The organism is Robiginitalea aurantiaca (assembly GCF_030380815.1).
Classification (GTDB): Bacteria; Bacteroidota; Bacteroidia; order Flavobacteriales; family Flavobacteriaceae; genus Robiginitalea; species Robiginitalea aurantiaca.
Map to the genome: position 1 here is coordinate 1 of NZ_JAUDUY010000014.1, position 53461 is coordinate 53461.

Genomic DNA, 53461 nt, shown 5'->3' on the forward strand with positions numbered 1-53461 from the left:
ATCTCAGTGGCAGATAACGACAATGATTCCTCAAACGAGATCCAGGATCTGGGCAGTGTACTTACAGAAGGCAACGATGCCGGAGGCGCGGCTATTGCCAACCTTGCAGATCCGACGGCAGCCCAGGATGCAGCTACCAAAGCGTATGTAGATGCAGTAGCCGTACCGGCCCCATCATTAGCGACAGGAAATCTCATTCAAACAGAAAACCGCGTGTATGACTTAAATGGATTTGACCTCGGTTTTGACGGTTCAGGTTCCATTGGGATAGGCAGAGCAAATCCTCAAAGCAAATTGGATGTTGAAGGACAGATACAGGCCAGAAGTGGATTTGCCTCTACAGAAGGAAGTGTGGGGAATCCGGGTTACGGGTTTTACACCAATGGTGACACCGATACCGGCATGTTTCGAGCAGCAGAAAATCAGCTGGCCTTTTCAACAGATGGTACGGAGGCGTTTAGGATAAATGCCAGTCAGAATATAGGCATAGGCATCGCTACACCTACCGAACGCCTTCACGTTAACGGCAATATTCTGGCAAGCGGATCGATTACCCCTGATTATGTTTTTGAAAAATATTTTGACGGAAAGTCGGGACGTAATCCCGAATACAAGCTCTATAAACTTGAGGAAATCGAATCTTTTATCCGCAAAAACCACCACCTTCCCGGGGTACCTTCTGCGAAAGAAGTTTCCGAAAAAGGAGGGATCGTACTAAACCGCGCTACGGAAATCAACTTAGAGAAAATTGAGGAGTTGTTTTTGCATACGATCGAACAAAAACGCCGAATCGATATCCTGGAAACCGACAAGAAAACGCTGGAAAAAGAAGTTTCATTATTGAAAACCCGGTTGGAACGTATTGAAAGACTGTTGATTGAAAAATCTGAAAACTAGGTATGCGGATTCTCCTCCTAATATTTACATTCAGCATTGGAGTTTCGGGATTCTCACAACCCACACTCCAGCACTACGGTGGTATGCAATTCCACGAAGGGGCGCAAGTAGGCCTTTACGGTTCATTTGTAAACCAGGCTCCCTTTGAGCAGGACGCGGGTTTGCTGGGTTTTTACGGGTTTGGTGAGCTAAGGATCTCAGGAGATTTTGCCCCCCTGCTCTATGATACAGAAATTTTCCGGGGTCCCTCCGTTATACTGGACCAATCCATGTCGGTTGCCAACAACCTCAACTTTATACAGGGAGATCTCGAAACAGACAAAGCCCTCCCGGAGCTATCGGTCACCCTGCTCCAAGACGCCTTTACGGTGGGCGAGGCCAACAGATCTAAAGTTAACGGATATGTTACGGTGATCAATCAATCGAGTATGGTGTTCCCCGTTGGGGATGCTGCGGAATACCGCCCACTTACCCTTGAGGGGGCCGTTTTCCCAATTGCCAAATGTGCCTATTTCCGGGAAAATCCCAATGCCCCCAGCGCGTTCCCCCCTTTTCGGACCGATCTGAAACCGCTTTCCATCGCAGCCATTTCCACAACGGAATTCTGGCGCCTTGAGGGAAGCAGCACCGGCCAAGTCACTTTGAGCTGGAACCCAAACAGCAATCTGGGGAATATTGCCACGTCGGTTGGGGAGGTCACACTTATGGGCTGGAGAAAAGCTACCCAGCGATGGGAATCCCTGGGAACCCAATCCGTTGTCGGTGACCTGCTGAGCGGTTTTGCGATTTCAGAACCCCTCACCCCCGATGCCTATGAAATCCTGACTTTTGGCTCTCTGGCCCAACCAGTGGAAATACCGACCCTGGATAACTACTTTATGAGTCCGAATGGGGATGGCATCAACGATGTTCTAATTATCGAAGAACTCGTGGATTCCCGAAATAACAAATTGCAAATTTTTGACCGCAACGGCCTCAAGGTTTTTGAACTGAATAATTACCAGGATGAGTTCGACGGTACTGCCAATGTAAACAGCCTGATCATAAACCAAAATGCCGGGCTTTCCGAAGGCGTTTACTTCTTTCTGGCTACCCTTTTTGACCTGGGCCTTGAATTTCAGGGCTTTCTTTACCTGGACCGTTAAGCCTAATTCCCGTCTCAAACCTTCAATTTCTGCTGCGAATAGCCTGCATTTTAGTGTTTTGATAACACCGAATGCGCATTTCTCAACATATTGCTTGTTCTGCACAATTCACTTTTCTATCTTCGAGGGAATAATAACATAGGTTCCAACAGATTATGAAGACAAAATTACTTTTCACAATGCTATTGCTGGGCTCATTGGCTGGCGCCTCAGCCCAGGGGCTAAAGCTGGGTGACAACCCGGGCACTATAGACCCCGCATCCCTCCTTGAAATGGAAAGCCGCAATCAGGTCTTTGTCCCCCCACGGGTCACTACGGGTCAAATGAATGCGATCACCCCGTTAGAAGGAGGTATTGTCTACAACACGGATGAAGAAAGTTTGTTTTATTACGAAAATGGGATCTGGAATCCTGTGGGTGGGGTAAAGAATTCAGGTGAGAATTTATTTGCCGGCTCAGAAGCCGGAGATAGCAATACATCCGGAATCCGTAATGTAGCTTTGGGTTTCAGCTCCTTCCGCTCAAATTCTACTGGGAACTACAATACAGCGACGGGAAGTTTTTCATTGGACTCTAATGTGGGTTCCAGCAATAACAGTGCTTTTGGGTACAACGCCCTCAGGGAATCACGTGCCAATAATAATAGTGCCTTTGGTTTCAACTCCCTTAGGCGCAACGTGAGCGGGGTGAACAATAGTGCTTTTGGGGTCAACGCCCTCAGGGACCTTGTGAATGGGGATAATAATAGTGCCGTCGGAATGAATGCCTTAAGATCAACCGATGGTTTCCGTAACACTGCGGTCGGGGAGCAAGCCCTGCAGTGGCAGACAACAGGAGATAACAACGTCGCCATAGGTTTCAGGGCCGGGAGGCTTCAGGCAAATGGCAGCAATCTAACGGAGGTCTCCAATTCCATTTTTATCGGAGAATCCACGAGCTCTTCAGCCAATGGACAGAGCAACGAAATTGTTATTGGCCATAATGCCATCGGAAATGGCACGAATACGGTCACGATCGGGGCAGACAATATTGAAGAAACGTACCTGCACGGAACCGTATTTGTAGATGGAGAACCTATTTCAGGCGGTGGAGGAAGCGATCCGAATGTAGGAACGAATAACGTATTTGTAGGGAATGGTGCCGGGGAAAATACGGCCCTTGATCCTTCAGGACGCGAGAATGTTGCCGTGGGTGTTTCAGCCCTGGGCTCGAATGTGACTGGGATTCGAAATACCGCTATTGGGACCGAGGCTTTGTTTTCTAATGTTAGCGGTGTTAACAATACTGCAATGGGTAATTCTGCCTTGATTAATAACATAGGAAATGGCAATAGTGGATTTGGATTTGGAGCCTTAGCGTCAAATACTGATGGTGCAAGTAATTCTGCTTTGGGTACAAGTGCATTGACCTCATTGAACACCGGTTCGGATAATATCGCTTTCGGAAGAACAGCTGGAAATCTAATTGCTAATGGGTCCCAAAATACAAATTCAGATCGTTCGGTTTTCCTTGGTTCAAATACGCGAGCAAATGCTAATGGCGAGAATAATCAGATAGTTATTGGCCATGGTGCCGTTGGCAATGGGTCATTAACAGTAACGATTGGTAATGATGCTATCACCGACGTCTACTTTGGCAACGGATATATCTTCTCAGGGGATGCGGCACCCGCCTCCTCCTCGGCCCCAGGGGAAACTGGGGAAATCCGGATCGATGCGAATTTCATCTATGTATGCGTAGCTCCTAACTCCTGGGTTCGGGCTGCCCTCTCTAGCTGGTAGAAAAAATGAAAGTATATACCTATTTAGCGGCCTTTGCGATAGCCGGACTCTCAATTTCTGAGGGGGCCGCTCAGAGTGCGATCGTGAATCACGGGGCAGAAATGAGACTGCACAAGGATGGGCAGATGGGCTTTCACGCCGATTTTCGAAATGACGGGGAGTTTTCTGAAAACCAGGGGCTTGTGGGCTTCTATTCGGACGATACCCCACTGAGGATTACCGGTTCCTCCGGAATAGAACTTTTTGATGCCGAGTTTGCTGCACCCCTAGGAGTTATCCTGGAAAACGATCTGGTGATCAATAACAATGGAAACCTTATTGAAGGGGATGTCCAAACCGCCCGGAACACAGAGGCACCCTATACTTTAAAATTCCAGTACGACACCTTTTACACAGGGGAAAGTGACGTCTCTAAGGTAGACGGCTTTGTATCCTTTCAAAACAAGCAGGATTTTACCTTCCCGGTGGGAGATCCCAATCGGCTTCGGCCCCTGACCATAAATGCTTCGGCCGTTAACCCTTCAGGGGTTTGTGCCTATTTTCCGGAGGATCCGAATGCGCCCGTAAGCCTGGCAAAGGCATATAATACAAGTAGCCAGGCGGAATTTGGCCTACAGGTTAGCAAGAGGGAATTCTGGTACCTGCAGGCAGATCTTCCCTCACAGGTAACCCTAAGCTGGGATTCCAGAAGTGAGGTCCGCAACCTCTCAACCGATACGGAGAACCTCCGGGTGGTTGGATGGAACAAGGCCACCAGACATTGGGAGGATCTAGGAAATACCAGAACGGAAGGAAATCTCGCCAGTGGTACGGTGCGTTCTGATGTCTTTAACCCGGGTGAATATGAAATTCTCACCTTAGGCGGTATGTCCGACGCAACCGGTTCCCTGAGCGTGCTGGAACTTGATAATTATTTCCTCTCACCCAACGGGGACGGGAGAAATGAACGCCTGATCATCGACGCCGTTTCAGAAGCCCCGAATAATACACTGCAGATTTTCACCCAAAGCGGAGCCCTGGTATATACGAAGGAGAATTATCAAAATGAATTCGACGGGAATTCCAATACCCGGGGTTCGTTTGAACGGGGGAAAGGCTTACCTGAAGGGGTGTATTTTTACATGATCACCTTCCCGGAACTGCGTCAGAAACATCAGGGATATTTCTATCTGAGCAGATAAGCACCTATCCGGTATTTTTCTATTGAATTTTATACCTTCGGACCAGACCTGCAGGGAAACAGGTTGAGAAAATGCCGGTGCACTCTGGTTTTCGCGCCCGCTCAATAAGGATGTAATTCACAAATAATGAACCGAAGAAATTTTCTGATTCGTGGGAGTCTTGGCAGCCTTGCCTTTACCCTTCCCCTGAATCATCTCTTTGCACAGGAACAAATCTACAGCGTTGAAGAATTAACCGGGAAAGCCGACATCGAACTCTTCGGCGAGGGCATCAACCTGAGAAAGGAAGCCCACGATGCCTTCATCAGAATGAAGAAAGCGGCCTACCAGGACGGGATAGACATCAAAGTAGTCAGTAGTTTCAGGGATTATGAGCGGCAACGCGGGATTTTCGAGCGCAAGTATATCAACTATACCGAAGAAGATGGGATGGAGCCCCTGGAGGCTGTAGATGAAATTGTCAAATACTCCACGATTCCAGGGACGAGCCGTCACCACTGGGGAACCGATGCAGACCTGGTGGATGGCTCAAAACGGTCGGAAGGGGATCTGCTGGTACCCGATAAATTCGAAGCCGGAGGTCCTTTTGAAGACTTTAAAGTCTGGATGGATGACCACTCCGAGGAGTATGGATTCTATCTGGTCTACACAGACAACCCAAAACGACGCGGCTTTAAATATGAGCCCTGGCATTACAGCTACGCCCCACTTTCCATACCCATGCTTTCGGCCTTCCGGAAGATGAACATTATGAAAATCCTCGAAAAAGATGATTTTCTGGGGAGTGAACACCTGACGACAGGGTTTATCCGGAACTACATCACCGGGAATATCCTCGATATCAACCCGGATTTGTTATAGGCTTTTTCCGGGTTCCCGAGGGATCCCTTTAATCCAGATGTCGGCACGACGAGAACCAAAGCTCAAGGGTAGCTTTCCACTCATAGTAATACCCCCATACCGTAAAGTGCATTCCCCTTATAGGTGCAGGCATCGGGAAATATTCCACTTAGATCGAATGAAAAGGGGTAGCCGGGCCCTCCTATTTCATTTTTTGTATATTGGGGTCCCTCAAAATCTTACCGCTTACATAGTTTAACCCTTATAGCTTGGATTTAATCCATTAAAGACACTATATGGGAACACTAACACATTTTAAGAATCTGTACGTTCACGCGTTTGACAACTGTAAACCGGTTTTCGTCGTGTACTTGCTCAAAGGGTATTCGCTATTTTGCGCAATGATGCTGTCTATGGCTTTGTATGCTTTTTTTTACCGGATGTTTACCGGGTTTGATTTCTAACTCGAGGACTTTCTTCTGCAGGGACTGCCATTTTGGTCACCTGTGATGGAAATAAAAATCCCGGACATCCAGTCCGGGATTTTTATTTTGGTATGGTTCTCCCCAGCTTAGCACATCGCTTTTTCATTAAGAATAGGATACAATAGGACCCATTCACTGGGCCGACCTATAGCAAAAGGGGGCAGCAGGCTTCCCGGCCATGATTTTCTCCCCCGACAACCACCTGTTCGCAAGACCTATGATTTGGGGTAATTTTAAAATATTGCCAGGCGGTGTACTTCCACAGAAATCAGCCCAGATCGTTTTTCGTCCAGTCATAAAGTATCTAAATTAATAGCAAAGCTGCCCATTTCCTGTTATTTTTGATCTTGAAAATTCTGAAACGGATGAATAAAAAGGTTATCCTGATGATCCTCGACGGATGGGGTATTTCCCCGGATCCCAAAGTTTCAGCTATTGAACAGGCGGAAACTCCTTTTGTCGATTCCCTGTACAAGAAGTATCCCCACGCCACCCTGCTCACCGATGGAATGCATGTAGGTCTTCCGGAAGGGCAAATGGGAAACTCTGAAGTCGGGCATATGAATCTGGGGGCTGGTCGGATCGTTTACCAGGACCTGGCTAAAATTAACCTTGCCGTTAAGGAGGATAAACTAAGGGAAGATCCGGTATTGCAAAAGGCTTTTGCCTATGCGAAAGAACAGCATAAACCCGTACATTTTCTCGGACTTCTGAGTGATGGCGGGGTCCACAGTCATATTGCGCATCTCAAGGGCTTAATAAGCGCTGCCGGGGACAATGGAGTGGCCCAATCCTTTGTACACGCATTCACGGACGGCCGTGATGTAGATCCGCGAAGCGGGGCCGGATTCCTGAAAGACCTCGATGGATTTTGTTCTGATAAACCCTGTCAGATCGCCTCGGTGATCGGCCGGTATTATGCCATGGATCGCGATAAACGCTGGGAACGGGTTAAGCTCGCTTACGATCTTCTCGTCCGGGGTGAAGGGCAAGCCGCTGAGAATGCAGCAACAGCAGTTGAAGAAAGTTATGCAGAGGGCGTTACCGATGAATTTATCAAACCCATTGCAATCACGGACCAAAATGGACATGCGCTTGGCCGAATTCAGGAAGGGGATGTTGTTATCTTTTTCAACTTCCGTACAGATCGCGGGCGTGAACTCACACAGGTACTCAGTCAGCAGGCGATGCACGAGTACAATATGTATCCGCTGAAGCTTTATTTTGTAACCCTGACCAATTACGACGATACGTTTGAGAATATCCATGTGGTCTACGATAAGGAAAACATCAAGGACACCCTGGGCGAGGTGCTTTCCGCGGCTGGTAAACGACAAATACGGATTGCGGAAACTGAAAAATATCCTCATGTAACCTTCTTCTTCAACGGGGGACGGGAAGCTCCCTATACCGGAGAATCCAGGATTCTTTGCCCCTCACCGAAAGTGGCCACATATGACCTTAAACCGGAAATGAGTGCCTATGAAATCCGCGATGCGATTATTCCTGAACTCGAAAAGGAGGAGGCGGACTTTGTCTGTCTTAATTTTGCAAATCCCGATATGGTAGGGCATACCGGAAGTATGCCGGCGGCAATTAAGGCTTGTGAAACAGTAGACATTTGTGCCAAAGCCGTAATAGAAGCCGGCCTGGCGCACGGATATACCACTCTGGTGATTGCCGATCATGGAAATTGCGATACGATGATCAATCCGGATGGCAGTGCCAACACAGCCCATACGACCAATCCGGTGCCCCTTATAATGGTGGATCCGGACCGAAAGCACATTGGGGATGGTGTGCTGGGTGATATCGCGCCAACCATTCTGGAAATACTTGAAATCCCATCTCCTGAATTAATGACCCAATCCTCTCTGTTGTAGTTTTATGAAAAACATTCTGAACTTTATTGTCCTTGCATTTCTGCTTTGTTTAAGTTCCTGTGCTATAGGCCCGGGCCACAATGCGGTTAAGGTACCTGATGGCGATTCGGTTATCCTGGTGGGTACCACAGGTTTTGAGGCACTGGAAGAAGCGCCATTTTCGGACTGGTATACTTCCGGATATGGTACGTTCACCGCCGATTCTTCACAAACAGAAGTCCTTACACCCTTACTCGAGGAAGTGGACATTGTCGTTTTTATGGGGACCTGGTGTGAGGACAGCCATCGGGAGATCCCCAAATTCGTCAGGATTCTGGAAGCCACCGGCTATCCGATCGAAGCCATTGAAGTGATCGCAATGACCCGGGATAAAACAACACCCCAGGAGTATGAGGCAGGACAAAACATTACAAATATCCCAACCTTCATCTTTTCCAAAGACGGAGAAGAACTGGGGCGAATAGTGGAATTTCCTGTGGAGAACCTGGAAAGCGATATGCTGAAAATCCTCAGCGGCCAACCTTATAAACACGCCTACGACTGGGATTGAGTCAGTTCCCGGGGGGTGCGCTTTTTATAAAAAACAGCACACTGTATTATCTTTGCCTTTATGATTCAAGCAAAAACAGCTGAAGAAATTGAATTAATGCGGGAAAGTTCCCTTGTGGTCTCCAGGACTCTAGGGATGCTTGCAGGTGAATTAAAACCAGGGGTTACCGGCCTGTATCTGGACCGACTGGCTGAGGAGTTCATACGTGAACAAGGTGCTGAACCCGGATTTTTGGGAATGTACGACTTCCCGAATACGCTCAATATCAGTCCGGATGCCCAGGTAGTTCATGGAATTCCAACAGATGAACCCTTTCAGGAGGGCTCAATTGTATCCGTGGACTGTGGCAGTTTCAAAAACGGGTATTACGGCGATCATGCCTATACCTTTGCCATAGGAGAAATCGATCCGGAAAAGAAGAAATTACTTGAGGTAACCAAAGATTCCCTCTATGTTGGAATTCGGGAATTCACATTGGGCAACCGGGTAGGCGATGTCGGTTATGCCATACAGCAGTATTGCGAAGGTCACGGTTATGGCGTTGTCCGGGAATTGGTTGGCCACGGGATTGGAAAAAAATTGCATGAAGCCCCGGAAATGCCCAATTACGGAAAACGCGGAAGGGGTAAAAAGTTTATAGAAGGAATGGTCGTTGCCATTGAACCCATGATCAATATGGGCACACGCCGCATCAAGCAGTTGCGCGATGGGTGGACGATTCTTACCGCTGACGGCAAGCCCAGCGCACATTTTGAACACAATGTTGCCCTTATCGATGGAAAGCCCGAATTGCTCTCCACTTTTGCCTATATCTATGAGGCATTGGGAATTCAAAGTGAGGAAGAAGCCGAATTCCGGAAAAAACCCATTGCCCTCTGACATTGAGCAAAATCCCATGAAACATTTATTCAAATGGGTGCTAAAACAGGTGCCACGACCCCTGCTTATCCGGTTGAGTTATTGGGTGCGCCCCCTTCTCGCCCTAAGCCTGAAAGGAGACCGCTACACCGACCCGATAGACGGGAAGTCCTTTCGCTCCTTTTTACCCTACGGCTATGAAAAACCAAGGGAAAATGTACTGTCTCCCTCCACGCTCTCGCTAGAGCGCCACCGATTGCTCTGGCTTTATCTAAAAGGGGAAACAGACTTTTTTACAAGCCCCTACTCCGTCCTTCATTTTGCCCCGGAACAGGCATTTTACAAACGGTTTCGAAATGCAAGTAACCTTCAGTACACCACAACCGATTTAAATTCCCCCCTGGCAGATGTTAAGGCTGATATTTGCAACCTCCCTTTTGAATCTGATTCCTTTGATGTAATCCTGTGCAATCATGTCCTCGAGCACATTCCCGAGGACCGTAAAGCCCTGAAAGAACTCTTCCGCGTCATGAAACCCGGGGGGTGGGGTATTTTCCAGGTACCCCAGGACCTGGGTCGGGAGCGTACCTTCGAAGACCCCAGTATCACAGATAAAGAAGAGCGGCGTAAAATTTTCGGCCAATACGATCACGTACGGGTCTATGGACGGGATTATTTCGATATTCTCCGGGGGTCGGGGTTCTGGGTGCGACCTGTAGATTACACGAAGAACATGGAGGCGGAAGAAGTTGACCGGTATCGCCTGGCTCCCGGGGAGATTATCCCTGTGGTCGAAAAACCCGCAGGGTCATAAATCCTGCTGAAGCAGGGATTCAAAACCCGGGGTCATGTATTCCTCAGCAGTTCCCTCGTCATTCAAATAGACGATATACCCCTCAAGATTCGGATTCGCCTCGAAAATGTCCATGGAACGTTCCAAATCCATTGCCATAAATGCTGTTGCGTACCCATCGGCTACCATGCATGTTTGAGCCAGGACGGAAACGGCCAGGATCCGGGAGTCTCTTGTAAACCCGGTGCGTGGATCGATGGTGTGCACAAACTTTTTGCCTGTAGTGGAATCGACACGAAACTTCCGATAGTTCCCGGAAGAAGCCATCGCCCGATCACTAAGGGTGATGATCTGTTTGATTCTGCGCCCATCCAGTACCTGAGGATCGTCAATACCCACAACCCATGGTTGTTTCTTTAGCTGGTTCATTCCCAGGGTCCGAAGTTCTCCTCCCACCTCCACCAGGTAGTCCGAAACCCCTCTGCCTTCCAACATCAGCCCGAGGCGGTCTACGGCATAGCCCTTGGCGATGGCGTTAAAATCCAGGCGGATCCCCGGGGTTTCCATAACGATACGTGAATCCGGGGTTAGCTGAACCTTTTTTAACCCGACATAGTGGAGCAAACTGTCTACCCGGGTACTGTCCATTTCCTGTGCGGCTCCCGGACCAAAACCCCAGGCATCTACAAGGACACCCACCGTAGGGTCAAAGTAGCCATCCGTCTGACGGTGTATTTCTAAAGAGGCCTTGAAAACTTCTGCGAACATGGCATCAACGACAACAGATGTATCTCCGTCATTGATCCGGCTGATATCAGAACCCGGAAGATAGGTAGACAAAGACTGGTTGACCACCTTAAACACCGAATCGATTTGCGGTTGCAGGTCCGTAGTATCCGCAGTGAAGACTTTTATGGCATATGAGGTTCCAAGGGCCCCACCCTGGTATACCTGTTCGCGCAGCGGGCCCTTATCCGCGCATCCCACAGCTACCAACGCCCATAAAAGGAATATCCATCCCCTAGATTTCAATAAGGCCTTCATACTGGACGATGTATTTTTCATTTAGGTAAACCGGTAAATTCTGATCCATTGCATTGGATAAGCCCACCCCGGCATAATAGGTACGGGCTTCAAATTTCGAAGCGTGATCCCTGACCTTCTTCATCAGCTCCGTATCGTATACAGAGGGGTTTTGAGGGTAAGCCACCGGGCGCACCACAATAAAATGCAGTATTTTTTCCTTTAAACAAACAAATTGGGGATTCTTCCCCTTCTTGCTATTAACCCCCATGAACTCATAGCCGGACTCCTCCAGTTCGCGTCCCACGATATTCATCGCAAGGTTGTGCAGTTCCTGTTCTGTAAGTGCTTTCATTGGCGTTCACAGATAAAAAAACCGATATGAATCATATCGGTTTTAAATTATTTCAAGAAGGGATTATCCTCCAAAGTCATCAAAGCGAATGTTTTCATCGGGAATCCCAAAATCTTCGCCCATTTTCTGAACCGCCTTATTCATTAGGGGCGGACCGCAAAAATAAAGTTCGATATCTTCCGGAGATTCGTGGTGATCGAGGTAATTATCAATGACGCAGTTGTGAATAAACCCTACAAATCCATCGCCGGGTGCATCGATATCCTCTTTTACTTTCCAGTTGTCTTCCTCCAGGGGTTCTGAGAGAGCCATATAAAATTTAAAATTCGGGAAGTCCTTCTCCAACTGTTTGAAGTGATCGATATAGAAAAGTTCCCTTTTGGAACGCCCTCCATACCAGAAGGTCACTTTCCGCTTGGTTTTCAGGGTTCTGAAAAGGTGATACAAATGGGATCGCATGGGCGCCATTCCCGCACCTCCTCCGACATAGAGCATTTCCGCCTCGGACTCATTGATAAAGAATTCCCCGTAAGGACCAGAAATGGTAACCTTATCACCTGGTTTGCAGCCGAAAATATACGAGGAAGCAATTCCGGGATTTACATCCATCCACCCATTCTTGCTCCTGTCCCATGGTGGGGTGGCAATACGCACGTTCAGCATGACCTCACGGCCTTCAGCCGGATAGGAGGCCATGGAATAGGCCCGCTCTACCGTTTCGGTGTTTTTCATCACAAGGGGCCAAAGATTGAACTTATCCCATTCCGTACGGAACTTTTCAGGATCGTCGTGCTCTTTTGGGTGGGCCGTGATATCAAAATCTTTGTAAGGAACCTCACATGGAGGAATTTCAATCTGTATATACCCTCCGGCCTTATAGTTCATGTCCTCGGGTATTTCCACAACGAATTCCTTGATAAAGGAGGCCACATTAAAATTCCGCACCACCGTAGCTTCCCACTTCTTGATTCCGAAAACCTCCTCAGGAATCGTGATGTTCATGTCCTGTTTTACCTTCACCTGACAGGCCAGACGCGCGCCCTCATTCAATTCCCGTTTTGAGAAGTGCGGTGTTTCGGTGGGCAATGCTTCTCCGCCCCCTTCGAGAACGTGGCATTCACACTGAATACAGGTTCCTCCTCCCCCGCAGGCGGAAGGCAGGAATATCTTCTGATTCCCGAGGGTAGAAAGCAGCGAGCTCCCTGAAGGCACCTCGATCTCTTTTTCTCCGTTGATCGTAATGGTAACCGGTCCGGACGGGGCTAATTTTTCCTTAGTAAACAGCAAAAGAGCCACCAGCGCCATGACCAGAATCAAAAACGCGACTATCGTTATCAGAATCGTACCAACTGTTGTTGTAGCTGCTATCATTACTACTTATTTAAAGCATCGTTATAGGAAATAACCACTTCCTCCTTTTTCTTTTCTGTTTCCACCTCCACGGCCTCACCTTCAGCCTCGGGGAGCACTGCTTCCCGAACGACAGTTTCCGGCACAGGGCTGTCCGCTCCTTCATCTCCTCCTGTGAGCATCCCTCCGAAACTTTGGAAGCCGATACCCATAAGACCTGTTATGATAAATGTTATGCCCAGACCTCTCAGGGGTGGCGGGACATTGGAATACCGGATTTTCTCCCGGATAGCCGCAATGGCCAGGATAGCCAGAAACCATCCGATACCCGAACTGATGCCGTAGTTAAATGCCAGGGCAAGCGATGGGATTTCCCGGGCTTGCATAAACAGGGATCCTCCTAAAATCGCACAGTTCACAGCGATAAGTGGGAGGAAGATTCCCAGGGAATTATAGAGTGCCGGAGAAAATTTTTCCACCACAATTTCCACGAGCTGTACCATGGTTGCGATGGTCGCGATAAACATAATAAAGGAAAGGAAGCTGAGGTCGTAATCGGCGTACTCTGCGCCAAGCCAGGACAGGGCTCCTTCCTGCAGGATGTACTGATCGAGCAGCCAGTTCAGCGGGACGGTTACACCGAGTACAAATATGACAGCCGCTCCCAGTCCTACTGCGGTAGCTACCTTCTTAGAAACAGCCAGGTATGAGCACATTCCAAGGAATACAGCAAATACCATGTTATCTATAAAGATGGACTTAAAAAACAATTCAAGATGTTCCAGCATAACGTAAAGCTTCAGTTCTATCTGCGATTAGTTCTCTTCGATCAGGGCCGTATTACGGGACCGTTGTACCCAGATAATGATCCCCACCACAATTAGGGCTGCAGGGGGCAAAATCATAAATCCGTTATTCTCATATCCGATGGAATACAGGCCGGTCTTGCCGATAGGATCTCCCAGCACCGGGTATCCGAAAAGGGTTCCCGAACCCAGTAATTCCCGAAAAAAGCCGACGATAATCAAAATGACTCCGTATCCAAGGGCATTACCAATCCCATCCAGGAAAGACCTCCAGGGCCCATTACCCAGTGCAAAGGCTTCAAAACGTCCCATAATAATACAGTTTGTAATGATCAGGCCGACAAATACCGCAAGGGTTTTGCTCAGCTCGTAGGCAAATGCCTTGAGCACCTGATCCACGACGATTACCAGGGCTGCGATTACAACCAGCTGCACGATGATCCGAATCTTTGAAGGGATAATATTCCGCATCAGGGAAATCACTACGTTCCCCACACCCATCACAAAAATTACCGACAGGGCCATCACCACGGATGCCTTTAATTCGGCCGTAATCGCCAGGGCCGAACAAATACCGAGTACCTGAATGGTAATCGGGTTGTTGTCCGCCAGGGGATCAATTATAAGGTTTGCATCTTTTTTGGTCAGCAGTGCCATATCAATTGGATCTTACAGATTCTAAATAGTCTTTATACAGGTTCAGGCTTTCCGAAATCATCGAAGTAACCCCATTTCCGGTAATGGTAGCGCCCGCAAGGGCATCCACGGCATTATCCTGTTTGTCCGTATTCGCAGGGTCGTTATTCCCCTTGATCACTTTGATGCCCACAAGACGACCATCCTCCATGATGGATTCCCCTTGAAAATCATCCATAAAGAAACGCTCCTTGATGTTGGCTCCAAGGCCCGGGGTTTCCGCTTTATGATCAAAATACACCCCCTGAACTATCATGTCTTCATCCAGGGCTATAAATCCCCAGATCGCATCCCACAAACCTTTTCCGTACATGGGCAGGATATAAAATTTCTTCCCATCCTTCTCCCCGATGTACACCGGTAATTTATAAGGCTGTCCTTTCTTCCGGGCCGCCAGTTGCTTTTTCATATCGATCAGGTAGGCCTGATCGTCCTGGGTTATCTGATCTCCGCTGATTACCAGTTGTTCTGTTATATAGGATGTGAAGACCTCCTCTACCTTGTCCGTTGGGATAAAGCTAACTGAACTAGTGCCCTCATTGTCATTTACACCCATAGCGTAAAGGATATTCTGTTGCTTTTCAAAGCGCTCGTTCTCCTTTATCAAGGGTTTGAGCCCTGAAGCCAGATAGGCCAGTATTGCCCCCACCACGACCACCATAAGGGCGGCAAACAAAACCGTATAGAGGTTTTTTTCCGTATTAAATGCCATAGTTAAACGGTTTCTGCTTTAAGTTCTTCGGATTTCCCATCCGTGATTTTTGGATAGATTGTAGCCGCTTTCATTCGCTTGAGTCTTCGGTTGACATTCCCCCGAACCACATAATGGTCAATAGTCGGGGCAAATACATTCATCAGCAATATGGCAAGGAAAACGCCTTCGGGATAGGCCGGGTTGAAAACGCGTATCATTACAGAGAGGAATCCGATCAAAAATCCGTAGAACCATTTCCCCCTATTGGTCTGAGATCCCGTAACGGGGTCAGTAGCCATGTATACAATTCCAAAAGCAAGCCCACCGACAATGAGGTGCTTCCAAAATTCGAAATTCATCAGGCTGTAGAACGAACTGCCTTCGCCAATCCATCCCATATCGACCACCCCGTTAAAAATCAAGCCCATTGCCAGGGCCCCAAGGACCGCACTGACCATGATTCGCCAACTCGCAATCTTGCTAAAAATAAGGAAGAGGCCTCCCAATAAAATAAGGAATGCCGAGGTTTCCCCTACAGAGCCAGGGATAAAACCGAAGAACATATCGGCAGTACTATAGTCATAGGCATTGTTCTGGGCGAGGGATCCTAAAATGGTTTCTCCTGAAATAGCATCCGGTGTTCCCGTTCGGGCTACGGCCCCGTGTACCCAAACCTTATCCCCACTCATCCAGGTCGGGTAGGCAAAGAAAAGGAATGCCCGGATGGTCAAAGCCGGATTCAGGATATTCATCCCGGTTCCTCCAAAGACTTCTTTTCCAATGACGACTCCAAAAACCACCGCGACCGCCAGCATCCAAAGCGGCGTATCGATTGGCACGATCAGGGGTACGAGCATCCCGGTCACCAGGTACCCTTCTTCCACTTCGTGGCCTTTGATCACGGCAAAGATAAACTCTACCAACAGCCCAACCCCATATGAAATAATGACCAGGGGCATTACGAGTTTAAAACCAAGCCAGAAGTTCTCCCAGGTCAGGAAATTTTCCCAAAGCGAGACAACGCGAGGCGTACCGCTGGCTGCATCAATCGCGGCAAAATGCTGGTATCCGGTGTTGAAGAAAGAAAACAGCAATACGGGGATCAATGCCATGATCACCATATTCATCGTTCGCTTCAAATCATCTGCAGACCGGATGTGACTCCCGCTATGCGTGGTTTCATCTGGCGTAAAGAGGAAGGTATGGAAGGCACTGAATGCAGGCGCCATCTTATTCCCCCTCAATCGGTGCTTTATGATGTGTAAACGCTTTTTAATGGTCAGTCTTTTCTCGCTCATAGTCTTATCCTATTTCTTTTTGAAGATAATCCAGGCCCTCCCGGATAATATCCTGGTGCGGTTGTTTAGAGATGCAAACAAATTCGGTTAGGGAAAAATCCTCAGGTATAACCTCGTACAATCCGAGCTGTTCCATTTCATCGAGATCCTTGTACATGCAGGCTTTAAGCAATTGCAGCGGATAGATATCCAATGGAAAAACCTCCTCGTAAAGCCCTGTGACTACAAAAGCCCGGTGCTCTCCGTTTGTATTGGTGTCGAGGTCGTATTTCTTATTTGGTTGTAACCAGGAAAAGGTAAGGGACCTGGTTGGAGAGATCTTATCGAAAACCGGCTTATTCCAGCCAAAGAATTCATAATCGTCCCCCTCGGGAATGACGGAAACGGTATTGTTATAGAATCCAAGGGAGCCGTCAGGCCGCGATCGGGATCCTGTCAGCACGTTCCCGTTAATCACCCTGAAATCCTTTAGGTTTACACCACTGGAATACAGAAATGTGGAAATTTCAGCACCGATTTTGACGCTGTAATATCTTGGTTTTTTAACACAGGATCCCACAAGGGCAACCAGGCGTTCCGGATTGAACTTTCCGGTGAGAAAGGCTTCTCCAATAATGACCAGGTCCTGGGGCGAAAGGGTCCATACGCGTTCCCCCTTATTGATGGGGTCGATTTTATTGATCAGGGTCCCTACAAGCCCGGCCGGATGCGGCCCGCTCACGCGGTGAGACTCAAACCCGCTCAGGCTGGAAAAAGGGGAATCCTGCCCCTGCCCGATTCCGATGTGCACTTTTCCCGGGGTGAGTTTGGCAAGACCACTGATGGCGGCCTGGAGCTCTTTTTCTTTTCCTTTCAGGGTATAATTGATATCTGCAGCCAGGGGTGCGGTAATATAAGCTGAAATGAAAATAGCCTTAGGCACATCCTCAGGGTGGGCAATGACATCATAAGGCCGTTGCATGATAAAAGGCCAGCACCCGGATTCGAGTAAAAAGGCCCGAATTTCATCATCCGTAGCTTTGGAGACGTCAACCGGGGTATGTTCCAGAGTGGTTTGCTCCTTGTCGGCGAGGATCTTTAGCGTGAGGATTCTTCTGCGGGCACCTCTTTCAATTTCGACGAGTTCTCCACTTACCGGAGAAACGAATTTCATGGCCGGATAGGCCTTGTTGAAAAAAATAGGTTCCCCTGCCTTAACCTCGGCTCCTTCTTTGAGAAGCATTTTTGGGGTCACCCCGTGAAAATCACTGAGGTTGATGGTGTATACGTTGCTCGCTACTGCTTTGGAAGTTATGGCTTCAGCGACTCCTACAAGGTTGATATTCAATCCTTTTTTAATCCGGACATCCGTGGGCATAAGCTTTGAAACCTTTGGTTAAAATTAGGCACAAAAATAGCACTTAAAAGAAAGTTTTCATAATTATTACCCCATTTTTTGGGCGGTACATCGAAGTGAATTCTGAGGGGGTACAATTTGTTTACCTTTGATGAAAAATATCGCGATAAATGCAGGTAAAGCTTAAACATCTACCCTTCTTTTTCTGGAGTTTGACTGCATTCTCTCAGGCCCAACTGGAGGTTCCTGAACCGGAACACATCAAAACGATCACCTTTAAGGGACCCACAGATGACCAGTTTCCGATCATACAACTGGGCGACAGGATCCAACTTGAATTCGACGACCTTACCGCCAGCGAACAGGATTACTACTATCGCATCGTCCACTGCGATTATAACTGGGAGCGCTCCCAACTGTTAAAATCACAGTATTTAAAGGGGGTCGACAACCAGCGTATCATTAATTACGAAAACAGCTATACCACGCTGCAGCCCTATTCCAACTACCGTTTGACCCTGCCCAATGGCCAGGTCGGTTTTAAAGTCAGCGGAAATTATATGCTCGAGATCTACAACTCAAATGATGAATTGCAGTTTTCCAGGCGGTTTATCATTTACAAGGACCTCGTGCAGGTTGCGGCAACCGTAAAACGTTCACGGGATTTTGAATTTATCGGGAAAAAGCAATCGGTGCAATTCAGCATACGCCCCTCAGGTATAAATCTGATCAACCCCAAGAAAGAGGTGAAGGTTATTTTATTGCAAAACTACCACTGGCCCACGGCGCGATACAATCTCCCGCCCCAGTATACCATAGGCAATGAACTCATCTACCGCTACGATCAGCAAACGGCATTTTACGGGGGTAACGAATTCCTGAATTTCGACTCCAGTGACCTCAGGGCCCCTACATCTATGATTTCTACCATTGAAATGAAGGAGTTGTATCACCATTACCTTTTTACAAACCGCTACAGGGCCGATGACAAATACACCTATTTCCCGGACATCAACGGGGACTTTTTAGTCCGCACCCTCCAGGGGGTCGACTCCTCAAGGGAAGCCGAGTATACCTGGGTTCATTTCAGCCTGCCTTACACCGATTTGATCGGTCTGGACAACGTCTATGTTTTTGGAAAATTCAACAACTATGCCCTTCAGGATCTCAACCGAATGGAATTTGACGAGGCAAGTGGGAAAATGAAAACAAAACTCCTTTTAAAGCAGGGATTCTACAACTTTAAATACGTCATCCAAAGGGCTGATGGCATGGTTGAATTAAATTCCGTTTCCGGAACGTTTGACTACACTGAAAATATCTATACCATTCTGGTTTACTACAGGGATTTTGGCGATATTTACGACAGCATCATTGGAATAGGAACCGCAAATTCCAGTACGATAAGTAATTAAGGAACCCTGAAACTATGGAGTCCAAACCGGTAAAACAAGGCGGCAGATACCCTCTGAAATACCGGGGTACAGAATGTCTCAATTGCGGACAACCCCTGGATCTTTCTGACAGGTATTGCCCCTACTGCTCCCAGGCAAATACGACCAAACACCTCAGCGTCAAGGATTTTTTTGAAGAATTCCTTGCCGAGATCGTCAATCTGGACACCCGACTTTTTCGCACCCTCTATACCATGGTATGGCGTCCTGGAAAAATTAGCCTCGATTTTATCAGCGGCAAGCGCAAATCCTATGCCAATCCGTTTCGGCTGCTGCTCAGTGTTGCGATCATCTACTTTCTGATGCTCACCTTTAGTGCGGATTTTGACCGCTTTGACCGGCAGGGCAGAAGCGCTTCCGATAACGTGGATCAGGTCCTTAACTGGGACCTGAATTTTGACACGGACGATCCGGATCAGCAAAGTGCCATTGCAGCGCTGGACACCCTTGACTTAAAAGGCCTGAAAAACCTGAAGAACCTGGACAGCCCTGGCATTAAGGGGTTGGACAGCCTGGACTTAAAGGAGCTGGATAGTATGGGGCTGACCGGAATAGACAGCCTGGGGCTGACGGGATCGCTGAAGGCAAAAAAGCGAAACCGGGACTCCCTTATCCTCGCCGATCCCCGGGGATATCTGGAAAAAATAGATGAAAAAAGCTGGTTATCCGGCACCCTGAAACGCGCTGCCTTTTTCGTAACACTGATTAACCAGGACAGTGTTTACACCTTTGAGGAGGCCGCGGAAAAATATAAGCTGGAAAACAGCTCAGAGAACCAGCTCGCCTTCGGGATTGCGGACAGCTACGACCATCTGAACAGACAGCCGGGGACCTTTCTGAAAGAATTTATTTCGACCGTGCCCTTTGCCATATTTTTCTTCCTGCCCCTTTTTACCATTTTCCTTTGGCTCTTTTACATCAGGAAAAAATACACCTACACCGATAATTTGGTCTTTTCCTTTCACAGTCAGGCCTTCTTTTTTATCTTGCTCATTGTAAGTTTTCTGATCGACTGGGCCTTTGGCGTCACGAGCATCTGGGTGGCGTTACTGATTTTTCCGGTATACCTCTTCCTCTCCATGCGAAGGTTTTACGGACAGGGGTGGTTTAAAACGACAATTAAATTTTTATTTCTGAACAATCTTTTTTTTATATTGGCAAGTATTGCAGCTATCGTATTTTTGATTGGAAGTGCACTTACTTTTTAGACTATGAAAATGAACACTAAAGTAACCCGAGGTATTCGAGTATCCGTCAAGACGAGTTTTGAGGGAACTTTTTTCAAGAATTACAAGATGCATTTTGCCTTTGGGTATACGATCACCATTGAAAACCAAAGTACAAACCCCGTACAACTCACCTCCAGACACTGGGATATTTACGATGCCCTGAACGAAATGGAGGTTCTCGACGGGGAAGGGGTTATCGGCAAGAAACCCGTAATACGTCCGGGAGAATCGCACACTTACAGCTCCGGATGCCTGCTGGCCTCTCCTATCGGGGCTATGAAAGGTTTTTACAATATGGTACACCTTTCCAGTTCCGAAAAATTCCGGGTTTATGTTCCCACATTCCGGCTCAATGCTCCCTTTGCCCTGAACTAAAGTTCCCGCGCCTTAAATTCGCTTTTAAAAGGTCTCTGCGTTTCGTACCTTTGACGGGATTTTATAACCCCTTAAAATTTTGTCATGGGTAACGGATACTTTCAAGTCCCCCCGGCTGTAAATGAGCCGGTCAAAAGCTACGCCCCCGGTTCAGATGAACGCGAGGCAGTTCTTAAACAATACAAAGCATACTTCGCCGGTTCAGAGGACATCCCAATGTGGATCAACGGCAAGGATGTCCGTACAGGCAATACCCGTCGGATTGCTCCTCCCCACGACCATAAACACGAGGTAGGCCAATACCATCTGGCCTCAAAAAAAGAGGTTGATCTCGCTGTGGAAACAGCGCTTGAAGCACGGACGCGATGGGCGGCGATGCCCTGGGAGCAGCGGGCGGCCATTTTCCTCAAAGCAGCTGACCTGATTGCAGGACCCTACCGGGCCAAGATTAATGCAGCCACGATGATCGCCCAGTCGAAAACCATACATCAGGCGGAAATTGACGCCGCCTGCGAACTCATCGACTTCCTGCGGTTCAACGTCACCTTTATGACGGACATCTACCACGAACAGCCAGATTCCGACGACGGGATCTGGAACCGCGTAGAGTATCGACCCCTCGAAGGTTTTGTCTATGCCATCACCCCTTTTAATTTTACGGCCATTGCCGGAAATCTGCCAGCCAGCGCCGCCCTCATGGGCAATGTAGTGGTTTGGAAGCCCAGTGATCACCAGATCTTTTCCGCCAAAGTCATCATCGATGTCTTCCGTGAAGCAGGCCTCCCAGATGGGGTAATCAATGCGATATACGGAGACCCGGTTATGATAACCGACACCCTGCTGGCCCATGCTGACTTTGCGGGACTGCACTTTACGGGTTCCACAACGGTCTTCAAAAATTTATGGAAACAAATCGGGGAAAACATCCACCGGTACAAGACCTACCCCAGAATCGTAGGGGAGACCGGCGGAAAAGACTTTATCATCGCACACCCCACAGCTCCCACGAAACAGGTGGCAACAGCAATTACACGTGGCGCCTTTGAACTGCAGGGTCAGAAATGCAGTGCAGCCTCCAGGGTTTACCTTCCCAAATCCACAGCGGATGGCATTCTGGAACAGGTCAGAGAGGATATAGCCTCTTTTAACAAACCCGGTTCTCCGGAGGACATGAGCAATTTTGTAACGGCAGTTATCCACGAAGGATCTTTCGATAAACTCGCTTCTTATATAGACCGTGCAAAGGAAGACTCAGATGCCGAAATCATCGCTGGTGGCGGATACGACAAGTCTAAGGGGTATTTTATTGAGCCAACGGTTATCCTGACTACAGACCCGCACTACGTTACCATGGAGGAAGAGCTTTTCGGTCCCGTGGTCACCGTATATGTTTATGAGGATGCCCAATGGGCCGAAACCCTCAAGCTTGTAGACCAAACGTCTGTATACGCCCTTACAGGGGCTGTACTCTCTCAAGACCGGTATGCAATAACTGAGGCTACCCGGGCCCTTGAGAATTCCGCAGGGAATTTCTACATCAACGACAAGCCTACCGGAGCGGTAGTGGGACAGCAACCCTTTGGTGGCGCACGCGCTTCCGGAACCAATGATAAGGCGGGGTCTGCACAGAACCTGATGCGCTGGGTCTCACCAAGGCTTATCAAAGAAACCTTTGTGACGCCGGAAGATTACCGGTACCCGTTTCTTGGATAGGATGCCATGACAATTGCAAAAAGCCCCGTATCGACGGGGCTTTTTTTATGGTTTGCCTATATCAGCTCGCGAGAGGTATACGACCTTTTTTGTTTCAAAGAAAGGCTCCTTAAAATACTCAGACAAAGCGTAAATGCGCGCCCCGGGATAGGGCTTGAGTTCATCGGTAAGATCCCCGCCTTTGAGATATAAAATACCGGGTGGCGTATCCCCAACGGTGGTTTTTTTCAGCTTGCCCCGGGTCCAGTGTACAAACGTTGGCATGGCAGCTACGGCCCTGCTGACAATAAAATCAAAGGATCCCTTTACGTCTTCCACACGGGTTTGGACGGCCGAAACATTAGAAAGGCCGAGTCCGGAAACCACCTCCTCCACGACGCGGATTTTCTTCCCTATGGCATCTACCAGAGTAAACTGGGTATCGGGAAACAGGATGGCCAGCGGAATACCCGGGAACCCGCCTCCGGTACCAACATCGAGTACTTTCTGATCCGGTTGAAAGGTATAAACCTTAGCTATTCCCAATGAATGCAAGACATGACGGAGGTACAATTCATCGATATCCTTTCGGGAAACCACGTTGATTTTTGTATTCCAGTCCTGATAGAGGGATTCCAGAGTTTTGAACTGCTCCTTTTGGGTCCCGGATAAATTGGGAAAATATTGGAAAAGGGTTTCGGGTATCATACGTATCTTTGTACAAAGCTTTCAAAAATACTACATTCGTTAGCAGTAATAAAAGGCGCATCCGCTGCGTTCTTTTTTTAATTAAAGTTTACTCATGCAAAATACATCCATTCGCTTTTCCAGAACCGAGTCCGCGGAATTTTTTAAAACCCTCAATAAGCGCGTAAATGCCTATTTCAAGGAGAACCGCATTAAAAAGACCGGTAACTGGCGCCTTTATCTCAAAGCCGGAATCATGTTCTCCCTGTTTTTTGCACCGTACTTTGTAATCCTGACCCTGAATCTCCCCATGTGGGCCAACCTGCTACTGACCATACTGATGGGTGTGGGCATGGCCGGAGTGGGAATGAACGTAATGCACGACGGCAACCACGGAACCTTTTCCTCAAAAAAATGGGTGAACAAACTCATGGGGGGCAGTATCTATATCCTTGCCGGAAATGTGTACAACTGGCAGGTACAGCACAACGTATTGCACCATACCTATACGAACATCCACGAGCATGATGAAGATCTTGAGGCCGGAAGAATCCTGAGGTTTTCGCCCCATGCCAAATGGCATAAGCATCATCGCTTTCAACATTATTACTCCATCTTACTTTACGGATTGCTGACCTTTAACTGGGCCATTACTACGGATTTCCAGCAGATGTACCGGTACACCAAAAGAAAATTGTCTTATGGTAAATTCCCGAACCCTGTAGTGAACTGGAGCGTCCTGCTGATTACAAAACTGGTCTATGCCACGGTGTGGGTCGTCATTCCCATGCTGGTTCTCGATATTGCCTGGTGGAAAGTACTCATTGGATTCTTTGTGATGCACTATGTAGCCGGAGTAATTCTCAGCGTTGTATTCCAGCTTGCACATGTTGTAGACCACGCTGAAATGCCACTTCCGGAAAAAGATGGCAGCATGAAAAATAGCTGGGCGATTCACCAACTCAGGACCACGGTGAATTTCGGCACGCGTAACCGCATTGTAAATTGGTTTACGGGGGGATTGAACCATCAGGTGGAACACCACATCTTTCCCAATATCTCCCATATCCACTATTCTAAAATTGCGGAAATCGTAAAACAGACGGCCAGGGAATACAATTTACCCTATAACGAATATCAGACGACCCGTAAAGCCATTCTATCGCATTTCCAACACCTGAAAGAGCTTGGGAAAAAACCCGATTTTCAGTTGCAATAACCTTTACCCTTTATGAATAAGTACCTCTCCGACCGTATTAACAATATGTCTACTTCGGCCACACTGGCAATGGCTGCCAAGGCCAGGGAGCTTAGAAATGAAGGCAAAGACATTATTGGGCTCAGCCTTGGGGAACCGGATTTCAATATCCCCGATTTTATCAAAGAAGCCGCCAAGGAGGCCATAGATCAGAACTACAGCAGTTATTCTCCTGTAGATGGGTACGCTGACCTGAAAAATGCCATTTCAAAGAAGTTTAAACGGGATAATGCGCTGGAGTATAGCGCATCCCAGATAGTTGTATCCACGGGAGCGAAGCAATCCCTGGCCAATGTGGCCATGGTGCTTTTGAACCCTGGAGATGAAGTTATTCTGCCGGCTCCGTACTGGGTTAGTTACAGTGACATCGTAAAGCTCGCCGGAGGTATCCCTGTCGAGGTACCCACGGATATTGCTTCGGACTTTAAAATTACGCCCGACCAGCTGCGCAATGCCATCAGCCCAAAGACCAAGATGATCTGGTACAGTTCTCCTTGCAACCCAAGTGGATCCGTCTACAGCCGGGAGGAACTAGAAGGCCTGGCTGCTGTCCTTCGGGATCACCCGGATATTTTTGTGGTCTCAGATGAGATCTACGAACATATCAATTTTCGGAGCGGACATACAAGCATTGCCGGGATTGATGGGATGTATGAGCGCACCATAACGGTCAATGGGGTTTCCAAGGCCTTTGCAATGACCGGATGGCGGATCGGATATATAGGAGCCCCTGAATGGATAGCCCGTGCGTGCACAAAATTTCAAGGCCAAATCACCAGTGGCGCAAATGCCATAGCGCAACGTGCGACAATAGCCGCCCTGGAAGCTCCTGTTTCCAGTATACAATTTATGATAGACGAATTTCGAAAGCGTCGCGACCTCATCCTCGAACTGCTATCAGAAATCGACGGCTTTCGGGTCAATGTCCCCGAAGGAGCCTTCTACGTATTTCCGGATATCTCCTCTTTTTTCGGAAAAGAACTCCGTGGGAAAACGGTAAAGGATGCTTCCGATTTTGCACTCTATCTGCTTGAGGAAGCCAATGTTGCAACAGTCACCGGGGCAGCTTTTGGGAACCCCAATTGCATCAGAATTTCCTATGCGGCTTCCGAAAAGGAAATTCGGGAAGCTGTTCGACGTATTTCCGAAGCGGTCTGATCAGGTAGTATTTCTCAAGGTAAATCCCTCTTAACGCTCTCAGGTACACGGTATGCATGCCGCAGTACCGGATGCTCAAATGCCGGAACAGTCCATTTGCACAACCCCTTTCCCACGGCCAACGCTCAGGTTCGCTTCCAGAAATAAGGCGTCAGTAAGATAAGTACGGTAAAGAGTTCCAGCCTGCCTGCGAGCATCAAAAAGCAGCACCACCACTTGCCCAGTGCCGGCAGGTGATTGAAATTATTTAGGGGATTCAGGGTTCCGAAAGCAGGACCGACATTCCCGAGGGATGATGCGGCACCCCCGATGGCCGACACAAAGTCCAGTCCCAGAAAACCGAGCACCAGGGCTCCAATTATAAACAAGAGCATATACAGCACGAAAAACGCGATAATGTTATAGACAATGTGTTCAGAGACTGTTTTCCCGTTAAACCGGACAGGGATAATGGCATTTGGATGCAGGGTTCTTTTGAATTCAAGCAGGCCATTTTTAATGATCAGGATGTGCCGCATTACCTTGATTCCACCCGCCGTAGAGCCTGCAGATCCTCCGGCGAACATAAGGCCGAAGAACACGATGGTCAGAAATGACGTCCATGCCGTAAAATCAGCCGTGACAAAGCCTGTAGTGGTGATCACAGCAAGCACCTGGAACAGCCCATGGCGAAACGCGCTCTCCGCGGGCCCAAATACCATGGGGTGGTATTCGGATACGGGAACCTCAGCTCTGAAGAAGACTACTGCCCCTACCAAAACCGCAAAAATTCCGATAAATATCGCAAAGTATTTGAGCTCCTCATCCTGTATAATCTTTTGGATTCTCCCCTTAAAAGCAAAGTAGCTCAGGACAAAATTGGTACCCGCCAGGAACATAAACAACATGATAATGTACTGGATGAGCGGCCGGTCGTTCCAGTAGGCAACGCTCGTGTTCTTTGTGGAGAAACCTCCCGTAGAAAGCGTGGAAAGCGCATGATTCATCGCATCGAACAGGGACATGCCCGCGAGTTTGAGCAAGAGGGTCTCCGCAACGGTATAGCCGAGATAAATAAACCAAAGGCGTTTGGCCGTATCCGTAATCCGTGGGTGTAATTTGTCTCCTCCTGGTCCCGGAGCCTCAGCGGCGAATAACTGCATCCCGCCAATTCCGAGAAGTGGGAGAATGGCAATGGCCAGAACGATTATCCCCATTCCACCTATCCAGTGCGTAAGGCTCCTCCAGAACAATATACCTTCCGGCAAAGCCTCGATATCCTCAAGTATAGAGGCCCCGGTAGTGGTATAACCGGACATGGTTTCGAAAAATGCATTGGTAACTCCGGGAATGCTGCCGGTAAGGATATAGGGCAGGATGCCCGAGGCCGACATAATGATCCATCCCATGGCCACGATGATATAGCCCTCTTTTCTTTTAACCTCCTTTTTATGACCGCGGGTAAAGTACATCGCCAGCGTTCCCACGAATAAGGTTGTAATAGCCGCCAGGCTGATCCCCAGGGTAGCCCCGTCGGCATACAACCCGCTGATCAGTGCCGCCAAAGCCATAAAGCCACCGTTGAAAAGCAGCAGCAGGCCCATAAGATGAATGATTATTTTTGAATTCAGGCCCATATTAGAGGAACAGCTTTTCTACCTCGGGAATCGCATTGGGCAGGCAACAGACTACGACCCGGTCCCCTTCCTCTATCCGGTAATCCCCCAGGGCTATAATACCCATATTGCCACGAATAACCCCACCAATACTGGCTTCCCTTGGAAACTCCATTTCACGGATCAGGGTTCCGGCCACTTCGGAGGTGGGTTTAACTACAAATTCGAGGATCTCCGCATTTAGGTTATTCAATCGGGTAAGTGCAACAACCTCTCCCCTCCGGACGTATCTGAATATGTTATTGGCAGCCAGGAGTTTTTTATTGATCAGCGTATCGACCCCAATGGACTGAGAAATCTGAAAATAGTCCATATTCTCCACAAGGGCGATGGTCTTTTTGATGTGCTTGGACTTTGCGACCAGGCACGACATGATATTCGTCTCGGAATTTCCCGTCACCGCGATAAATGCATCCATGGATTCCAGGCTCTCTTCCTCAAGGAGTTCCACATTCCGACAGTCTCCATTGATAACCAGGGCATTGGGAAGCATATCCGCCACCTCAAAAGCCTTGTTTTTATCCTTCTCGATGATCTTGACATTGAATCGCTTCTCGCAAAGGTCCCGTGCAGCCTTGGTCCCGACTTTGCTCCCCCCCACAATCATCACATTCCGAATTTGCTCTTTCTTTTTCCCGGTGAGTTTATAGAGTTCATCCATCCCTTTACGGTCCGTGATGAAATAGACCTGGTCCTCTATCATGAACTCCGTATCCCCCCTGGGTATGAGGGTAAACTGGGTCCCCCTGCGTTGCAGGGCAATGGGCATAAAATGTAATTCCGGAAAAATACGGGCCGCCTCTTTTACAGTTTTCCCCACAAAAGGCGCTGATTTTGGCAGGGAAACCCCGACCATTATTAGGAGTCCCCCTTCAAATTCATAGGTGTCGTTAAAGGCTGACTGGCTTAAAAGCAGGTTGATCTCCGCTGCGGCCAGCTCTTCGGGGGAGATCAATTCATCAATTCCCAGTTCCGAAAAGTTAATGCGGTCTTTGTACTCGACAAACTCGGTATTTGAGATTCGCGCGATGGTCTTCTTTGAACCCAGTTGCTTGGCGAGCAGGCAGAGGGTGATATTCGTTGTTTCTGAAGAAGTAACCCCAATGACCAGGTCTGAATTTCCCACCTGGGCATTCTTCAGAATAGAGATGCTTGTGGCATCCCCCCGAAGCACGCGGATGTCGAGGTGACCCTCGGCATAGGACAGACTTTCCTTATCTGTATCGATCAGGGTAATATCCTGGGATTCGTAAGAGAGTAATTTTGCGAGATGAAATCCGACTTCTCCCGCGCCAGCGATGATGATTTTCATTCAGTAGAGCATTGGTACGGGCAGACACAAACCATAAGCCATGTGAAGTAAACAGCCCTTTAATCCGGTGGTAAGCCATCGAAAATACTGCAGGACAAAATTACGGATTTTTATCATTCCGGGCCTAAAAGTAGTTCGGGAGATTTTACAGGAATGAACACTACATTGAAGTTCAGATTACTGCAATGCGTTATCTTTGCACCTCAATCAGGTTGAGATGGCTAAACCAGTACTTCCATATAAGGATTCTGACCAGAATAAAAAGGAACAGGTACGTCAGATGTTCGATACAATTTCCGGAAAATACGACGGCCTGAACCGTCTGATTACCTTCGGGACCGATACACTCTGGCGCAAAAGGTTGATCCGGCTGGTCAGCGAACAGAACCCGCACTCCGTGCTTGATATCGCCACAGGAACCGGCGATTTAGCGCTCGCATTTGGCGCTACAGATGCCAAAGAGGTCGTGGGGCTCGACCTCTCTCCGGGAATGCTTGAAATCGGAAAGAAAAAAGTCGTTTCAAAAGGACTTGAGGAAAAAATATCCATGGTTGTGGGTGATAGTGAAGCCCTGGACTTTGAGGATGCATCCTTCGACGCCGTAACTGTAGCTTTCGGAGTGCGGAATTTTGAAAACCTCGACAAAGGCCTTTCTGAAATCCACAGGGTCCTGAAACCCGGGGGAATCCTGGCAATTCTCGAAACCTCTGTCCCGGAGAAAAAATTCTTTAAATGGGGGTATCAGCTATATGGTAACCACGTGCTGCCCCTCCTCGGGAAACTCTTCTCGGCTGAGGGTACAGCCTATTCCTATCTTTCGGAGTCGGCAGCAGCGTTTCCATACGGACAGGAATTCAACAATATTTTAGAGAAAAACGGGTTTATAGGTATGAAACACGAACCCCAAACCTTTGGGGTTGCCACGATATACACTGCGACAAAATAAGGTATGAGACACATCTGGTTGCTCTTAATTGCCCTGGCTTTGGGCCAGCCGGTTAGCGCTCAGTTCAATGAAAAGCCAATTCTCAATCTTCAGAATGAGGACCTCGCGAGATTTAACTGGGGTTATTTCCTCGGTTTCAATCAATACGATTTCAAATTTGAGTACAAAGATGACCTTGGAGATATCCTGGTGAGTAAATCCGTTGGTTTTAATGTGGGACTTATCGGGGAAATGCGGTTAAATGAATTTTTTGACCTGCGTTTTGAGCCCGGACTTTTTTACACCCGACGCGATTTGGGATTCCCGGGTTTTACCTCTGAGAACGAAGCCATTCGGGAAGTACAGTCCACCTACATCAACTTTCCCCTCTTGCTCAAGGTGAGCACCCGGCGCCTGGGAAATTTTAAACCTTTTATCATCGGAGGTGTCGGAGCAGCTCTGAATCTAAGCAGTAATGAGGATTCCCCTGATGACAACAGCAGTGGCACCTTCCGGATGAAACGACAGGTTTTCAACTACGAAATAGGGTTTGGAATCGATTTTTACCTCGAGTACTTTAAGTTTTCACCTTCCATCAGAGGGGTTTTTGCCCTATCTGATGAATTGTTCAGGGATACGGACCCCAATAGTCCCTGGACCGGGAATATCGAGTCGATGAAAACCCGTGGGTTGTTTATTAACTTCACTTTTGAATAGCGGCCATTCCCCTGCGAATCTCATAAAGGAGGATTCCTGCAGCTGTACCCAGGTTCAGACTCTCGGCCCCCGTATCCGCATAAGGCTTAATACTGAGGGTCTGCGTAAGTATTTCCCTGAGTTCTGAAGAGATGCCGTGCGACTCACTACCCATCAACAGGATGCCCTGATCCGGAAATGAAAACGCTGCGGCCGATGTCCCGTGCATATCTGCGCCAAAAACAGGCAGGCCACATTCCGTAAGGACTTTTTGAAGGGGAAGATAATGAAGGTTCACCCGCGCAAGGGAACCCATACTGGCCATGACCACTTTAGGATTAAAGGCATCAACGGAGTCCGGCGAGCATATGATATCCCGTATTCCAAACCAGTCACACAACCGGATGATTGTACCGAGGTTCCCCGGGTCGCGTACCTGATCCAGAGCGAGTACCCAACCCTTATAGTCCGGAGCGGCCTCCCTGGGAATCTCAAAAACACCAAGTATTTTATTGGGCTGCACAAGGGTACTGACGGATTTGAGTTCCCGTTCGGAGAGCGGCTCCGCTTCGGGAAAAGAATCCATGATTTCAGAGCTGTACAGGTGCTTTGGCACCCAGCCCGCGCTGGTAAAAGCGGTCACGACCTTTACCCCTTCGGCCAGAAAGAGACCATTGAGGTTACGGTACTTTTTTTGATGCAGACTTTTTATAAATTTTAATTCCCTTTTGGCAACCATACAAATAATGTAATTTTGGCTTATATGAGAGCCCGCTGGCACGTTGTGAAACTCCCCGCTAAAATAGGATTATTCTTGGTGGGGCTTAGTTTTTTCTCCTGCAACGTCCTGAAAAGGGTAGAGCCGGACGAGCTCCTGCTGACCGATTTTGAGGTTTATGCGGATAGTGTTAAAACGACAAACTCCGATGTACAAAGCCTCGTGAGCCAGAAGCCCAATAGCAGGGTTCTCGGAATCCCCTTAAAACTTCACTTATACAATCTGGCAAAACCAAATCCCGACTCCGCCTATCAGGATTGGCTGTACCGGAAAGAGAATCGTTATGACCGCCTCGAGGCAATTCTTTCCCAGAAACAGGTGGAACGCCTAGGGGAATCCTTTTTCGTTTCCGGCCTGAGCAACGGGCTCAAGAAGGCAGGAGAGGCACCGGTTGTCATAGACAGCAGCCTTACACAAAAATCTCTGGATCGCATACGGGCCTATTACAATACCAAGGGGTACTTCAACAATACCGGAAGTGCCCGGGTAGATACCACAGACAAACAAAGAGCTTCGACGCGCTACGACATCGACCTGGGCAAACCTTATATTATTGACACGATTTCATATCGGTTTTCCTCACCTGCCGTGGATTCCATTTATCAATTGCACAAGGAGGAATCCCTGGTTCGGTCTGGGGAACAGTTCGATCTCGTGAATTTTACAGCGGAGCGGGAACGCCTGACAGATCTTTTCAGAAACACGGGAATCTGGAATTTCCAGGAAAGCACAATCAATTACGACATTCTCAGGGATACGATTCTCGACCGCGATGACCAGTTGATGGAGGTTGAACTCAATATTGAGAACCCGCGCCTGAGAGGTGGTGGACAAGCTCCCCCTTACAGGGTCCACCGCATTGACTCTGTAAATATCTTTGTGAATTACAACTTTCAGGATCAGAAAGATTCGCTTCAATCCATTACCGAGGATAATTTTACGATCTATTACAAGGACAAACTGCGATATAAGCCCAAGGCCTTGCTGAATGCAGTTTTCCTCGAACACGGGCAGGTCTATCGGGAAATTGACCGCATAAGGACCTACAGGCAAATCAACAACCTGAATTCGTTTCGATACCCGAATATAGAGCTGGTGGATCAGGGAGACGAACTGCTTACCACAAACATCTATCTTTCCGCCCGACCCAGAAATTCCCTGAGCCTGGATCTGGATGTGATTCACTCTAACATACAGCGGATCGGTATCGGGGTCGGAGCCGCCCTGGTTACGCGAAATGTTTTTGGCGGGGCAGAAATGTTGAGTCTTAACGGCAGGGCAACTTTTGGTTTCCTGAGTGATCAATCCCTTCCAGAGGACTTTTTCACCGAGATTTCGGCGGATATTAATCTGATTTTTCCCAGGATCTGGATGTTCTCTTTTGTGAATGCCCAGCGGGTCATCCCAAACTACATGCTCCCCCAATCCAGGATATCATTCGGAACCACATTCCAGAAAAATATCGGCCTCGACAAGCAGACTTTAAATCTGCTCCTGGGCTATACCTGGAGTCCCAATGTCAAAACAAAGAATGCTTTTGAGCTCCTCAATATAGAATACGTCCGGAACCTGAATCCCGAAAACTTCTACAACGTATACCAGAGTACCTATGGCCGCCTCAATGATATTGCTGAGAAGGATGATTACCAGAGCAACCCGGACCTGGCTGATTTTTACGAGCCTGCAGATGATCCGGACGACCCCCAGCGGCTTATTATTCCCGATGGGACGACAGGGTTTACCAATGCTATTTTGACCGGTAGTGTGCCGCCTCAGGACCCGGATGACTTCGGGGATGTATTCCGTATTGAAGAGCGGAGGGTCCGCCTGACGGAAAACAACTTTATTTTCTCATCAAATTATCAATTCACCTTAAACAATCAATCCGACCTCAACGACAGGAGCTTTCACCAGTTCCGATGGCGCGTTGAAACGGCCGGAAACATCCTATCTGCCTTTGCAGGTATTTTATCACTGGGAAAAAACGAAGCCGGGCAAAACCTCCTTTTTGGAGTACCCTATTCGCAATACGTCAAAACCGAGGTGGAGTATATCAAGCACTGGGCGTTGACCGCGACCAATGTGCTGGCTTTTCGCTCTTTTGCCGGTATTGCCATCCCCTATGGAAATGCGGATAACATTCCATTTGTCCGGAGTTATTTTGCGGGTGGTTCCAATGATAACCGGGCCTGGTTCCCCTATTCCCTGGGTCCCGGTAGTACCGACAATATTAATGACTTCAATGAAGCGAATTTCAAACTGGCCTTTAACCTGGAATACCGGTTCCCCATTATCGGAGATTTAAAGGGTGCCTTGTTTACAGATGTGGGGAACATCTGGAATGTATGGGACCAGACCACCTTGGATTCTGCCACTTTCAGCGGCTTTGAATCCCTCAAGGATATCGCAGTGGGTACGGGATTTGGCCTGCGATATGATTTCTCCTTTTTTGTATTTCGGGCAGATATGGGCTTTAAGACCTACAATCCGGCACGGATTCCCTCCCAAAGATGGTTTGCTGAGTATAACTTTGCAAATTCGGTGGTACAGATCGGAATCAATTATCCGTTTTAAAGGTGATTATTTATTACTTTTGCCTCAGTTTTAATCCAATATTTAAGACCTGACCTATGGGCCATTCAATTAAACCGGGGGTAGCCACCGGAGACGAAGTACAGCAGATTTTCCGATATGCAAAAGAAAAAGGGTTTGCCCTTCCGGCAGTAAATGTCATCGGATCGGATAGCATCAATGCGGTTTTAGAAACTGCGGCCCAGCTCAACGCCCCCGTAATCATCCAATTCTCGAACGGAGGAGCCCAGTTCAATGCGGGAAAGGGCCTTTCCAATGAAGGTCAGCAAGCTGCCATACTCGGAGCTATTGCCGGGGCCAAACACATCCATCAGCTGGCCGAAGCTTATGGTGCCACGGTTATCCTGCATACAGATCACTGCGCTAAAAAACTTCTGCCCTGGATCGATGGCTTGCTGGATGCCAGTGAAGCCTATTACAAAGATCACGGCAAATCGCTCTTCAGCTCTCACATGATCGATCTCTCCGAAGAACCTATAGAGGAAAACATCGCGATCTGCAAGACCTATTTGGAGCGCATGGACAAGATGGGCATGACCCTGGAGATCGAACTTGGGATTACAGGCGGGGAAGAAGATGGCGTAGATAATACAGATGTGGACGATTCCAAACTCTATACACAACCAGAGGAAGTGGCCTACGCCTATGAGGAACTCTCCAAGGTGAGTCCCCGATTTACCATAGCTGCTGCTTTTGGTAACGTTCACGGGGTATATAAGCCCGGAAATGTGAAACTCACACCGAAAATCCTGAAGAACTCTCAGGAGTACCTCAGTGAGAAACATGGCCTGGGGCACAATCACATTGACTTTGTATTTCACGGAGGCTCGGGTTCAACCTTAGCCGAAATCCGGGAGGCCATTGGTTATGGGGTGATCAAAATGAATATTGACACCGACCTTCAATACGCCTTCATGGAAGGCATCCGAGATTATATGGATGCTAAAAAAGACTACCTTAAAGCCCAGATCGGAAATCCGGAAGGAGCAGACCAGCCCAACAAGAAATACTACGATCCCCGGGTGTGGTTAAGGGAGGGTGAAAAGACTTTCGTTCATCGGCTGACAAAAGCCTTTGAAGATCTCAATAACGTAAATACCTTATAATTGGAAGGTAACCAAGAATCTATAAAAGACGAACATATGTCATCCTGGTTTCGCAGAAAAGAAAAAGGGATTCAAACCTCGACCGAAGAGAAAAAAGATACGCCCAAAGGGTTGTGGTATAAATCTCCGACGGGCAAAATCATCGAATCCGAAGACCTGGCCGAGAACTTCTGGGTAAGTCCGGAAGATGATTACCACGTCCGTATCGGGAGTAAAGAGTATTTCCAGATCCTTTTTGACGACAATAATTTCAAGGAATTAGACCCAAACCTTTCTTCCAAAGATCCGCTCAAGTTCGAAGACACAAAAAAGTATTCGGACCGGCTGAAACAAGCTGAAAAGAAAACGGGCTTGAAGGACGCTGTTCGCACGGCCGTTGGAAAATCCATGGGGAAGGACCTGGTTATCGCCTGTATGGACTTTTCTTTTATCGGGGGCTCCATGGGGAGTGTTGTAGGGGAAAAGATCGCCAGGGCCATCGACTACAGCATCAAGAAAAAATTGCCTTTTGTCATGATCTCCAAATCCGGAGGTGCGCGTATGATGGAGGCAGCGCTTTCTTTGATGCAGTTGGCAAAAACCTCTGCCATGCTCGCTCAGTTGGCTGAGGCCAAATTACCTTACATATCACTCTGTACAGATCCCACTACAGGAGGAACTACAGCTTCCTATGCCATGTTGGGGGACATCAATATTGCAGAACCCGGTGCGCTTATTGGTTTTGCGGGTCCCCGTGTTGTGAAAGAAGCGACAGGAAAGGATCTCCCGCCCGATTTTCAAACCTCTGAATTTGTTTTGGAACACGGTTTTCTGGATTTTATCGTACACCGCAGGGATTTGAAGCGAAAAATCAACCTCTACCTGGACCTGGTTTTAAACCAGCCAATTCGAAATGAGGTTGAGTCCTGACCGATCAAAAACCCTATATCAAAAAGGCCCCTATGGAAATTCAAAGGGGCCTTTTTTGTTTTCACTATGACCGGATTCTCCTCAGGGTCACTTCTTGTATAGCGCCCCCGGGAAGTTCCAGTTCCCCTTTGCTGTCGCAGTCCCCATTTCCAAAGTCCAGTACACCGGTCCATCCCTCACGGCTGATCTGCAGGCTCCCGCTCACCAAAAACCGACAGGCGAGTTCTCGTCTCAACGGATTGAGAACGGTTCGGTTGTAGGTCACCCCCCTGCGGTTGACAAAGGTTTGAGATCCGGTAACCAGAAATACATTATCTCCCCAGAAACCCGAGCGGAACCCTTCGATCCATTCGCGGCTTCGCGCTCCCTTCCATGTGGCCTGGTCTCCATTGGGCCATGTAGCGGCAAAATCAGATGAGATTTCGGATTGGGGATTGCCATTTTCATTGTTCCGGGTCCTGAACACTTCTGCACCACCTTCCAGGTCAATCCCGTTAAATGTAAAACTGCTGAGCGAAAGGGAAAGCGTTCGGGTTCCCAACGGTTCTGCCGGGTCAAAACTCAGGAGCACTACCCCGCTTAACAAATTGCCATTGGGGGTCTCACATCCCGCTCCGAAATCGATTGTCTTTTCAACTTTGGAATCCTTTACCATGGTAGTAATGGTCACGCACTCCGGTATAAAACCCGAGTTTACGATCTCTTTCCCTTCAAGGCGCTGCGCCTCCACCTGATAGACTTCTTCGGCCAGGTTAAGTACTTCCTCAACCCCCCATTCCGCGTCGTCACCCTGTTGCAGTGCCACCAGGTCAGTGGCTTCCAATAAAGTGTCTTCTCCTGTATCTGTGATGTTGTCATTTTCACAGGAAGCACTCAGTAGCCCGAGAATTCCCGCTACAATTATCACGTTGTTCCATTTGTTCCGTCTCATATCCTTTTCTTCTTTTGGTTATCAGTACTTGGATACGGCTGCCTGGAAAAGGTTTAAAACTGCCCAATAAAAATCGATAAGATGTAGGGTTTGGTCAAATAATGTTTATCTTTGCCCCCTGATTGAAAATTAATCGGATACATAAAAATCATTTACAATAATATTGGCATGTATTTAACCAAAGAGATTAAGACCGACATCTTTAAGAAACATGGCGGTTCAGAAACAAACACAGGTTCTACAGAAGGGCAGATTGCGCTGTTTACACATCGGATCAACCACCTGACAACACACCTGAGAAGGAACAAAAAGGATTTCAACACAGAGCGTTCCCTGGTAATGTTGGTAGGAAAGCGCAGAAGTCTTCTGGATTACCTCAAGAAGAAGGATATTGAGAAATACAGGATCCTGATTAAAGAATTGAATATTCGAAAATAAGCGATACAGGGGAGCTCTTTGGCTCCCCTGTTTCAATTTGCACCCCCTGGCCTGGTATACTCGCTTAGGGCTCTGCTTAAAGTCCTTACCTGTTAAGGCAACTTAAAAGGCTCACTTCCGGTTTTTCATAGGTCGACCTGCACAACAACACAACCCAGACCGTCCGGTAAGACGGGAGACCTTTGTTTAATTCAAATGCCTTAGGGCACTTATTAATTACTTTCTAATGATTCCAAAAACATTTCGAGAGGTCATCGACCTGGGAGACGGTAGAGAAATTTCTATCGAAACAGGTAAACTGGCCAAACAAGCCCACGGCTCCGTCGTGGTCCAATCCGGTAAATGCATGCTGCTCTGTACGGTAGTTTCAAACTACAAACAGAGCGATGTCGACTTCTTGCCACTAACCGTGGATTACCGCGAAAAATTCGCTGCTTCGGGTAAATACCCTGGCGGATTCTTCAAAAGAGAAGCACGCCCGAGTAATGGAGAAATCCTGACCATGCGTTTGGTCGACCGGGTTTTACGTCCGCTTTTCCCAAAAGATTATCACGCTGAAACCCAGGTGATGATCCAATTAATGTCACACGACGACGAGGTGATGCCGGATGCAATGGCAGGATTAGCCGCCTCAGCCGCGATTCAGCTTTCGGATTTTCCGTTTGAATGCGCGATATCTGAAGTTCGTGTCGGTCGCGTAGACGGTGAACTTATTATCAACCCTACACGGGCACAGCTCGAGAAATCCGACATCGAAATGGTCGTTGGTGCCTCTGCTGATTCCGTAATGATGGTTGAAGGAGAGATGAGTGAAATCTCTGAAGAAGAGATGGTCGAAGCGATCCGCTTTGCCCATGAAGCCATTAAAGTCCAGTGCGCTGCTCAGATCCGTCTTTCAGAGGCTGTCGGTCGCAAAGAAGTACGGGAGTATGAGCAGGAAAGCGAAAACGCGGATCTTGAAAAACAGATTCACGATATGGCTTATGACAAAGTATATGCCATTGCCAAGGCAGGTTCTGCAAAGCACGAAAGAAGCGAGGCCTTTTCAGCCCTTAAGGATGAAATCAAAGCTTCTTTTGACGAGGCTACCCTGGAGGAACACGGCGAACTGATCTCCAGATATTTTTACAAAACTGAAAAAGAAGCCATCCGGAATCTGATCCTGGATGAAGGACTTCGTCTAGACAGTCGTAAAACGGACGAGATCCGCCCAATCTGGTGTGAAGTGGATTACCTCCCTTCTACCCATGGGTCTGCGATTTTCACCAGGGGTGAAACCCAGGCACTAGCCACAGTAACACTCGGTACATCCAGAGATGCAAGTATCATCGACATGCCTTCTTTCGAAGGGGAGGAAACTTTTTACCTCCACTATAACTTCCCACCTTTCTGTACGGGTGAAGCCCGTCCGATTCGCGGGACTTCAAGACGGGAGATCGGTCACGGAAACCTGGCACAAAGAGCTTTAAAAGGAAGCATTCCAAGTGACTGGCCTTATACGATACGTATTGTTTCCGAAGTGCTGGAAAGCAACGGTTCTTCCTCTATGGCGACAGTATGTGCGGGGACCATGGCGCTTATGGATGCCGGGGTCAGCATTAAAAAACCCGTTTCAGGTATTGCCATGGGGTTGATCACCAACACCGAAACCGGCAAGTATGCTGTTCTTTCGGATATCCTCGGAGATGAAGATCACCTTGGGGATATGGACTTTAAAGTTACAGGAACTACAGACGGGATCACCGCCTGCCAGATGGATATCAAGGTCAAGGGACTCTCTTACGAGATTTTGGTAAAAGCCCTGCAACAAGCCCGTGATGGACGTCTTCATATTCTTGAAAAACTATCAGAGACGATACCTGCAGCCAATCCGGACGTAAAACCACACGCCCCGAAAATGGTCAATGCTACGATCGCAAACGATTATATCGGAGCCCTGATCGGACCTGGAGGAAAAGTCATTCAGGAATTGCAAAAAGAAACAGGTACTACAATTGTCATCAATGAAGACCCGGTAACCGGAGACGGACTCGTTGAAATCCTGGGTACCGACCAGGCGGGTATCGACAAGGTACTGGCAAAAATAGATTCGATCACCTTTAAACCTGAAGAGGGAAGTGTGTACGAAGTAAAAGTCATCAAGATGCTGGACTTCGGTGCCGTGGTTGAATACGCAGAAGCCCCGGGGAACGAAGTACTGCTTCATATTTCTGAATTGGCATGGGAACGCACCGACAAGGTGACCGATGTTGTTCAGATGGGAGATGTCTTTGACGTGAAGTACATGGGAACCGACCCGCGTACCCGTAAGGATAAAGTATCGCGAAGAGCCCTCCTGCCTAAACCAGAAGGCTATGTAGAACGTCCGCCGAGAAGAAGAGAGAGCGGCGGCGGAAACCGCGACCGAAACGGACGCAGGCCACAGCGTTCACGTTCTTAGGTTTTATTTAAACTACCTCTAAACCCCTGTTTTTCAGGGGTTTTTTTATGTTTAGGCTTTAAATGTTAAATTTTTTCGTCACCTTTTGTAACTTTTTAGTGACTTCTTACGTATAACTAAAGGCAGTACCCAAATTACTGGAACTTAAACCGACAAAGCGCGATGAGACAGTTAAAAATTACAAAGCAGGTTACCAACCGGGAAACCGCATCCCTTGATAAATATCTTCAGGAGATTGGAAAAGTAGATCTGATTACCGCAGATGAGGAAGTGGAACTCGCACAACGCATTAAAGCCGGGGATCAAATCGCTTTAGAGAAATTGACCAAAGCCAACCTTAGATTTGTGGTCTCGGTAGCCAAGCAATATCAGAATCAGGGCCTTACCCTTCCCGATCTGATCAATGAAGGAAACCTGGGCCTTATCAAAGCGGCACAGCGTTTTGACGAGACTCGTGGATTTAAGTTCATCTCCTATGCCGTATGGTGGATTCGTCAGTCCATACTTCAGGCACTGGCCGAGCAATCCCGAATTGTTCGTCTGCCGCTGAATAAAATCGGTTCGATAAACAAAATCAATAAGACTTTTGCCTATCTGGAGCAGGCCCACGAAAGACCACCATCTCCGGAGGAAATTGCAAAAGAACTGGATATGACTGTGGAGGATGTTAAGCAATCCCTCAAGAATTCCGGACGTCATGTCTCTATGGATGCCCCTCTTATCGACGGGGAAGACTCAAACTTATACGACGTATTGCGCAGCGGGGAATCCCCGAATCCAGACAAGGATCTCTTGAATGAATCCCTGCGTACTGAAATCGAAAGAGCTCTGGAAACATTAACGCCAAGGGAAGCAGATGTAATCCGCCTTTACTTTGGACTTGCCGGACAACACTCCATGACCCTGGAGGAAATTGGTGAAACTTTCGACCTGACACGCGAACGGGTACGCCAGATAAAGGAAAAAGCAATTCGTAGGTTGAAACACACCTCAAGGAGCAAAATCCTGAAGACTTATCTGGGATAAAATAATTCAGGCAATGTTAAAGTATTCTTAAGTTGGAATATTGGCATATTGTTTGTATTTTGTAAGCTGTAACAGCATTTTTCATGACTGTTCGTTTTTTGATTGATGAATAAACTCCGGCTGATTACCGGAGTTTTTTCATTTCAGGCCCTGCCCACTTTTTTTTCCTTTATGTACCTTTGCCCCTGTTAAATACCTGCATTTTGAAAAGAACCGCTAAAATTGCCCCTTCCCTTCTGGCCGCTGATTTCGGGAACCTCGACAAAGACGTAAAAATGGTGGAAGACAGTCAGGCAACCTGGCACCACCTCGACGTGATGGACGGTGTCTTTGTCCCGAATATCTCCTACGGAACCCCTGTGGTGAAGGCCATCCGCAAGGCAGCCAAAAAGCCCCTGGATGCCCACCTGATGATCGTTAAGCCCGAGCGGTATATCGATATGTTTGCAGACTTAGGTGTGGATAACCTCACGGTACATTACGAGGCCTGCCCCCACCTCCATCGCACGCTTCAGGCCATCCGGGATACCGGAATGAAGGCCGGGATTGCTCTAAATCCCCATACCCCTGTTTCCCTCCTTGAAAATTCACTTGAAGGAGCGGACCTCATTTGTATAATGAGCGTGAATCCGGGTTTTGGAGGACAATCCTTTATTCCCAATACGTATGAAAAAGTACGGGAACTTCGATCCATGATTGACGATAAAGGGCTTGATACCCTGATTGAAATCGATGGGGGTGTTACCCTGCAAAATACGGCCAAATTACTGGAAGCCGGAGCGGATGTCCTTGTAGCCGGAAGTTTTGTTTTTAACTCCGAAGATCCCGAGGCTACCATTGCCCGTATGGCATCGGTGGAAGTCTACTGATACTGTTTTAACAGGTACTTTATAAGGTCTGTGGTGGTCACAATACCCACCAGATTACCATCCTCCACGACCGGGACGGCGTGAAATTCTTTGGCAGCAAGGAGCTCGGCAACTTCCCTTACGCTGGTTTGAGGGGCGACAGATCTTATTTTCTTGGCCATTACCTGAGAGAGCGTAAACATCTCGTAAACCACAGATTCTATGTCTTCCTCATCCTCATACGCGCCGTCTGCAAAACTGATTCGCAAAAGATCGGTCAGGCTCAGCATACCCACAATTTTTTGCTGACCTTCTACGACGGGAATGTGGCGTATGTTGTGTTTTTTAAACAGACGCTCCGCCTTTTCAAGACTATCTGTAGTATTAAGTATAACCAACTGGGTGCTCATTATAGTTGAAACCGGGATGTTTTCAGGAATACTCATGGTACTGTGTGTTATAATTGTTCAGGACTAAAGATCACTTTAATTCCATTTAAAAAGTATGACAAATATCATTCAAAGACCGAGTTGTCATGGTTCCTTAACGACTTATACACACTAATTGGCTAATTTTGCAGGTAAGTGGTAAATGCAAACGCGGATAGCAATGACGGACTTAATTATTATCGGAGGTGGCCCTATCGGAATTGCCTGTGGCCTGGAGGCCAAAAAGAAAGGAATTTCATACCGGATTCTTGAAAAAGGCCCGATCGTCAATTCGCTTTTTAATTATCCGGTCAACATGCAGTTCTTCTCATCTTCTGAACGCCTGGAGATTGACGGCATTCCCTTTATCAGCAATGAAGCCAAACCAAAACGGAATGAGGCCCTGGAATACTACCGGCGCATCGTTACTTCCAACGAACTGAATATACAGCTCTTTGAACGGGTTTCAGAGGTGCAAAAAGATGGGGATATATTCGCCATCAGTACGCCAAAAGCAACATATCACGCGAGAAATGTCATCATCGCGACCGGGTTTTACGACCTCCCCAATACCCTTGACGTGCCCGGTGAAGACCTGCCAAAGGTCTCTCATTACTACAAGGATCCGCACTTTTACGCGAGCCAGAAGCTCGCCGTGGTAGGGGCCAGCAATTCTGCAGTAGATGCCGCATTGGAGTGCTGGCGCAAAGGGGCAGAAGTCACGATGATCGTCAGGGGGCCTGAGATCGGGCGTCGCGTCAAATACTGGGTGCGCCCGGACATCCTCAACCGGATTGAAGAAGGTAGTATTCGCGCGTATTTCAACAGTTCGATTCAGGAAATAAGTCCCGAACAACTCGTTCTGGACACACCTGAGGGAACCGTAATGTTACCCAATGACTTTGTCCTTGCCCTCACGGGGTATCAGCCTAATTTTGATTTTTTAAAAGCTGCCGGAATCGAACTTTCTGAGGATGAAAAAAAACGTCCTCAATACAATCCGGAAACCATGCAGACCAATGTGCCCGGCTTGTATCTTGCAGGAGTCATTTGCGGCGGGATGGAAACCCATAAATGGTTCATAGAAAACTCAAGGGAACACGCCCAAATTATCCTCAGAGACATCCTTTCAAAAAAAGGCAACCCCAAAGCTGCCAATCAAACCTGTTAATATGACTGAAAACCCTTATTCGGAGCTGTTTAACAGTCAAATGGATCGGTATGTGGCGGTCGGCAGATCTACCTGGAAGGAGCGGTTGCGAAAACTCAGGGCGTTGAAAGATGCCCTGGAACATACCTACAGGCAAGCGCTTCGCGAGGCACTGCATTCAGATTTCGGCAAGCCATTTCTGGAAACAGATCTGGCTGAAATCTATCCAATCCTCTCTGAGATCAAGCATGTAGAGCGCAATCTGAAAGAATGGATGCGGCCGAAAAAGGTCGGTAGTACCCTGACCCTTATTGGCTCCTCTTCGTATATACAGTACGAATCCAAAGGAGTATGCCTGATCCTCTCCCCCTGGAACTACCCGGTATACCTGACTTTTGGCCCACTGGTTTCCGCAATTGCCGCGGGCAATTGCTGTATTCTTAAACCCTCGGAGGCTACCCCGGCCACCAGCCGGGTAATTCAGGAAATTGCAGGCGCCCTTTTCGACCCTTCAGAAGTTGTAGTTGTACAGGGAGAGGTCGATACTGCGAAGGCTTTGCTGGAATTGCCTTTCCACCATATCTTTTTTACAGGCTCCCCTGCCGTTGGCAAACGAATTATGGAGGCAGCCTCCCGTCATCTGAGTTCTGTTACCCTGGAGCTTGGGGGCAAGTCCCCGGCTTTTGTGGATGAAACGGCAAGCATGGGGACCACATCCAAGAGACTCGCCTGGGGAAAATGCCTGAATGCGGGTCAGATCTGCGTTGCTCCGGATTACATCCTGGTCACGGAAAAAGCAAAGGATGCCCTGGTATCGGAACTGAAAAAACAGTTGGAATCTTTTTATCCGAAGGGGGCTTCTGAATCTGAAAGCTATGCCCGGATCATCAATAAGACCCACTTTCGCAGGCTTCAAAATGCCCTTAATACGGCAGTATCCGAGGGAGCTGAAATCCTGTATGGCGGTGAAAGTAATGAAGAAAGCCGCTTCTTTGAACCTACTTTGATCGGAAATGTACCCGAGGACGCCTCCTTACTGCAGGAAGAAATTTTTGGCCCCATTTTACCACTCGTAACCGTAAAGGATGCAGGGGAAGCCGTGAAAATTATCAATAGCAAACCCAGGCCACTGGCGCTATACACCTTTAGTAAGAACAAGTCAGCCATTCGAAGTTTAAGTGAGAACACGAGGGCCGGGACCGCATGTATCAACCACAATGTGGTTCATCTTTCCAACAATCACCTGCCTTTTGGTGGGATTAACAACAGCGGTATTGGTAAAGCCCATGGCCATTATGGTTTCCTGGCATTCTCCAATGAACGGTCTACTATAAGGCAGTACACCCCCAGTTCTATTGACCTGCTCACGCCTCCGTACACAGATTTCAAGCAGCGCCTGGTAAACGCTACACTCCGGTGGTTCAAATAAATCTCCTGTCCCAATGTTAATTTTGTTTAATCTTTAACAGTTTTAATTAAACATTATTCCTAATTTGGTCTTACCGTCAAAAGGAAAAAAATGTTTGGACTGTTTAAGAAGAAATCCGAAACCGAGAAGCTCCAGGCCGAGTACAAAAAACTCATGTCCGAAGCCCACAGGCTCTCACAGGTAAATCGCTCTGCGGGAGACGCAAAATACGCGGAGGCCGAGGATATTATGAACAAAATAGAAGCCCTCGAGGGAGCTTCGTAGGACCATCGAATACAAAACTGTACACTTATGCTGGATAATCTGCTCAAAGACGCTGTAGAACACAATGGCTTCCATATAGAGGAATTTGGGGATGACCATATCTTAACGGGAATGGAAACACCCCTAAAACCCGACGCTTTTGAACTCAGCGATGCCGAAAAGAAATTAAAGATTGCGCATTACTTTGAACGCATCATGGATGTGCTTGGTTTGGATCTCACCGACGATTCCCTCAGCGGCACGCCCAAGCGGGTGGCCAAGATGTACGTAGAGGAAATTTTTTCAGGTCTGAATCCCGAAAATAAACCTTCTGTAACCTTATTTGACAACAAATACAGGTACAACCAGATGTTGGTTGAAAAAAACATAACCTTCTATTCCAATTGCGAACACCACTTTGTGCCTATCTTCGGAAAAGCCCATGTGGCATACGTTTCCTCCGGGAAGGTCATCGGGCTCTCCAAGTTAAACCGACTGGTTCAATACTTCGCTAAAAGACCACAGGTACAGGAAAGGCTCACCAATCAGATCGGAACAGAACTCCAGAAGGTGCTTCAGACCGAAGACGTTGCCGTTATCCTGGACGCCAAGCACATGTGCGTATGCTCTCGCGGAATTCAGGACGATAGCTCAACAACGGTTACTTCCTTTTATGGGGGCATCTTCAACAGTGCCGATAAGATTGCTGAACTCAATAACTATTTACAGGGGTAACGCGCACCCTGGCCTCATCTTTTCATGACCTTTTCATTTTGGTTATTGCTCGTTGACGCCCTTATGGCTGGGGTCATTTTGGCTGTGCAGTTGGTGGTTTACCCGGCTTATCAGTATTTCAACAAAGAAGACCTGGTCCGCTGGCATCGTACGTACACCAAAAATATAACTTTACTTGTCGCCCCTTTAATGTTGGCACAACTCACCGGTGGTGTATTTTGGACCCTTAAAGAACCTGGACTTCACACAGCGGTTTACCTTTTAATAATAGTCCTCCTCTGGGCTGTAACATTCCTGCGATTTGTACCCCTGCACCGTCGTATCGACAGGGGTACGTTCCAGGAGCCTGAGCTTCGTACCCTGGTCCGTTTGAACTGGATTCGAACCTTGCTCTGGATTGTGGTTTTTGCGGGGCATATCTATGTTTGGGGGATCTATCCCTAGTGCTCAGGTGTTCTCTTCAGGGCCTTTTTTTCCCTCTGGATTAAGCGAAAAATCGAATTTGTGCGTTATGGTTTCAGATTGAACTGAACGCATGAGATTGCTGATCATTACACTCGTACTTCTTTGGACCACCGGGATCCAGGCCCAGCCGGGATTCAAATTAGGATTACACGGCGGGCTGCCCATCAATCAGGAGGGCAATGACGCTGTTAGTCTTTTGATGGGGCTGGACACGGGGTACTTATTTGCCCTTGGAGAAGTCGTGGATGCCGGGGTGATGGTCGGGTTTATCAATGGCTTTCCCGAAAAATTCGATTCCGGTGGGGCAGATCTTCCCCATATACAGTTCCTTCCCCTGGCGGGCTCTTTTCGGGTCTGGCCTTCGAGGTCTTTTTCAATTGGGGCGGATCTGGGCTACGCGATAGGGATCAACTCAGGAAATGAGGGTGGATTTTACTACAAACCGATACTCGGCTACCTGATGGGATCCCAAACGGAGATCAATCTTTCCTATACGAATGTGGATACGGATTTTCTGCCCTGGAGGACCGTTCAGTTCGGTATTCTCTACACATTTCCGCAGCGCAGTAGGTATTGAATCCCTGACCGGGTACACGTCAATAATTGATTTACACCTTCCATAAAATGACCTGGGAATAATATACCTGCTTAAGTCGTATTTTGTGGAAACATGGGATTCCGCTTCCCTGATTATGAATATCTTTACCGGGGCTGATCCCCTGAATAAAAGCACGATCAGGGCAGGTATGCATTACGGCTGTATGGTCGTGCAATAAGTCACTCTATGAGAATTGGATTCCTCGTTTTATTGGTTCTTCATGCCCTGATCCATATGGTGTGGTTTGCGCATGCCTTTGGCTGGGTGGAACTCCCGTATTTTGACAAGGATATTTCCGGAATGGTTGGGTTTAGCTGGCTCCTGGCATCGTTTTTTTTCATCGGTTCAGCCATTCAGCTAGGCAAACAAAAAGCGAATTGGTTCCATCCGGCCCTTATGGGGGTGCTGATTTCACAAATGTGGATCTTTTCCAACTGGGAAGACACCAAATTTGGTTCGTTTGTCAATCTTTTGGTTTTGGTGGGAATCCTCATCGGATTTTCTAAATCGGCCTTTGAAGGACGCTTTAAGGAGGATGTAAAAGCCATGTTGGAGAATCTCCGCCTCTCTGGTTCGATTTTACGGGAAGCTGACCTGAAGCACCTGCCTGATCTTGTACAGGAATATATCCGACGAAGCGGTGCGGTGGGGAAACCGAAAACAGAAAACTTTTATCTGGAGTTCGACGGGGAGATGCGCAGGGAAGGGGAACCCTGGTTTAAATTCACATCTCGTCAGTACAGCTTTATTCCAAGGCCGGCACGTTTCTTTTTTATGAAAGCCCGGGTAAAAGGCGTGTCCACTCAGGGGTATCATTTTTATCACCCCCCTACGGCTAAAATGACCATCAAAGCACTATCCGTATTTCCGGTGGTAAAAACAGATGTCCCCGAAATGTTCCCGACGGAAACAGTGACCTTTCTAAATGATTTATGCCTCTTTGCTCCGGGAGCCCTTATTGATGACCGCATCAGCTGGGAAAAGCTCGACGAACTCAGTGTTCGGGCGGTTTTCGCATTCAAGGAACTCAGGATTGCAGCGGTGTTATATTTCAATACCGAAGGAGACCTCATCGATTTCCGATCCGAAGACCGGTACGAAATTCAGCAGATGAAACCCCTCCCTTTCAACACCCCTGTAAAGGATTATCGCGAATTCGATGGCATTCGCGTGCCTTCCTACGGGGAAGCCATTTGGCACTATTCCGATGGCCCATTTAGTTATGGAAAATTCAGACTCAAGGCCCTGAGGTACAACCTGTCCGAAATGCCAGAGGCTGAAACCTAGGATTCACCTGCTCAGAAACGTCCGGGGAGCACTTCCCTTAATCTTTTTAAAGGCACGGTTAAAAGTGGCTTTTGAATTAAAACCCGAGTCATAGGCAAGGGAAAGCAGTGTATACTTTTCACTGTTCTTTTCATACAATCGGATGAATTCCTCAATGCGCAGGCTGTTTACATAATCATTAAAATTTTGCTGGAATACCTGATTGATAGCGGCACTTACCTGGGGCGCTGAAACCTGAAGGTGCTGGGCCAACTCATTGAGATTCAAATCGGGCTGTAAAAACAGTCGGTCCCTCTCCATCAAGGCCTTCAGTTTTTCAGCGATGGCGGTCTTGTCCGAATCGATATCCGGCGCCTGGGGTAGCGCGGAATCAGTTCCCTGCAGCCCCGGAGGTTCGCCTGAATCCATTTCGAATTGGATTCTGGCTGGTTGACGCTGGGATATACCCGCAAGGCCAATATAGAAAACCACAGCCACCAGGGCGAGGTTCCACCACCAATCCTGGTAAAAATCCAGATTTAGGAAGGCGTCCAGGATATTCATCACCTCCCGGCATAACAACCAAAAGATCATGGCGTAGAGAAAATCCCTGAACCAGTTGAAATTAATCAGTTCGGTGTTGCTGAACTGGTGGATAGACCAGGACCTGTATTTCCGATAGATCACCAAACATTTATAGAGGTAGTAAATATAGGAGGCCCAGATAGCGAACCTCAAAACATATCCCATGACCAGGTTGTAATCGGATTCCTGGCGGTTTTGAACCGCTACCGGCCCCTGAACAAAGGCCGACAATTCGTATACCACATAGAGCAGGTAGGGAACAAAATGCCAGATGTGCTTTCTGCTGAGTTTAAAACTCCGGTTGGTCTGGGCCAGGAAATACAAATAGACCACGGGGCCAAATAACAGGCTAACACCCCTTGGAAACCCGTTGAGTTCATTCCAGAGCACGTTGATTCCCGCAAAACCAAAGGTGTAATCCTGGAGTTCCATGGCCAGGATAAACATGATCCAGCCCAGGAGTTTGTCCGAAAGCCGGTCCTCCCTGTAACCCCTGATCAGGAAAAGCATCCACATAAGAAGGGCGAAAAAGTAACCGATCTGAAGAGGGGTTGTATACAAAGACATGTCCTGGCTTTAAGATTAAAAAGGATAAGCTATCCCGAAAGATAGCTTATCGATTCTGTTAGTTACAAATTACTCTTCTTTTTTAAGCGCTGCGATGCGCTTGGCCATATCAATCTTATCACCGTTTTGAATGTTCTTATCTACCGTTAAAACCACCACGCGCTTCAACCCCTTCTTATAGTAAATTTCCTGACCCATCTGCAGGGACACCCCGCTATTGGACATTGGTGACAAGTTTGGATTCATAACCCCGGGGATAATCAGTGGAATGGATTTCAGGGATGAATTGTGGAGGGTGAAATTAACGGTTTCCACGTTGGGGTCCGCCTGGGGGCTGGGGATTCTTTCCACGAAATCCAGATTCATTCTGATGTCTTTGGATGAGGTGTTTTTCAATTTCAGGATGTTGCCCTCGGCAACGTAGAGGATGGCATTCCCCATCGGGCCCAGACCAAATCCACTAACCTGTTTACGCGTTCGGGCATCGAGGACGGAAACCTCGATCTGCTTTCCGGAACGGTTCATTAGCTTCACGTCAAAATTGGCAAATTCTTCATAAGTGAGTTCTACGGATTTACGCGCAGGGATTTCGACTTTTTGATTTGCGGATACCTGGAATCCTGCAAAAAGGATACTTAAAAGGATTACTGCTTTTTTCATCTTATTATGATTTATGGGTTAACATTCTGACCACTATTCGAAGTGATTCACAAGGCTAAACTAGGAAGGTTGTGGTGTCGTATCGACCTAAATCACAATTTGAGACCTACTACGCACCCGTTTATGGGTCTCAAATAATTTGAGACCTGCTAGAAATATCCTTTAGGGTTTTCGATTTGCAGCCTGTTATAGCTTTAAAGTTTTTGAGAAGTAAAATAAACTTGTAGCCTGTACAAGTTGGGTGGAGCAGGTCCCGACGATTCAGGTATAGGGATCTTGTATTCAAGTCACCGTATAGCCCGTATTCCGTCTACAGGCTCTTTTTAAGCCGTTCTTGAGGCATTTGAACTTACTCCGCCCGGATCACATACTGGTATTCGAGCAAGCCTGCGTTAACATCAAAAATGGTGTACCCCGCCTTCTTTAATTCATTGATGACGACATCCATGGATACCTTGTGGTTTACAGGGGGGCCTACCGGGATCTCATATTTGAAATAGTCGATAATGACCAGCGCCCCATCTGCTTTTGTACCTTTCTTCACTTTGGCAAAATAGTCCGGGCGGTTCTCGATATGGTGATAGGCGTTTACCATCAATACCATATCTACCTCTTCGGTTTTCAGGGCAGGGGAATCATAGGGAATTTTTCGGGTTTCGATATTTTCCAGGTTGTTTTCCGCAATGCGCCTTTGAAGAAACGCCTGAAAATCATCATCTACATCAGCGGCGATGACCTTTGCGCCCTTCTCCGCCAGTTTTACGGAAAAATAACCGGAGCCGGCACCAATGTCCATAATCGTCTTCCCCTCGAGATCTCCCAGATAATCCAGGACCTTTTGCGGTTGTTGGTAGGCGTCCCTTTCCGGCGACTCAAAGCGTCTGATCAAATGCTCTACAGAACTTTGCCGCATATACGCATTGGCTGAACCTTGCTCCTGGGCTGCTTCCTGAGCGTGCTGATGTACTTCATTAGTGAGTTGCCCTGTTTCTTTTTTCTTGTGCTTGCTATTGCACGCAGCACAAAGAACAAGGACAATTGCGACCGCTAAGTGTTTCATACCTGTACTATTTGTTTGGTTCCTTCACTATAGACCCGGTCCCGGTTTTGACCCTTATGGGCATCACTTCTGCCTGGACAAGTCCTTGAACAACGTTTACTTATCAGCTATCCGATACGGTTTGAGCTCTTCGAAGAAGAAATCATCATTGGGAACATCAAAATCAAAGCCCGTAACCTTTAGGTTGTTGTCGGTTTTAAATTTCACCGTTCCGAAGCTAAACCACGCCTGGGGATGGTCCCAGTGGATCTCCCAGACATCGTAATGCCAGTGGGTAAGCCGGGCCGAAAGCAAGGGGGAATGCGAAAACTCCAGTTTGAGTTCCCCGCCCTCATACCGTATGTTTATTTCACCGTAGATGTCCGACATGTACGTACCCGTTAATTTATCCAGGGCAAGGGACGTTTGGGTATTCATCACCCGACTGGCCTTTCGATCGGCAATCCGGGTATCCCCGGCCCTATTTTCATCCGTCCGTTTCAGGTAGTCCGCGGACCAGTCCTTCTCCGTTTTTACGCCAAGAAATCGGTCAAGGGCATAATATGTAGCCGCCATAATTGGGCTTTTGACCCCATTTGTAAGTACTATTACGCCGAGATTTTCATCGGGGATCAGGGTCACTGCCGTAATCATTCCGTCGTAGCCTCCCGTATGCCCAACCCGGAGGCGACCCTGGTAATCGCTCAATCCCCACCCCAGTCCATAGGCATTGAAATGCCTGTTAAAATCGTTTTTGGAAGTGTGGTCCACCACAAAATTATTGTGGGGTGTCCAGACCAGGTTCCTGGTTTTTTTAGAAAGTAAGGTATCCCCGTTGTGGATTCCGTTATCCAGGTTAAAGGCTACCCATTTGGCGAGATCTGAAACACTGGATATAAGCCCCCCAGTTGCCGCTACATTATCCCAGCTGGTCCAGGGAATGGGATAATTTCCGTTTTCGTTTCGGGCGTGGGGGGTGGCATAGTTACCCTGAGTTTCGAGGTCTTTGACGGAAGCTATGGTTCGGTCCATCCCCAATGGCAGGAGGATGCGTTCCCGCACATTTTCGGCCCAGCTCTTGCCCGTAACGGTTTCAATGACTTCTCCCGCAGCGATATACATCAGGTTGGAATACCCGTATCCGGATCGGAAAGGATAGGCCTGAGGCACGTGTTCATAGCATTTAATGAACTCCTTTGCCGGCAGCTCGGACTTATACCAGATATTGTCGCCACTAAAAGTCCCCAGGCCAACCCTGTGGCTTAAGAGATCGCGGATGGTCGTATGCTCACTTACCCAGGAGTCATATAGCTTAAAATAGGGCAGGTACTTCCGGACCGGGTCATTCCAGTCCAGTTTTCCCTCCTGCACCAGCATACCTATTATGGCAGAAGTAAAGGCTTTGGAATTCGATGCGATGGCGTAGAGTGTATTGGCGTCCGGAGCGCCATCCTTCCCTACTTCCATAACCCCGTAGTTCCCTGTAAAGATCAGTTCCCCGTCCCTGACAATACCAATTGAAGCACTTGGGATATCCCAATCTTCTGCCATTTTCCGGAAATACGCATCCAGTTTACGCAGGTTAACATCGGATTTAGACTGGGCTTGAACGCCTGTTGGCAACAGGAATACCGCAAGCAGGAGGAGGATTAATTTCTTCATACTTAAATGTAGTAATTTTCATTGAAGCCTGTGGATACCTGACAGGATGAATCATTTACATCCGTCGCATCGGGGTATGTTCCGAAGGACTCTGAAATTCCCCTGGTGAAATATTTTGGGATGGGTAAATTTTTTTAAAAGACTTTTTTCGTCATTATTTAGAATCATTCTATATTTGGGTGCTGTACGACAAAGGCTGCTTTAGCGTCCTTAATGTTTATATATATCGAAGTATTCGAAATTAAACTGCTGAACTCAGATGAACCTTACCAACCGACAAATACACAGGGACGTTGCTTATTTCTACGTAGGACTTATCCTGGCCTTCTCATTTTCCGGGATTATCCTCAATCACCGCCAAAGCTGGTACCCTACCGAATACGCCTATGAATCCGAAGAGGTACAGTTAAAATTACCAAAAGGGGAACTCACCGAACAGAGCATTCGAAACCTGGTGGCCTCATATCCTTTGGAGTACGAAAGTCACCGGTTGCGCGGCAATAGCCTCAGAATTGATTTTGCGGATCGGAACATCATGGAAATTAACACCGAAGACGGAAAAGGCGTATTGGAAGCGCGGCGTACGGTACCTCTTCTGGGGCATACCATAAAACTTCACAAATCCACCGATACGGCCTGGATCTGGTATTCCGATATTTTTGGAGCCGCCATGATTCTGATCGCCATTACGGGTATGATGATTCCCATGGGGAAAAACGGATTTAAAACAAGGGGGTGGAAACTCATGCTCGCCGGGCTGATCTTTCCGCTGCTGTTTCTTTTTGTTTTATAAGACGTCGGAGAGCACCCGCGATGTGTCGAGACTTCCAGTAATACGTCTGCGGCGTGATCCTCACAACGCTCCCAGACCGAAAGCTCGGAATAGGTCCCGTGGACCTATTGCAGTGAGGGGCCAGATGGTGCGGTGGCATTTAGCCCTCGCGCAGAGGAGTACTCACCCTACCGGACTCGTGATCCTGACAGCGCTCCTCTTTGCAAATTCCAATAACAAACCAAACTGCTAGGGCTAACTGAGAATTACTCACCCTACCGGGCTCGTGATCCTCACAGCGCTCCCCTTTGCAAATTCCAGTAACAAACCAAACTGCTAAGGCTAACGGAGGATTACTCGCCCTAACGGGCTCATGATCCTC

The 53461-nt window shown here is 47.9% G+C and carries 51 protein-coding genes; 33 read left to right on the forward strand and 18 right to left on the reverse strand.

The window, feature by feature from the left end:
• From QU605_RS14765 to QU605_RS14805, 10 genes are all read left to right on the forward strand, one after another.
• A partial coding sequence (locus tag QU605_RS14765) for a hypothetical protein (protein ID WP_289726100.1) occupies positions 1-897 on the forward strand: 897 nt, incomplete at its 5' end.
• A gap of 2 nt (positions 898-899) precedes the next feature.
• Positions 900-2042 carry a T9SS type B sorting domain-containing protein gene (locus QU605_RS14770; protein ID WP_289726102.1) on the forward strand — a complete coding sequence of 381 codons (1143 nt, stop codon included), beginning with the start codon at positions 900-902 and terminating at the stop codon, positions 2040-2042.
• Positions 2043-2197: 155 nt separating this feature from the next.
• Positions 2198-3823, forward strand: coding sequence for a phage tail-like protein (locus QU605_RS14775; protein WP_289726103.1), 1626 nt, complete (start codon positions 2198-2200; stop codon positions 3821-3823).
• Positions 3824-3828: 5 nt separating this feature from the next.
• Positions 3829-5004 carry a T9SS type B sorting domain-containing protein gene (locus QU605_RS14780; protein ID WP_289726104.1) on the forward strand — a complete coding sequence of 392 codons (1176 nt, stop codon included), beginning with the start codon at positions 3829-3831 and terminating at the stop codon, positions 5002-5004.
• Between the two features lie 126 nt (positions 5005-5130).
• Positions 5131-5865, forward strand: a complete 735-nt coding sequence (locus QU605_RS14785) for a M15 family metallopeptidase (protein ID WP_289726105.1) — start codon at positions 5131-5133, stop codon at positions 5863-5865.
• Between the two features lie 275 nt (positions 5866-6140).
• Positions 6141-6308, forward strand: a complete 168-nt coding sequence (locus QU605_RS15455) for a DUF6747 family protein (RefSeq protein WP_353655897.1) — start codon at positions 6141-6143, stop codon at positions 6306-6308.
• 386 nt (positions 6309-6694) lie between these two features.
• A complete protein-coding gene (gpmI, locus tag QU605_RS14790) occupies positions 6695-8212 on the forward strand; it encodes a 2,3-bisphosphoglycerate-independent phosphoglycerate mutase (RefSeq protein WP_289726106.1) in 1518 nt (505 codons plus the stop codon).
• A gap of 4 nt (positions 8213-8216) precedes the next feature.
• Positions 8217-8762, forward strand: coding sequence for a TlpA family protein disulfide reductase (locus tag QU605_RS14795; RefSeq protein ID WP_289726107.1), 546 nt, complete (start codon positions 8217-8219; stop codon positions 8760-8762).
• A 60-nt stretch (positions 8763-8822) separates the two neighbouring features.
• Positions 8823-9641 carry a type I methionyl aminopeptidase gene (gene map, locus QU605_RS14800; protein WP_289726108.1) on the forward strand — a complete coding sequence of 273 codons (819 nt, stop codon included), beginning with the start codon at positions 8823-8825 and terminating at the stop codon, positions 9639-9641.
• Positions 9642-9657: 16 nt separating this feature from the next.
• On the forward strand, positions 9658-10434 hold the full coding sequence (locus QU605_RS14805) for a class I SAM-dependent methyltransferase (protein WP_289726109.1): 777 nt from the start codon (positions 9658-9660) through the stop codon (positions 10432-10434).
• Here QU605_RS14805 and QU605_RS14810 read toward each other — a convergent pair.
• From QU605_RS14810 to QU605_RS14845, 8 genes are all read right to left on the reverse strand, one after another.
• Positions 10429-11457 carry an FAD:protein FMN transferase gene (locus QU605_RS14810; protein ID WP_289726110.1) on the reverse strand — a complete coding sequence of 343 codons (1029 nt, stop codon included), beginning with the start codon at positions 11455-11457 and terminating at the stop codon, positions 10429-10431. The two genes, QU605_RS14805 and QU605_RS14810, sit on opposite strands and share 6 nt — an antisense overlap.
• A complete protein-coding gene (locus QU605_RS14815) occupies positions 11435-11791 on the reverse strand; it encodes a DUF8840 domain-containing protein (RefSeq protein ID WP_289726111.1) in 357 nt (118 codons plus the stop codon). The genes QU605_RS14810 and QU605_RS14815 overlap by 23 nt, the downstream gene beginning before the upstream one ends.
• A 63-nt stretch (positions 11792-11854) precedes the next feature.
• Positions 11855-13162 (reverse strand): NADH:ubiquinone reductase (Na(+)-transporting) subunit F, encoded by a 1308-nt coding sequence (gene nqrF / locus QU605_RS14820; protein ID WP_289726112.1) that lies wholly within the window; start codon positions 13160-13162, stop codon positions 11855-11857.
• 2 nt (positions 13163-13164) lie between these two features.
• The gene (gene nqrE / locus QU605_RS14825) at positions 13165-13929 is read right to left on the reverse strand and encodes an NADH:ubiquinone reductase (Na(+)-transporting) subunit E (protein WP_289726113.1); all 765 of its coding nucleotides are present in this window, start codon (positions 13927-13929) and stop codon (positions 13165-13167) included.
• Positions 13930-13956: 27 nt separating this feature from the next.
• Positions 13957-14604: an NADH:ubiquinone reductase (Na(+)-transporting) subunit D gene (locus QU605_RS14830; RefSeq protein ID WP_289726114.1), complete on the reverse strand. Its 648-nt coding sequence runs from the start codon at positions 14602-14604 to the stop codon at positions 13957-13959.
• A gap of 1 nt (position 14605) precedes the next feature.
• Entirely contained in the window at positions 14606-15355 is a 750-nt protein-coding gene (locus tag QU605_RS14835) for a Na(+)-translocating NADH-quinone reductase subunit C (protein WP_289726115.1), read from the reverse strand.
• A 2-nt stretch (positions 15356-15357) separates the two neighbouring features.
• Complete coding sequence (locus QU605_RS14840) at positions 15358-16635, reverse strand: NADH:ubiquinone reductase (Na(+)-transporting) subunit B (protein WP_289726116.1); 1278 nt, start codon at positions 16633-16635, stop codon at positions 15358-15360.
• Positions 16636-16639: 4 nt separating this feature from the next.
• On the reverse strand, positions 16640-17992 hold the full coding sequence (locus tag QU605_RS14845) for a Na(+)-translocating NADH-quinone reductase subunit A (RefSeq protein ID WP_289726117.1): 1353 nt from the start codon (positions 17990-17992) through the stop codon (positions 16640-16642).
• A gap of 149 nt (positions 17993-18141) precedes the next feature.
• On the opposite strand from QU605_RS14845, the gene QU605_RS14850 reads away from it, so the two are divergent.
• The 4 genes from QU605_RS14850 (at position 18142) to pruA (ending at position 22742) form a co-directional block, all read left to right on the forward strand.
• Complete coding sequence (locus QU605_RS14850; RefSeq protein ID WP_289726118.1) at positions 18142-19386, forward strand: type IX secretion system plug protein; 1245 nt, start codon at positions 18142-18144, stop codon at positions 19384-19386.
• A 14-nt stretch (positions 19387-19400) separates the two neighbouring features.
• Positions 19401-20633 carry a DUF3667 domain-containing protein gene (locus QU605_RS14855; protein ID WP_289726119.1) on the forward strand — a complete coding sequence of 411 codons (1233 nt, stop codon included), beginning with the start codon at positions 19401-19403 and terminating at the stop codon, positions 20631-20633.
• A 9-nt stretch (positions 20634-20642) separates the two neighbouring features.
• Complete coding sequence (gene apaG / locus QU605_RS14860) at positions 20643-21029, forward strand: Co2+/Mg2+ efflux protein ApaG (protein WP_289726120.1); 387 nt, start codon at positions 20643-20645, stop codon at positions 21027-21029.
• Between the two features lie 84 nt (positions 21030-21113).
• Positions 21114-22742 (forward strand): L-glutamate gamma-semialdehyde dehydrogenase, encoded by a 1629-nt coding sequence (gene pruA / locus QU605_RS14865; protein ID WP_289726121.1) that lies wholly within the window; start codon positions 21114-21116, stop codon positions 22740-22742.
• A 45-nt stretch (positions 22743-22787) separates the two neighbouring features.
• Here the strand turns inward: pruA and rsmG are convergent, their stop codons facing one another.
• Positions 22788-23429, reverse strand: coding sequence for a 16S rRNA (guanine(527)-N(7))-methyltransferase RsmG (gene rsmG, locus QU605_RS14870; protein ID WP_289726122.1), 642 nt, complete (start codon positions 23427-23429; stop codon positions 22788-22790).
• Between the two features lie 94 nt (positions 23430-23523).
• On the opposite strand from rsmG, the gene QU605_RS14875 reads away from it, so the two are divergent.
• A complete protein-coding gene (locus tag QU605_RS14875) occupies positions 23524-24627 on the forward strand; it encodes a fatty acid desaturase family protein (protein WP_289726123.1) in 1104 nt (367 codons plus the stop codon).
• Between the two features lie 12 nt (positions 24628-24639).
• The gene (locus QU605_RS14880) at positions 24640-25824 is read left to right on the forward strand and encodes a pyridoxal phosphate-dependent aminotransferase (protein ID WP_289726124.1); all 1185 of its coding nucleotides are present in this window, start codon (positions 24640-24642) and stop codon (positions 25822-25824) included.
• A gap of 125 nt (positions 25825-25949) precedes the next feature.
• On the opposite strand, the gene QU605_RS14885 is transcribed toward QU605_RS14880, so the two are convergent.
• Complete coding sequence (locus tag QU605_RS14885) at positions 25950-27407, reverse strand: TrkH family potassium uptake protein (RefSeq protein ID WP_289726125.1); 1458 nt, start codon at positions 27405-27407, stop codon at positions 25950-25952.
• Positions 27408-27441: 34 nt separating this feature from the next.
• Positions 27442-28791, reverse strand: coding sequence for a Trk system potassium transporter TrkA (gene trkA, locus QU605_RS14890; protein WP_289726126.1), 1350 nt, complete (start codon positions 28789-28791; stop codon positions 27442-27444).
• Positions 28792-29008: 217 nt separating this feature from the next.
• On the opposite strand from trkA, the gene ubiE reads away from it, so the two are divergent.
• Together ubiE and porT are read left to right on the forward strand one after the other, a co-directional pair.
• Positions 29009-29737 (forward strand): bifunctional demethylmenaquinone methyltransferase/2-methoxy-6-polyprenyl-1,4-benzoquinol methylase UbiE, encoded by a 729-nt coding sequence (gene ubiE / locus QU605_RS14895; RefSeq protein WP_289726127.1) that lies wholly within the window; start codon positions 29009-29011, stop codon positions 29735-29737.
• A 3-nt stretch (positions 29738-29740) separates the two neighbouring features.
• A complete protein-coding gene (gene porT, locus QU605_RS14900) occupies positions 29741-30433 on the forward strand; it encodes a type IX secretion/gliding motility protein PorT/SprT (protein ID WP_289726128.1) in 693 nt (230 codons plus the stop codon).
• Here the strand turns inward: porT and QU605_RS14905 are convergent.
• Positions 30420-31151, reverse strand: coding sequence for an RNA methyltransferase (locus tag QU605_RS14905; RefSeq protein ID WP_289726129.1), 732 nt, complete (start codon positions 31149-31151; stop codon positions 30420-30422). The two genes, porT and QU605_RS14905, sit on opposite strands and share 14 nt — an antisense overlap.
• A gap of 24 nt (positions 31152-31175) precedes the next feature.
• Here QU605_RS14905 and tamL point away from each other — a divergent pair, with 24 nt between their 5' ends.
• From tamL to accD, 3 genes are read left to right on the forward strand one after another with little or no spacing between them, the layout of a single operon-like run.
• Positions 31176-33764, forward strand: coding sequence for a translocation and assembly module lipoprotein TamL (gene tamL, locus QU605_RS14910; RefSeq protein ID WP_289726130.1), 2589 nt, complete (start codon positions 31176-31178; stop codon positions 33762-33764).
• A gap of 56 nt (positions 33765-33820) precedes the next feature.
• Positions 33821-34888 carry a class II fructose-bisphosphate aldolase gene (gene fbaA, locus QU605_RS14915; protein WP_289726131.1) on the forward strand — a complete coding sequence of 356 codons (1068 nt, stop codon included), beginning with the start codon at positions 33821-33823 and terminating at the stop codon, positions 34886-34888.
• Between the two features lie 36 nt (positions 34889-34924).
• Positions 34925-35797, forward strand: a complete 873-nt coding sequence (gene accD / locus QU605_RS14920; protein WP_289726132.1) for an acetyl-CoA carboxylase, carboxyltransferase subunit beta — start codon at positions 34925-34927, stop codon at positions 35795-35797.
• Positions 35798-35861: 64 nt separating this feature from the next.
• On the opposite strand, the gene QU605_RS14925 is transcribed toward accD, so the two are convergent.
• Entirely contained in the window at positions 35862-36728 is an 867-nt protein-coding gene (locus tag QU605_RS14925) for a hypothetical protein (protein WP_289726133.1), read from the reverse strand.
• A 168-nt stretch (positions 36729-36896) separates the two neighbouring features.
• On the opposite strand from QU605_RS14925, the gene rpsO reads away from it, so the two are divergent.
• The 4 genes from rpsO (at position 36897) to rpe (ending at position 41501) form a co-directional block, all read left to right on the forward strand.
• On the forward strand, positions 36897-37166 hold the full coding sequence (rpsO, locus tag QU605_RS14930) for a 30S ribosomal protein S15 (protein ID WP_289726134.1): 270 nt from the start codon (positions 36897-36899) through the stop codon (positions 37164-37166).
• Between the two features lie 226 nt (positions 37167-37392).
• The gene (locus QU605_RS14935; RefSeq protein WP_289726135.1) at positions 37393-39606 is read left to right on the forward strand and encodes a polyribonucleotide nucleotidyltransferase; all 2214 of its coding nucleotides are present in this window, start codon (positions 37393-37395) and stop codon (positions 39604-39606) included.
• A 162-nt stretch (positions 39607-39768) separates the two neighbouring features.
• The gene (locus tag QU605_RS14940) at positions 39769-40632 is read left to right on the forward strand and encodes a sigma-70 family RNA polymerase sigma factor (protein WP_289726136.1); all 864 of its coding nucleotides are present in this window, start codon (positions 39769-39771) and stop codon (positions 40630-40632) included.
• A gap of 203 nt (positions 40633-40835) precedes the next feature.
• Positions 40836-41501, forward strand: coding sequence for a ribulose-phosphate 3-epimerase (gene rpe, locus QU605_RS14945; RefSeq protein ID WP_289726137.1), 666 nt, complete (start codon positions 40836-40838; stop codon positions 41499-41501).
• Here the strand turns inward: rpe and QU605_RS14950 are convergent.
• Positions 41495-41920 (reverse strand): CBS domain-containing protein, encoded by a 426-nt coding sequence (locus tag QU605_RS14950; protein ID WP_289726149.1) that lies wholly within the window; start codon positions 41918-41920, stop codon positions 41495-41497. The genes rpe and QU605_RS14950 overlap by 7 nt on opposite strands.
• Positions 41921-42089: 169 nt before the next feature.
• Here QU605_RS14950 and QU605_RS14955 point away from each other — a divergent pair, with 169 nt between their 5' ends.
• From QU605_RS14955 to QU605_RS14985, 7 genes are all read left to right on the forward strand, one after another.
• Positions 42090-43079 (forward strand): YpdA family putative bacillithiol disulfide reductase, encoded by a 990-nt coding sequence (locus QU605_RS14955; protein ID WP_434967938.1) that lies wholly within the window; start codon positions 42090-42092, stop codon positions 43077-43079.
• Position 43080: 1 nt separating this feature from the next.
• Entirely contained in the window at positions 43081-44487 is a 1407-nt protein-coding gene (locus QU605_RS14960) for an aldehyde dehydrogenase family protein (protein ID WP_289726138.1), read from the forward strand.
• Positions 44488-44577: 90 nt separating this feature from the next.
• Positions 44578-44751 carry a Lacal_2735 family protein gene (locus QU605_RS14965; protein WP_289726139.1) on the forward strand — a complete coding sequence of 58 codons (174 nt, stop codon included), beginning with the start codon at positions 44578-44580 and terminating at the stop codon, positions 44749-44751.
• A 27-nt stretch (positions 44752-44778) separates the two neighbouring features.
• Complete coding sequence (folE, locus tag QU605_RS14970; protein WP_289726140.1) at positions 44779-45465, forward strand: GTP cyclohydrolase I FolE; 687 nt, start codon at positions 44779-44781, stop codon at positions 45463-45465.
• 24 nt (positions 45466-45489) lie between these two features.
• A complete protein-coding gene (locus tag QU605_RS14975; RefSeq protein WP_289726141.1) occupies positions 45490-45909 on the forward strand; it encodes a DUF1772 domain-containing protein in 420 nt (139 codons plus the stop codon).
• Between the two features lie 91 nt (positions 45910-46000).
• Positions 46001-46507, forward strand: coding sequence for a hypothetical protein (locus tag QU605_RS14980; RefSeq protein WP_289726142.1), 507 nt, complete (start codon positions 46001-46003; stop codon positions 46505-46507).
• A 207-nt stretch (positions 46508-46714) separates the two neighbouring features.
• Entirely contained in the window at positions 46715-47815 is a 1101-nt protein-coding gene (locus QU605_RS14985) for a DUF6544 family protein (RefSeq protein ID WP_289726143.1), read from the forward strand.
• Positions 47816-47818: 3 nt separating this feature from the next.
• On the opposite strand, the gene QU605_RS14990 is transcribed toward QU605_RS14985, so the two are convergent.
• The 4 genes from QU605_RS14990 to QU605_RS15005 all read right to left on the reverse strand — a co-directional run bounded on the left by QU605_RS14990 (position 47819) and on the right by QU605_RS15005 (position 52307).
• Positions 47819-48946, reverse strand: a complete 1128-nt coding sequence (locus QU605_RS14990) for a helix-turn-helix domain-containing protein (protein ID WP_289726144.1) — start codon at positions 48944-48946, stop codon at positions 47819-47821.
• 69 nt (positions 48947-49015) lie between these two features.
• Entirely contained in the window at positions 49016-49606 is a 591-nt protein-coding gene (locus QU605_RS14995) for a hypothetical protein (RefSeq protein ID WP_289726145.1), read from the reverse strand.
• A gap of 349 nt (positions 49607-49955) precedes the next feature.
• Complete coding sequence (locus QU605_RS15000; protein ID WP_289726146.1) at positions 49956-50666, reverse strand: class I SAM-dependent methyltransferase; 711 nt, start codon at positions 50664-50666, stop codon at positions 49956-49958.
• A gap of 96 nt (positions 50667-50762) precedes the next feature.
• Positions 50763-52307: a serine hydrolase gene (locus QU605_RS15005; RefSeq protein WP_289726147.1), complete on the reverse strand. Its 1545-nt coding sequence runs from the start codon at positions 52305-52307 to the stop codon at positions 50763-50765.
• 259 nt (positions 52308-52566) lie between these two features.
• On the opposite strand from QU605_RS15005, the gene QU605_RS15010 reads away from it, so the two are divergent.
• Positions 52567-53100 (forward strand): PepSY-associated TM helix domain-containing protein, encoded by a 534-nt coding sequence (locus QU605_RS15010; protein WP_289726148.1) that lies wholly within the window; start codon positions 52567-52569, stop codon positions 53098-53100.
• Positions 53101-53461 lie beyond the last annotated feature (361 nt).

What these genes read in the sequence shown, in the direction of transcription:
- QU605_RS14770 (WP_289726102.1), top strand. Translation starts at nt 900, where the DNA reads ATGCGGATTCTCCTCCTAATATTTACATTCAGCATTGGAGTTTCGGGA.
- QU605_RS14775 (WP_289726103.1), top strand. Translation starts at nt 2,198, where the DNA reads ATGAAGACAAAATTACTTTTCACAATGCTATTGCTGGGCTCATTGGCT.
- QU605_RS14780 (WP_289726104.1), top strand. Translation starts at nt 3,829, where the DNA reads ATGAAAGTATATACCTATTTAGCGGCCTTTGCGATAGCCGGACTCTCA.
- QU605_RS14785 (WP_289726105.1), top strand. Translation starts at nt 5,131, where the DNA reads ATGAACCGAAGAAATTTTCTGATTCGTGGGAGTCTTGGCAGCCTTGCC.
- QU605_RS15455 (WP_353655897.1), top strand. Translation starts at nt 6,141, where the DNA reads ATGGGAACACTAACACATTTTAAGAATCTGTACGTTCACGCGTTTGAC.
- gpmI (WP_289726106.1), top strand. Translation starts at nt 6,695, where the DNA reads ATGAATAAAAAGGTTATCCTGATGATCCTCGACGGATGGGGTATTTCC.
- QU605_RS14795 (WP_289726107.1), top strand. Translation starts at nt 8,217, where the DNA reads ATGAAAAACATTCTGAACTTTATTGTCCTTGCATTTCTGCTTTGTTTA.
- map (WP_289726108.1), top strand. Translation starts at nt 8,823, where the DNA reads ATGATTCAAGCAAAAACAGCTGAAGAAATTGAATTAATGCGGGAAAGT.
- QU605_RS14805 (WP_289726109.1), top strand. Translation starts at nt 9,658, where the DNA reads ATGAAACATTTATTCAAATGGGTGCTAAAACAGGTGCCACGACCCCTG.
- QU605_RS14810 (WP_289726110.1), bottom strand. Translation starts at nt 11,457, where the DNA reads ATGAAGGCCTTATTGAAATCTAGGGGATGGATATTCCTTTTATGGGCG.
- QU605_RS14815 (WP_289726111.1), bottom strand. Translation starts at nt 11,791, where the DNA reads ATGAAAGCACTTACAGAACAGGAACTGCACAACCTTGCGATGAATATC.
- nqrF (WP_289726112.1), bottom strand. Translation starts at nt 13,162, where the DNA reads ATGATAGCAGCTACAACAACAGTTGGTACGATTCTGATAACGATAGTC.
- nqrE (WP_289726113.1), bottom strand. Translation starts at nt 13,929, where the DNA reads ATGCTGGAACATCTTGAATTGTTTTTTAAGTCCATCTTTATAGATAAC.
- QU605_RS14830 (WP_289726114.1), bottom strand. Translation starts at nt 14,604, where the DNA reads ATGGCACTGCTGACCAAAAAAGATGCAAACCTTATAATTGATCCCCTG.
- QU605_RS14835 (WP_289726115.1), bottom strand. Translation starts at nt 15,355, where the DNA reads ATGGCATTTAATACGGAAAAAAACCTCTATACGGTTTTGTTTGCCGCC.
- QU605_RS14840 (WP_289726116.1), bottom strand. Translation starts at nt 16,635, where the DNA reads ATGAGCGAGAAAAGACTGACCATTAAAAAGCGTTTACACATCATAAAG.
- QU605_RS14845 (WP_289726117.1), bottom strand. Translation starts at nt 17,992, where the DNA reads ATGCCCACGGATGTCCGGATTAAAAAAGGATTGAATATCAACCTTGTA.
- QU605_RS14850 (WP_289726118.1), top strand. Translation starts at nt 18,142, where the DNA reads ATGCAGGTAAAGCTTAAACATCTACCCTTCTTTTTCTGGAGTTTGACT.
- QU605_RS14855 (WP_289726119.1), top strand. Translation starts at nt 19,401, where the DNA reads ATGGAGTCCAAACCGGTAAAACAAGGCGGCAGATACCCTCTGAAATAC.
- apaG (WP_289726120.1), top strand. Translation starts at nt 20,643, where the DNA reads ATGAACACTAAAGTAACCCGAGGTATTCGAGTATCCGTCAAGACGAGT.
- pruA (WP_289726121.1), top strand. Translation starts at nt 21,114, where the DNA reads ATGGGTAACGGATACTTTCAAGTCCCCCCGGCTGTAAATGAGCCGGTC.
- rsmG (WP_289726122.1), bottom strand. Translation starts at nt 23,429, where the DNA reads ATGATACCCGAAACCCTTTTCCAATATTTTCCCAATTTATCCGGGACC.
- QU605_RS14875 (WP_289726123.1), top strand. Translation starts at nt 23,524, where the DNA reads ATGCAAAATACATCCATTCGCTTTTCCAGAACCGAGTCCGCGGAATTT.
- QU605_RS14880 (WP_289726124.1), top strand. Translation starts at nt 24,640, where the DNA reads ATGAATAAGTACCTCTCCGACCGTATTAACAATATGTCTACTTCGGCC.
- QU605_RS14885 (WP_289726125.1), bottom strand. Translation starts at nt 27,407, where the DNA reads ATGGGCCTGCTGCTGCTTTTCAACGGTGGCTTTATGGCTTTGGCGGCA.
- trkA (WP_289726126.1), bottom strand. Translation starts at nt 28,791, where the DNA reads ATGAAAATCATCATCGCTGGCGCGGGAGAAGTCGGATTTCATCTCGCA.
- ubiE (WP_289726127.1), top strand. Translation starts at nt 29,009, where the DNA reads ATGGCTAAACCAGTACTTCCATATAAGGATTCTGACCAGAATAAAAAG.
- porT (WP_289726128.1), top strand. Translation starts at nt 29,741, where the DNA reads ATGAGACACATCTGGTTGCTCTTAATTGCCCTGGCTTTGGGCCAGCCG.
- QU605_RS14905 (WP_289726129.1), bottom strand. Translation starts at nt 31,151, where the DNA reads ATGGTTGCCAAAAGGGAATTAAAATTTATAAAAAGTCTGCATCAAAAA.
- tamL (WP_289726130.1), top strand. Translation starts at nt 31,176, where the DNA reads ATGAGAGCCCGCTGGCACGTTGTGAAACTCCCCGCTAAAATAGGATTA.
- fbaA (WP_289726131.1), top strand. Translation starts at nt 33,821, where the DNA reads ATGGGCCATTCAATTAAACCGGGGGTAGCCACCGGAGACGAAGTACAG.
- accD (WP_289726132.1), top strand. Translation starts at nt 34,925, where the DNA reads ATGTCATCCTGGTTTCGCAGAAAAGAAAAAGGGATTCAAACCTCGACC.
- QU605_RS14925 (WP_289726133.1), bottom strand. Translation starts at nt 36,728, where the DNA reads ATGAGACGGAACAAATGGAACAACGTGATAATTGTAGCGGGAATTCTC.
- rpsO (WP_289726134.1), top strand. Translation starts at nt 36,897, where the DNA reads ATGTATTTAACCAAAGAGATTAAGACCGACATCTTTAAGAAACATGGC.
- QU605_RS14935 (WP_289726135.1), top strand. Translation starts at nt 37,393, where the DNA reads ATGATTCCAAAAACATTTCGAGAGGTCATCGACCTGGGAGACGGTAGA.
- QU605_RS14940 (WP_289726136.1), top strand. Translation starts at nt 39,769, where the DNA reads ATGAGACAGTTAAAAATTACAAAGCAGGTTACCAACCGGGAAACCGCA.
- QU605_RS14955 (WP_434967938.1), top strand. Translation starts at nt 42,090, where the DNA reads ATGACGGACTTAATTATTATCGGAGGTGGCCCTATCGGAATTGCCTGT.
- QU605_RS14960 (WP_289726138.1), top strand. Translation starts at nt 43,081, where the DNA reads ATGACTGAAAACCCTTATTCGGAGCTGTTTAACAGTCAAATGGATCGG.
- QU605_RS14965 (WP_289726139.1), top strand. Translation starts at nt 44,578, where the DNA reads ATGTTTGGACTGTTTAAGAAGAAATCCGAAACCGAGAAGCTCCAGGCC.
- folE (WP_289726140.1), top strand. Translation starts at nt 44,779, where the DNA reads ATGCTGGATAATCTGCTCAAAGACGCTGTAGAACACAATGGCTTCCAT.
- QU605_RS14975 (WP_289726141.1), top strand. Translation starts at nt 45,490, where the DNA reads ATGACCTTTTCATTTTGGTTATTGCTCGTTGACGCCCTTATGGCTGGG.
- QU605_RS14980 (WP_289726142.1), top strand. Translation starts at nt 46,001, where the DNA reads ATGAGATTGCTGATCATTACACTCGTACTTCTTTGGACCACCGGGATC.
- QU605_RS14985 (WP_289726143.1), top strand. Translation starts at nt 46,715, where the DNA reads ATGAGAATTGGATTCCTCGTTTTATTGGTTCTTCATGCCCTGATCCAT.
- QU605_RS14990 (WP_289726144.1), bottom strand. Translation starts at nt 48,946, where the DNA reads ATGTCTTTGTATACAACCCCTCTTCAGATCGGTTACTTTTTCGCCCTT.
- QU605_RS14995 (WP_289726145.1), bottom strand. Translation starts at nt 49,606, where the DNA reads ATGAAAAAAGCAGTAATCCTTTTAAGTATCCTTTTTGCAGGATTCCAG.
- QU605_RS15000 (WP_289726146.1), bottom strand. Translation starts at nt 50,666, where the DNA reads ATGAAACACTTAGCGGTCGCAATTGTCCTTGTTCTTTGTGCTGCGTGC.
- QU605_RS15005 (WP_289726147.1), bottom strand. Translation starts at nt 52,307, where the DNA reads ATGAAGAAATTAATCCTCCTCCTGCTTGCGGTATTCCTGTTGCCAACA.
- QU605_RS15010 (WP_289726148.1), top strand. Translation starts at nt 52,567, where the DNA reads ATGAACCTTACCAACCGACAAATACACAGGGACGTTGCTTATTTCTAC.